The following is a 57,671-nucleotide window of genomic DNA, read 5'->3' as shown; positions in this document are numbered from 1 at the left end:
AAACAGTGGCATCGTCCTGGCAATCTAAAATATAATAGGTCTCATCCTGGGTGATAACACGCTCGCCGAAGTTTTTTTCAATATAGGGTTGCGATGGGTGGCATTGTATAGATAGGTTGCCGCCATCCCAGGTATCTAAAAAGTCAAAACGGATAGGGAAATCATAACCAAATTTTTCGGCATGTTTACCTAATACGGCATCCTTCTCTTTAAACATTAAAAAGTCGAACGATGCTTCCAGCAAATTACTATCGCTTTCAAAAACAAGCCCATTTTCCGGCACTATCAGCTCAAACGACCAGGCTAAATTAACCTCGTCTTTATTCAAGCCTTCCAGCCGCTCTTTCATCCAATGGCCGCCCCATGCGCCGGCTTCAAACCATGGACGCACACGGAAGATAGTTTTACCCAACTCGTTTAAAGCATTTCTGAATACATCTGCCGGCATCCAGTTAACACTATCCTTCCATTGGGCATCGGCTATTACTTCAATTTTATCTACAATTGCTTTTTTGTGCTCATTTAAAACCACCCAGTCAATAAAATAGAAACGTTTGTACATTTCAGAATTGCTTTCCCTTGCATCGTTACCCAAATTGGTAACAACGCCGGCACGCATGCGTAACTGCAATTCGTTTTTAGGCAGATCAAGGTAAATCAGGTGTGCATCTTTGGCCAGTAATGCCGCTGCAGTACCAATAACAATTGTGATCTCGTGCCTATTATCGGCTTCTACCTCTCCATCAAAATTATAAAATTGGCCAAGCGTAAGATCAGTTTTAGTGCCCCAAACAGCACCAGGCTCACCTATATAAGGAGTTACCATTTCCCGGATCTCCGCAGGTGATTTAAGGCGATCCTCCGTTTCAATCCAACGTACAGATAAATTCAGTTTTTCAAACTCATCTTCAAGGCTTTGCTTAACCTCATTCCAAAAAACGCCTACATAACCATCAATAGCTACAAACTTTTGTTCTGCTATCCATTTGGCAAGTGATGCGTAACCGCTAAAAATTTTACCTTGTCCTACAGAATGATGTGGGAATATATCGTACGCCTCGGGTTTATTATTTCTTAATTTTTCGGGCAATTGGGGTTGCAGGCCCGCTCTCCACTTTACTTCTGTATTGTTATCTGACACGTTTAGATTTATATTCATAGAAAATTATAATTATACTTAGTTGTATACACCTACTATTTTAGCAGGTCAGCTCATATGTATATGCACATAAATGCCGTATGTTTACGATAAGTTTTATACAAAAACATAAACTGCACCTTAAAAATTTACAATTGGCAGTGTTAATAGCAAAGATTTCTACCAGCAGTTTATATGTACAAACATATAAACATATAACTAATAAACAAAATAATTTTTATAAATTTGTTAGGATAGTGCGCCTGGTTTTATAGCGCCTTATTTGACTACTTGCACTTAACATTTTTTATAATTGATAATAAAGCTAATACAATATTTGTAATTAATGAAGTTTTCAATCAATCACAAAAGCCCTATACCCTTACACTTACAAGCCGAAGAGCTTTTACGTACTATTATTAAAGACCCACAATATGCCGACGGCAAGTTTTTGCCTAACGAGGTTGATTTGGCTAAACAACTGGCCATATCCCGAACCACATTAAGGCAGGCATTAAACAAGCTGGTTTATGAAGGTTTGCTCACCCGAAAAAAAGGTGTAGGCACTAAAGTTGCCAATGCATCGGTAAGTTCAAAATCAAACAACTGGCTAAGCTTTTCGCAGGAAATGCAGGCGCGCGGTATCCCGGTACGTAATTTCGAACTGCATATTAGCTGGGTAAATCCCGAGGAGCAGGTGGCTAATTTTTTTGAAATAAGCACCGATAAAAAGGTATTAAAATTAGAGCGACTGAGGGGACGGAACGAAGGGCCCTTTGTTTACTTTGTTTCTTACTTTCACCCCCGGGTGGGCCTAACCGGCGACGAAGATTTTAAACGCCCTTTGTATGAGATATTGGAGAAAGATCACTCTGTTGTTGCCAACCTTTCAAAGGAAGAGATAAGCGCCCGCCCTGCCGATAAAATACTGGCTGCAAAGCTTGAGGTAGAATCGGGCAGCCCAATCCTGTTCAGGAAACGTTTTGTATATGACCAGGGCGACCGCCCAATTGAGTTTAACCTGGGTTTTTACCGGGCCGATAGCTTTGTTTACACTACAGAAAGCAGAAGAGAGCAATAACCCCTCTCCTGCTTTCTATAATTACTTCATTTTGTCTTTATACTTTTTTTGCAGTGCGGTTAAACGCAGCTTAAGGTTGGCAATTGTTGCCTGATACTCCGGCTTATTATATACGTTCACCATTTCTGAAGGATCTTTCTTCAGGTCGTACAGTTCCCATGCGTCCACAGGGTCATAAAAATGCATCAGCTTAAAATCACGGGTGCGTATGCCATAATGAGCCGTTAGATTGAATGATTTTTCGTAGTAATGGTAATAAATCTCGTTACGCCAGTTTTTGACTACCTGCTTGTTAAGTAATGGCTTTATTGACTGCCCCTGCATATCAGCAGGCACTTTTATATTGGCCAAATCTAACAAAGTAGGCGCTACATCAAGGTTTAATATAAACTGGTTAAGTTTAATACCGGGTTTGATACCTTGCGGATACCTGATCATCATTGGTGTACGGAACGATTCTTCATACATAAAACGCTTATCGTACAAACCATGCTCGCCCAGGTAAAATCCCTGGTCGGACATGTAAACCACGATGGTATTTTTAGCCAGACCGGTTTTATCCAAATATTTAAGCACGCGGCCAATATTATCATCTAATGACATAATGCAGCGCAGGTAATCTTCCAAAAAACGCTGGTATTGAAAGTGGGCTATCTCATCCTTGGTACGCAGTGTTTTAAATACATCGTATTTTTTCTGATAAGCCTTATCCCAGATAGCTCTTTGCTCGGGCGTAAGTCCCGATAGTTCTTTCTGATATTCGCCGGGTGCCCAGGCATTTATTTTAGTAACCGGGCAAGTGTCGCAAGGTATCTTGCTATCATACCTTATATCCAGGTCGTTCTTCATGGTGATGCTTTGTCGCTGCAAGGCCCGCCTGCCGGCATAGTCATCATTAAAATTGCCAGGGATAGGGAATTTGATGTTGTTAAATTTATCCAGGTATTTTAAGGGCGGCATAGCGTTTCTATGCGGCGCTTTATGGTGCAGCATTAAGAAGAACGGTGCATCTTTATTTTTGCCGATCCAGTTTATAGCCATGTCGGTAATAATATCGGTAACGTAGCCTTTATAAACGGTGTCTTTACCCATCTTAAAAAAATGTGGGCTGTAATAGTTCCCCTGGTCCGGCAGTATGTTCCAGTAATCAAACCCTGTTGGCTGGCTAAACAGGTGCCACTTACCCACAATGGCTGTTTGATAACCGTTCTGCTTAAATATTTTAGGCAGTGTTTGTTGGGCGCCGTTAAAATACGTGCCGTTATCTTTCAGGCCATTCATATGCGAATACTTGCCGGTTAAAATAACCGCGCGGCTTGGGCTGCATACCGAGTTGGTTACGTAGGCATCCTGCATTAAGGCACCCTCGCGTGCAATACGGTCAATATTAGGTGTCTGGATAAATTTTGAATGATAAGCGCTGATAGCTTTAACTGCATGGTCATCGGCCAAAATAAAAATAACGTTTGGCCTTTTACCTGTAACCACATTTTTTTGCTGAGCTATAGCTGCGAAATGAATAAACAGCATAGCCGCGCCTAACATTGACGTTCTTACTTTCATAATTAGTTTTTTGGTTAAGCAATTATAGGAAAAAATCATGTATATACATTAGTACATTAATTAATTGTTTTTTAACAGTGAATTTATACTAAATGTCGTTACTTGCGTCTTAATTAACAACACTGTTTAATATTTTTCATTAAAAACTCAGCCAAATACGCAATGTCCAAAATGATTAAAAAACCTCCATATAGCTATATAAAACGATATTTTACATGTCATATCCTACATATTATTGATACTATTTTATTAAGTTACTATTAATCGTCGACGCACTTCAGAAAAAATATTTCAAAATATTTGGAATAGTAAAATATTTTATATGTTTGTACATTATAACATATAACCTAAGAGACTAAGTTTTTAAGTAGTTGCCGAGCCCCGCAGGGAATTATTGAGAGTAATGGTGTGTTGCCTATAAAATTACCAGGCAGCAGATCATGAAGAAGTGTGGATGCCCTTTAGCCCGACCCTAAGTTTTTAAATCAAAATTAAAATATATGAGAAACTGCTACTTCATTATCGAGATGGCCTGCTTTTATAAGGCAGATAATCATCGGGACCACCCTACCTAATTGTCCTCCAGTATAAACCAATTCAAACAATCCTATTTAACACACCTGATTTTAGAATTAATTTTATGAGATTTTTTACAAATAATCACATCGCAAAAATAAGGCAGAAGCTCAATAGCTCCTTGTTTTTGTATTATGCGGCCTCGCGCAGAAGCGTACTGTCAATTATGACAACGTCTGTCCTGCGTTTTAGGCCCGCTTTAATAATACCAATTACAATATTAACAGGTATATGCCTGTCTGTTTCGGTTTATGCGCAAACCCCGGCTAAAGTACAAGGTACTGTAACGGACGAAAAGGGCGAAACTATACCCGGCATAACTGTCTTGGTTAAAGGCACAACCAACGGCACACAAACTGATGCGCAGGGCCATTACACGCTAACTGTAAACACTGGTCAAACACTTGTGTTTAGTGGTGTAGGTTACAAGTCTGTTGAGGAAGTAGTTGGCACCAACACCAATATCAGCGTAATGCTGGCTACAACTTCATCATCATTAAATGAAGTAGTGGTGGTAGGTTACGGTACACAAAAGAAAGGCTCATTAACAAGCGCTACATCTACAGTAAAAGCAAGCGAAATTGTTACTACCAAGAATGAGAATTTGTTAAATGCCCTTTCGGGTAAAATTGCCGGTTTCCGGAACGTACAAAACACAGCCGAGCCCGGCTCATTTGCCAACAACTACGATATCCGTGGTTTGGGTGGTGCGCTTATTGTAATAGACGGTATTCCCCGCCCTGATATTGCCCGTGTTGACCCTAATGATATCGAAAGTGTTTCTGTCCTTAAAGATGCTTCGGCAGCCATTTATGGTGTACGTGGCGCTAACGGTGTTATCCTGATCACTACAAAAAAAGGTAAAAAAGGAGCCGTAGATTTAAATTATACCGGTAACTATGGCCTGCAAACACCTTTAAGGTTATCAAGGGGAGTTGGCACGCCTGATTACCTGACATTGGTTAATGAAAAAGCGGTTCACAATACAGGTATTGGTTTTAAAGGTAACCCCACTTATAATGCCGCACAAATAGCAACGCTTAGCCAGGTAAATACCGACTGGTATGACGCTACTACCAAGAAAAACGCAGGGCAGCAGCAGCATAACCTAAGCGCTACCGGTGGTAGCGATAACAGCAGCTACTACATTAGCGTTGGCTATTTAAGCCAGGATGGTCTATTAAAAAGCAATGACCTGGATTATAAACGCTATAATCTTCGTTCTAACCTGAGCACGAAAATTTCGAAGGACCTTACTTTCGACCTTAACCTGTCTGGTACACTTGATAAGAAAAATCAACCACTGCAGGCACCTTATTGGATTTTCCGAAGCATGTGGTTCCAGCGACCTATTTACCCGGTTTATGCTAATAATAACCCTGCCTATTACTATAGTGTGGCAAACCCACTGCACCCGGTAGCACAATCGGATGCAAGTGTTAGTGGTTATCAAATTTTTAATAACAAATGGTTTCAATCATCAGCTACACTTACTTATGAAGTTCCATGGGTAAAAGGCCTAAACGTAAAAGGTTTATTTAGCTATGACCTTACCCAAAATGATAACCAGATTTACAATAAAACCTATAACCTGTATACATATAATGCCGCAACTGACGCTTATGTAGTAGGCAGCATTCAGCAATCGCCAAGCACTATCAGGAGAGAGAACTATCAATATCCTGCTACGCTTGCTCAACTGTCATTAAACTATACACGCAGTTTTAGTGGAGGCCATAATGTTTCGGGATTGTTATTGTATGAAGAAAATAACCGTAGCGGCGACAACTTTTATGCACAACGAGAACTATCTGTACCGATAGAATATCTTTTTGCAGGTACCAGTGTAAATGCACAAGCCAGTATGAGTACCAGTACCGCAAACTTTTACACTTATAAAACCGCCTCGTATGTCGGTCGTGCAAACTATGATTACAAGTCTAAATACATTGCCCAGTTTTTATTCAGATATGACGGCTCGTCACGCTTTGGCTTGGACAAACAATGGGGTTTCTTCCCTGAAGGCGAGTTAGGCTGGCGCGTTTCTGAAGAAGGATTCTTTAAAAACACAAAAGCACTGTCTTTCATCACCAACTTTAAACTACGCGCAAGCTATGGCGCAACCGGCGACGAAAACACATCAACTTACCAGTTCCTTTCAGGATATACATACCCTGCAGGTGGCTCAAATACGGGCCAACCTCCGGGTTCTGTGTTCGATGGTGTATTCTATAACGGCGTACAAAGCCGTGGTATAGCTAACCCTAACCTTACCTGGTTTACAGCTAAAATGCTGGATGCAGGTGTTGACTTTGAAGCATGGAGTGGTTTATTAGGTGTTACTTTCGACTGGTTCAGACGCGACAGGGACGGTATTCCCGGTAGCTTATTGCAATCGTTACCAGATGTAGTGGGTGCAGGCCTTCCGCAACAAAACCTAAACAGCGACCGCACCTTTGGTTTTGATCTGTCGGTATCACACCGCAATCGTATTGGCGGCTTCAATTATGAAATTGGCGGTACCTTTGGTTACACCCGTACCATGAACCGCACATTGGTTGCAGCCCGTGCCGGTAACTCATACCTAAACTGGATACAAAAGAGCACAGCCAGCAACCAGGGCAACGTACTTACCGGTGCTAACCGATATAATAATGCTTACTTTGGTTATGGGTCTGCGGGTCAGTTTGAGAACTACAAGGCCATTGAGAACAGCCCGATTTATGTAAACAAAGGAGCAGTAGTGGGCGATTACCGCTACCAGGACTACAATGGCGACGGCCAGATAGGTGTTGATGACAGCCAGCCGATAGGCCTATATGGCTTACCATTAATGTCATTCGGTTTTAACTTTGCAGCCGCTTACAAAGGCGTGGATTTAAGCGCTCAATTCCAGGGCGCGGCTATGGTTTACGCAACTTATATAGAACAATTACACGAACCGCTTTGGGCTGATGGAAACGCGCTTACCCAGTTTTTGGACAGGTACCACCCTACCGACCCTACCGCCGATCCTTATGATCCCAATACAGTATGGACCCCCGGATATTATGCCTATACAGGTACATTGGCTTTTGTAAACACATCGGCTAATATGCATAATGCTTCATATCTACGCTTAAAAAGTCTTGAGATTGGGTATACACTCCCAAATAAGATGCTTTCACGTTCAGGTATTAAGAGTATCCGCCTTTTTGCTAATGGCTATAACGTATTCACCATTACCGGTCTTAAATACATCGATCCGGAAAAACCATCCGGTTCGTCAACATTCATAACATCCACTACCCAGTATGATTATGCTTATCCGGTTGATAGGATAATATCATTTGGTGTGAACTTAAAATTTTAAATAAAAGAAGATGAAAAGGAAAATATACTTATTAATTCTTGTTTTGGTAACCGCTGTTACTTCGTGCAAGAAAAATCTTGAGGTTCCGCCACCCAACATCCTGCAGGATGCCGACGTTTTTAGCAATAGCGCAGGTGTAGAGGCATATATCGCACGTATTTATAGCGAGTTGCCTATAGAGGATTTTAAATGGCTACCTAATGCCGGTTTCAAATCTTTCTGGCGTTCGTCGCCGTACACCATTACAGGTGAGGCAATAAGCCGCGATGCTGTTAACCAACCAACAGAAACCTTTAACTATTGGGCAGATGCATATGCGCTGATACGCGAGTGTAACTATTTTATGGAGACCCTGCCATCATACTCAAGTAATTTCAACACAGCCCAGGTTAATAGCTGGGTAGGCGAAGCTAAGTTTATCCGTGCAATGACTTATTTTGCATTAGTTAAACGTTATGGCGGTGTGCCATTGGTTGATAAAGTATTGACCAAACCAGGTGAAACTATTGATGATATTGTAACTGAAATAGACAAGTTTAAAGTGCCGCGTGCATCAGAGCAGGCAATTTATGATTTCATAGCTACAGATCTTGACGATGCCTTTACTAAGTTGCCTGATATTTCAGGCACTAAAAAAGGCCGGGTAACCAAATGGGCTGCTATGGCATTTAAATCACGTATAATGCTGCATGCCGCTTCTATCGCCAAATACAACACTATTACCCTAACATCGGGCAGTGTACAACTTTGCGGTATGCCGGTTGCAAAAGCCAATGATTACTATAAAGCTTCGTATGACGCAGCTGCACTGGTAATTGGTAAATATTCGTTATACAAGCAAAGCTGGTCGCCAACTGATAAAGCTGCTCAAGCAACTAACTATGCAGCCATATTCATTGACCCGGCAAGCAGCGAAAATATTTTTGTTCGCCAGTATCACTACCCGGAGGCGTCGCATTGGTTTGACGTTGAGAATATCCCGCGCCAATTGTGGAATGGTGTTGAGTCGGCAGAAACAAACCCTACGTTGGATTTTGTGGAGATGTTTGAAGGGCTGCCAAAAAACACGAATGGAACTTTCCAAACGCTTGACGCCGGTGGTAAATATATCACCTATAACAACGCGGGCGATCCGTTTGTTAACGCCGAACCCCGCCTGAAAGCTATTGTATTGTTTCCCGGCGATATTTTCAAGAACCAGGTAATTGATATTCGCCGTGCCATTTACACCGGCTCCCCAACAGGCGGCATCAATAGATTAACCGCAGCAGGCGCTAAAGGTGCGTATCCTACAACCAACCTTGTACAATCGAATGACTTTAGCACAGCTGATTATACCCTTCCTAACGGCTCTAAACTGAAACCCGGCGGCATGAGTGGTTATTTTACCGCCGCTTCAGGCGCTCCGGGGTCCATTTCAGGTTTTACCATTCGCAAATATCTTGATCCAAACAAGCCAACTGCAGATCTGGCTACCAACCGTTCTGACCAGGCCTGGATAGAAATGCGTTATGCCGAAGTACTGCTTAACCAGGCCGAAGCTGCTTATGAGTTGTTTACGGCAGGTCAGGGTGCTACTTATCAAACCACAGCTCTTACTAACCTTAACCTGATCCGCGAACGTGCAGGTGCTACACTTGCCACGCTGGCCACTTTAACAGGTATCGACATAATTCGTAAAGAAAGAAGGAAAGAGCTGGCTTTCGAGAACAAAACCTGGTGGGATTTGAAAAGGTGGCGCATACTCGATAAAGAGCAAAACAACACCATTTATCGCGCCTTGTGGGGCTTTTACATTGCGCAGTCTAATCAAATTTTTTACGATGACCATTTCGACGAACGCAACACTACTTATACTTTTGATCCGAAGTGGTATTATGAAGCTATTCCGGCAGCTGTTATCGCAAAAAGTCCTAACGTAGTTCCAAATCTTAGTAATTAAATCAATGACCATGAAAAGTATAATTTATAGCATAGCATTAGGTCTGGCAGTTATTACGGCCAGCTCATGCAAAAAATTTGATAACTATGATGGGCCTGATCAAACGCTTCAGGGACGCATAATTGACGTTAACACCGGCCAACCCATGCAAAGCGATCTATCAGGCGATGCCGGCGGTTCCGCAGGCACCCGTATTAAATTGCTGGAAACCAGCTGGAGTTCTAACCCCACGCCGCTTTACCTGGCTACTAAAATTGATGGCACCTATATTAATACTAAAGTATTTGCGGCAACCTACAATATATCTGCCGAAGGTGCTTTTGTGCCATTAATACAAACAGGTGCTACCCCGGTTAATAACAGTAAAAATGTTGAAGTTAAAGGCGGAATAACAACTGTTGATTTTACAGTAGAACCTTTATTAGAAGTGGAATGGGTTGGAGAACCTGTATTAAACGCCAATGGTACTATAACCGCCCAGGCTAAAATAACACGTGGTACCGCTAAAACCGCATTCCAGGGTAACGTTACCGATTTGTGGTTGTATACATCGCCAACCCCTTATGTTGGTAGTGTTGCTGCCAGCTACGATAACCGTTTTGCCGCCCACATTACTTACGCAGGTACAACTGGTAATGCTTTACTTGGCACTACAATTACCATTACTACATCTTTGAGTTCGGGCGTGCTACCTAAAAAGGATTGGTATATCCGCCTGGCTGCACGAACCGATTACGGCGGAAAACTATACAACTTTAGCAATGTAAAAATGGTTGTAGTAAAATAATTATTGGTTCAGTTTCTTTTCTTGTTAACAAACAGCCTTCCTTCCCGGGAGGCTGTTTTGTTTTATATTTCTTCAATACTCTCCCTAAGTTTTGTCATTAAAAAAGGACTTATAAGTTCTTTTTTAATTTAATAATGACTTATAAGTCATTGACAGGTATTGCGGGGTTTGCTATTCTGTTTACATTAGCTTACCAATTACCTAACAGCCTGTCCCAATGAATGTCAACTATTTTTTGCAGGTACTTAATGCCCGCGTAAAAATTTTCAGTACTGTACCTGTCAAACTCCTGTTGATAGGTACAGTACTGTTACTGTTTGCTTTTGTACCACGCGATACAGACCCATTAGTCAGGATTGTAGCAGTTTTACAAAAATGGACCGACACCATCCCACAGGAAAAAGTATATATACAAACCGATAAACCCTACTATGCGCTTGGCGATACTATTTGGTTCAAAGGTTATGTAACCATTGGCAGCAGGCACCAGTTATCGGCTTTAAGCGGGGCGTTGTATGTTGAGCTCGTCACCGAGAAAGATTCCATCATACGGTCGCTTAAATTACCAATTACCTCGGGTATGGTAATGGGGGATTTTACTTTGGGCGATGATTTTAAAGAAGGCAGCTACCGCATCCGTGCCTACACCCAATGGATGCGCAACGCCGGCGAGGAATACTTTTTCGACCATACGTTTACGGTGGGCAACCTGGTGACTTATAATATTACAACCAAAGCCGATTATCAGTATAAAATTGCCGACAACAAACCCGTTTTAACAGCACTGTTAAACTACGCTACCGATGAAGGCAAACCTATTGCCGGCAAAAGTATAACCTACCAGATCGTCATCAACAAAAAAACAGTTTGGACCGGCACAGCTAAAACAGATGCGCAAGGCACTATCCCCGTAAAAATCGCAAATGATGGCCAGGTCGACCTGGCGGGGGCATATATCCACACCACGCTTGATGGCAGCAATAAGCAAACTATCACCCGCGATTTCCCGATAAAGGCCAGCCCGGCGCAAAGCGATGTACAGTTCTTCCCGGAGAGCGGCAATTTGGTTAATGGCATTTCATCACGCGTAGCGTTTAAAGCCGTAGGTGTTGATGGCCTGGGCATACCTGTGACCGGCAAAATAGTTGACGAAACCAATACAGAAGTTGCCCCGTTGGTAACGCTTCACGCCGGTATGGGCAGTTTTATTTTACGCCCGGTAACAGGTAAAACCTATACCGCCAATATCAGTTTTCCAGATGGCACAACTAAAACCATAGCGCTGCCCAAAGCAATTGATGAGGGCTATGTATTAAGCGTTTATCAACCTAATAAAGATAGTGTGCTGGTTAGGATCAGGGCATCAGTAGTGCGTGGGCAAAATGTTAGTTTTATTGTCCACTCCAGCGGCGAAACTATCTTTTCATCACCTGTAAAGGTCACTAATGCGATAACATCTGTTTGGCTAAATAAGCAGTCGTTCCCTACCGGGATTGCCCAGTTTACTTTATTTGATGCCACCGGCGAACCATTAAATGAACGGATAGCATTTATCCGCAGCAACGACCAAATGCAACTAAACTTAAAAACTGCCCGGGGCACCTATAAAAGCAAAGAGCGTGTGCAGGTTGAACTTGACGCGATGGATAGCAAAGGCAAGGGTGTCCCCGGCAATTTTTCGGTAACGGTTGTTGATGAAAGTAAAGTGCCTATGGATGAAAGCGCAGAAAGTACTATATTTTCCAACGTCCTGCTAACGTCTGACCTGAAAGGGTATATAGAAAAACCCAATTACTACTTTACCAATGATAACGATGAGGTAAACCGGGCATTGGATAACCTGATGCTTACCCAGGGCTATCGCCGATTTACCTGGAAGGAGTTAGAGGGTATTGTAAACGCAAAGCCGGCGTTTCCGGTTGAGGGCTTGGGCTTTAACATATCAGGCAAAGTAACTACCCTGGGTGGTAAATTATTGCCCGATGCAAAAGTTAGCTTAGTATCATTAAAAGCCGGCGTAATGAAAGGCGAAACTACTGATGCGGAGGGCCGCTTTAAGTTTGGCGGAATATTTTTAACCGATAGCGTAAAGTTTGCTGTACAGGCGCGTACTGCAAAAGGCAGCGATAAGGTTAAAATAATATTGGATAGCATCCCTAAAATTAAAACAGGCCATAACAAAAATATTGCTGATATAAGTACAAACATATCTGGTATGCTAAAAGCTTATTTAGACAACGGTAAAAAAGAAGACGATATATATGAACAAACCGGCCAGCTGGATAAGGTGCACCGCTTAAGAGAAGTAAGGATAAGAGCCAGGAAAATTACCCCACCGGTAGTTAGCATCCAGGGGGATTTAAAAGTACCTGAAGGCCATGCTGAACAGACCATAATTATAAAAAATGCCGAAAACGCGGCCACAATAGCAACACTTTTAGCCGGTGAATTAAGAGGTGTGATATTTAAAACCTACCAGCCGGTGGACCCTAATCATCCAAATGAAATAATACCTGAAGTGCCTATGTATCCTTTTATTGGTGGTGCCCCGTTAACTATTATTGAAGACGGACGGAGATTAGACCCTTTGGAAGCCAACGGAGTTTTTGACAATACATCACTACAGCCTACCGACCTGGTAAAAGTAGAACTGGTAAAAATGCTTTCAAACGCGTGGGGCACAGGCCCTGCTTTATTGCTGTATACTAACAGGGGTATGTTAAAGAAATTTTACAATCCCGGCTTGGTCAATATAAATCCCAAAGGCTTCAACAAAGCACGCGAGTTCTACTCGCCGCGGTATGACAGGCCGGGGAATGCGGATAAACTGCCCGATTTGCGCACCACCGTTTACTGGAACCCATATTTAAAAACTGATGCAAATGGTAAAACAGCGTTTAACTTTTTTAATGCTGATGGGCCGGGTACCTATAAGGTTATTGTTGAGGGCATAAACGCTGACGGCGAGCTTGGCAGGCAGGTATATCGCTATACCGTTAACGGCGATCAGGCAGATGCTGCTAATTTTACTTTGCCTGCTGCAGACAAAAGCCTGGCGCAAATAACCGCCCCGTTGGATAGCTTTAACCGCCGTTTGCCTGTTGAAAAAGTATACCTGCATACTGATAAGCCTTACTACAATATTGGCGACACCTTATGGTTTAAAAGCTATTTACTTGACCGGGTTAACCTTACCGGTTCGCGTATGAGTGGACTGTTATATGTAGAGCTGGATAATGATAGTTCAGAAATGGTGCGCCGTATCAGCATCCCTATTAAAGATGGCTTGGGTTGGGGGCAGATCCCTTTAATTAAAGCTATTTTTAAAGAAGGTGGCTATACGTTACGCGCCTATACCAACTGGATGCAGAATTTTGGAGAGGACTATGTTTTTAGTCAGCGGTTTTATTTAGGTATACCCGCCGAAGATGCGTGGCTGGTTAAGTCGGCAGCTACAGTTAGCCGCGTCGCAGATAAGGACCAGTTGCAGGTAGAGCTAAAATTGAACAAGGCAGATAAGTTGGGATCGCCTGTTGCCATAAAAAAGGTAGAGGTAAAGATCTACGATCAAACGCATTACCTATATAAAGAGGAACTGCAAACAGGCATTGACGGAAGCCTCAAGTTTAGCCATACTTTAAAAGACAAAGCCGATGGCCGCAGGATAAGGGTGCAGCTTACATCGTTAGAAAAAGAAGATAATAACAAGATAGTACAAGTGCCTTTGTCAATCAACCGCAACCAAAATATCGACGTACAATTTTTGCCCGAGGGCGGCAGTTTAGTAAACGGACTAAAGTCTACTGTGGGCTTTAAAGCCATTGCGGAGGACGGGCGGGGTACGCCGGTGTTGGGCAGCATTACTGATGGTAAGGGGAATGAAATAGTTTCATTCTCATCTCTACACAACGGTATGGGGAGCTTTGAATTTACCCCGCAAGCCGGCGAAACCTATATAACACGGATAAGCAAACCGATTGCTAAAAGCTTTGAGCTTCCTAAAATAAGCGCCACCGGTACGGTTATGCATCTAATCAATAACGAACAGGATGAAAATATAAAAGTAAACCTGGCGGGGATGAACACACTTGCTACCGATAGCGCCTGTTATTTAATTGGCACATCAAGAGGTGTGGTTTATTATTCGCAAAAGGTTGAGCTAAATCAAACCGAAATCGCGGTAGCAAAAAAACTGTTCCCATCAGGCATTACCCGCTTTACATTATTTAAAGGCAAAACACCGCTTAACGAGCGTATAATTTTTATTGACAATAACGATGGGCTTAAAATAAACGTAATACCTAATAAAAAAGCTTATTTAAAAAGAGATAGTGTGGGCCTTGAAATAGAAGTAAAAGATAAAAGCGGCAGCCCGGTTAAAGGTAGTTTCTCTATGGCAGTTACCGATGACTCGCAGGTTAAGGCGGATAGTTTAGGCGATAACAGCATAGCTGCAAATTTGCTCCTAAACGCCGATCTGCGGGGACATGTCGAGTCGCCGGGTTACTACATCAACCGTACCGACAAACAGGCCTGGCAGGCTTTGGATAACCTGATGCTGACCCAGGGATGGACGGGTTATGAGTGGAAAGATGTATTTAATGCCGCCAAGCCGCCAAAGTTTGAGGCCGAAAAAGATTTTAAGATAACCGGCAAGGTTACAGACCTATTTAATAAACCAGTAAAAGCCGGGTTCTCGGTATTGATCTCATCGCAAAAACCTACGTTTACTACCACTACTTATACAGATGAGGATGGAAGGTATCTTTTCAAAAAGCTGCCGACTATTGATAGCGGCTCGTTCTTCTTGCAAGCCAAAAACGCTAAAGGTAAAAACATGACTTTTGGTAATGTTAGTATTGATAAATTTAAAGCCCCGGCCGTTCCAGAGACGTTGCGCGACCCCATCCTGCCCTGGTATGTAAATCCCGATACCACGCAAATAAATTATGTAAAACGTACTGCTGAAAGGAACAACGAAAAAAACATCAAGTTAAATGGCATTGTATTAAAAGAGGTAAAAATAAAAGGCAAAAAGATCATTAAAGACTCATTTAATCGCAATGGTGCCGGTAACGCCGATCTGTCATTTGATGAGCAGGATATTAAAGAATCGGCCGTGTTAAACCTTTATCAGTTATTAAAGCAAAAATTGCCCGGCTTAAAAATAGTTGACGAACACCGTATGCCAACTCTTAAATTAAACAATGCTATTGTAGTTATCCATATAGATGGCGGCGGGTTGGACCTTTTTATGGGCGCGAACCCAACTGTTGACGAACTGCAAGATGAACTGAGTCAATACCAGATAGCCACCTTTAAGGGCATGGAGGTATATTACAGCGAAAAAAACATGGTTAATTATTTGCAGCCACGGGGCTATTGGATAAATGCACATTTTACGGGCCAGGCTGTAGCCTTATCAGAAGATACATTACTTGCTGGAAAATGGATAGACGACGAAGGAAACCCATGGGGCCTTAAACAGGATAGCGGCTGGATATATAAGGTAGGTTACAAGGCAGGTTATTTAGAAGCAAGAGCAAATGTCTTAACCAACAAAACACCCGATTTTGCCAGTATTGATATAACTACCAAAAATGGCAACGGCTGGTTTAAGAACAAGGCACCAAGTACCGTAACTTACAGGCCATTGCCGGTAATGTATCCGCAGCAATTTTACAGCCCCAAATATAATGTGGCACCAGGCGCCACAACATTGCTTGATTACCGCGCTACACTTTATTGGGAACCAAATATAATAACCGACCAAAATGGCAAAGCAAAGGTGTATTTTTATACCTCGGACATCAACAATAAATACACAATTAAGATAGCAGGCGTTGATGTAACAGGAGCTATTGGAGATGGCACTTTTAAAATAAAAAATTAAATACAGCGGCAATGAAATCAAACAGGATCTATACCGGCATTAGCGTATTTTTTTCGCTTTTACTGCTTTTAGCCTTTATTCCAAAAGCCGACGAGCCCTTGGATAAAATAGTTGCGTCGTTACAGCAATGGTTTGATACGCATCCACAGGAAAAAATATACCTGCATACCGATAAGCCCTACTATTTGGTGGGCGATACCATTTGGTTCAAGGCCTATTTAACCACCGGCAGCAAGCACCAGCTATCGGCCATAAGCGGCGCAATGTATGTTGACCTGATAAATGAGGGTGACTCCATCGCCAAACAATTAAAACTACCCGTAACATCGGGCATGGCCGTAGGCAATTTTGTTTTAAGCGACAGCCTGATCCGCGAAGGCAATTACCGCATCCGTGCTTATACCAACTGGATGCGCAATGCCGGCCCCGCGTATTTTTACGATCGTACCTTCATCATCGGCAATTCAATTTCAAACACCGTATTTGCCAAAATAGACTATATCTATGCTAAAGAGGGCACCAACACCAAAATACGCGCACTGTTAAAATACACCGATGAGCGGGGCACGCCATTTGCCGACAAGCAGGTACGTTACCAGCTTAAAGATGGCTATGAGGTGCTAACCTTTGGCGGGGCAAAAACCAATGCCGCCGGCGAGATCACCGTGAACCTGCCCAACGCCAAACCCGGCCTTTTGAGCAAATCATACCTCATGACCAAAATAAGCCTTGCCGGCGATGAAACCATAGCTAAAACCTTCCCTATTAAAACAGCATCGCTGCAAACTGATGTGCAGTTTTTCCCGGAAAGCGGCAACCTGGTTAACGGGGTAAAAAGCAAGGTAGCCTTTAAAGCCACGGGTACTAACGGATTAGGTGTAGCCATTGGCGGCAGCATAGTTGATAATACCGGGCAGGAAGTTGCCAAAATAGAGGCTAAGCATTTGGGCATGGGCTATTTTTATTTAACACCCGGGGTTGGTAAAACTTACCAGGCAAAAGTTACTTACCCGGATGGTGTTACAAATACCTTAAACCTTCCTGCTGTTACCGATGATGGCTATGTGCTGTCGGTTAATCATCTTAAAAAAGATTCGCTTTCAGTTCGGGTACAGGCCGGTGCGGCTGCATTAAGAAGCGGTACGCGTACGTTAAGTTTAGTTGGGCAGTCTGGCGGCAAGGTTTACTTCTCGGTAAACGTACCGGTAAATAAGCCTACAACATCATTATATTTCCCAACCACTGGTATCCCCACCGGTATCTTGCAGTTTACCATCTTCTCTCCTGCCGGCGATCCGTTGAATGAGCGGATAACATTTATAGAAAATAAAGACAACATCGACCTGAAAATAACCAGTGCCAAACAGGTTTATCACCGCCGCGAGAAAGTGGATCTTAATATTGATGCAAAGGATGGTTACGGAAAGCCTGTGGGTGGAAATTTTTCGGTATCGGTTAGGAGCGAGACGGCTGTACCGTCTGATGAGGCTAACGAAAACAGCATCTTCTCTCAATTACTTTTAAGCGCTGATATTAAAGGCTATATAGAAAAACCTAACTACTATTTCTATAACCCCAATGACGAAACCCGGGCCAACCTTGATATTTTAATGCTTACCCAGGGCTACCGCAGGTTTGTTTGGAACGATGTAATTACCAACCCAATCGCCGCAAACGCTTATAAGCCCGAGAAGCTGGTTAATGATATATCGGGCACGTTAATGGGTTATAACAAGAAACCCATTGCGGGGGGTAAGGTCATCCTCATCAATAACAAGCTGGGCTTTACGCGCGATACGGTTACAGATGCGGATGGCCGTTTTAAATTTGGTAATTTAATCATAACCGATGGTGTCGATTTTACCATCCAGGGTACCACGGCCCATAACGGCAAGCATTTAAAAACCATGGTCGATGAAATTAAGAAACCAAATATCATAGCCAACGCCAACATCGGCGATGTTAATGCTGATATGCTGAGCCTGGTTAAAGCATCAGTTGATAATAACCTTACGCAGGATATGGAGCTGGAAAAATACGGCATACCAAGCCAGCGGCAACTACGCGAGGTTAAGATCCGCGCGGCAAAAAAACGCGGCTTTAACGCAGGCATTACCGAGAACCAGGCCGATGAAGTTTTCAGGCCGGATGCCCGCATGCCTTGCGCTACTTTAAGAGAATGTTTGGAAGAGATGTTTAAGAGCCGGGTTAGGTTTATACAGGAGGCCAATGATGATTGCGGCCTGGTATGGCGGCCCAGGAATTACGGGGCGAATTATGTAGTGATAATTGATGGCCAGCTGATATTTGACCCCTGCGATTACCAGGCGTTTTTCCTGGACAGCACTGCCAACGTTAATAAAATTTACCTTGTGCATGAAAGCGCTGCTATTGAAGCTATGGCGATAGGCGCAGGCAATTTAAACAGGATCGGCGGCAAGCCACAACCTGTCATGTCCATCTTTACAAAAAACGGCGCCTTCCGTATGTCAGATGATCCGTCTATTGTGTACTATACCCCTAAGGGTTATGATTATACCAAGGAGTTCTATTCGCCTAAATATGATAATGCAAAGAACCAACCCCAGGCCGCTGATCTGCGAAGCACGGTTTACTGGAACCCAAGGGTGCTAACGCGATCTGTAGGGCAAGCCAAAGTAAGTTACTTTAACAGCGACCAGACAGGTACTTACCGGGTTACTATTGAAGGTATTAACGCCGATGGCCAATTGGCACGGCAAGTTTATCGCTACAAAGTTCAATAATCAATCTATAACCAACCACTAAATATTAAACCAAACCTACAACTATATCCATGAAAAAACCTATCACAATTACAGTAAAGCTGGGGCTGTTATGCTCGCTTTTGCTGTTGCTGGCCTTTATCCCTAAAAAGGATGATGACCCTCTAAGCAAGCTGGTAACCATCCTGCAAAAATGGACAGATACCATCCCGCAGGAAAAAGTATACCTGCATATGGATAAGCCCTATTATGCGTTGGGCGATACCATTTGGTTCAAGGGCTATGTAACTATAGGCAGCCGGCACCAGTTATCTGCATTAAGCGGGGCTTTGTATGTCGATTTGATCACCGAGCAGGATTCAGTCATCCGTTCGTTAAAGTTACCTATAACATCAGGCATGGTAATGGGGAATTTTACCTTGAATGATGACTTTCAGCAAGGCAGTTACCGCATACGCGCCTACACCCGCTGGATGCGCAATGCCGGCGAAGATTTTTTCTTCGACAAAACATTTACCGTCGGCAGCATATTTAACGATAACATCGTCACCAAAGCCAGTTACCAGTATAAAAACGTTGGCAGTAAACCCGTTTTAACCGCCCTGCTTAAATACACTGATGAGGAGGGTAAAGCATTGGGTAACCGTGATGTAAACTACCAGGTATTTATAAATAAAAAGCGGGTCTGGATCAAAAATGTAAAAACCGATGCCCTTGGCAGCGTGTTAATTGATATTGATAATGATAAACACGTTAATTTAGCAGGGGCCTACATACGTACCACAATTACCGGCAGCGACAAGCAGCCCATCGTACGCGATTTTCCTATAAAAGCAGCGCTGGCGCAAACCGATATACAGTTTTTCCCTGAAAGCGGCGACCTGGTTAACGGCCTGGCATCGCATGTTGCTTTTAAAGCCGTTGGGGTTGACGGCCTGGGTGTAACCCTAAAAGGAAAGGTAGTTGACAATGAAAACAACGAGATTGCCACTATAGAAACCCTGCATGCAGGTATGGGCAGTTTTACATTGCGCCCTGTAGCCGGTAAAACTTATAGCGCTAATATTACTTTTGAGGATGGTACCACAAAAACTATTGCCCTGCCAAAGGCTGTAAATGAGGGATACGTGCTAAGCGTCTATCAGCCTAATAAAGATAGTGTACTGGTGCGTATAAGCGTCTCGCCTGCCCTGCTTCAGTCAACGGTTAACTTTATCGCTCACACGGGCGGAGAAACCATTTTTGCCTCGCCAATTAAAATAAATAGCGCCATTACCTCTGTTTGGCTGGATAAAAAGTCTTTCCCGTCGGGCATTGCACAGTTTACATTATTTAACAGCGCCGGCGACCCGGTAAACGAGCGCATAGCATTTATCCGCAGTACTGATATAATGAAACTTAGCCTTAAAACCGCCAAAGCAAGCTATAGCGGCAAAGACCGTGTACAGGTTGAACTGAACGCCGCCGACAGCAAGAACAAGGCTACAGCAGGCAATTTTTCGGTAACGGTAATTGACGAGACCAAGGTGCCGTTTAATGAAACGCTGGAGACTACCATATTTTCAGATATCCTGTTAACATCTGACCTTAAGGGCTATATTGAAAAGCCCAACTACTATTTTACAAAGGAAACCGATGAGGTTAACAAAGCTTTAGATAACCTGATGCTTACCCAGGGCTACCGCCGTTTTAGCTGGAAAGAAATAGCCAAAACCGTAAGCGAGAAACCCGCTTTTGAGGTAGAGGGGCTGGGCTTAACCATAACAGGTAAAGTTACTAACCTGGGTACTAAACCGTCGGTAGGTGCAAAGGTTACCCTAATGTCCATAATAGCCGGTGTTACTAAAACTACAACAACTGATGAAAATGGCCGGTTTAAATTTGACGGTATATTTATGACCGATAGCATCAAATGGTCGTTAGCCGCACACAACGCGAAAGGCAGCGATAAGGTTAAACTTATTTTAGATACCATACCCAAAATACGCCTGAGCAAAAACCGTAACCTGGCCGATGTAAGCACCGATATTAATACCACGCTAAAAACCTATATAGACAACGGCAAAAAACTGGACGATATTTATGAAAAGACCGGCCAGCTGGATAAAGTTCAGCGCTTAAAAGAAGTACGTATTAAAGCCAGAAGGTTAAAAGCCGCCAATAACATTTCACCGCAAGGTGTGCTTAGGGTGCCTGAACAATCGGCAGACAGGGTAATTACTTTTGATGAAAACGAAGTGGCTAATTGCGTAACGTTAGCTATGTGCCTGCAGGCCCGGCTGCCGGGGATTAGTGTGGAACCACGCGGCGAGTTTGGATACATGGCGCTGATAGATTTGCGTACGCGGGGACAAATGTCGCTGATACTTGATGGGCGTTTAATAAGGACCCCGGATGAGGTTGACGAAATTTTGCAGGGTAGCATACAACCGGAAGATGTAGCCAAAATATTGTTAGTGAGGACAAACCAGGCGATGATAAACAGTTTAGGCGGTGGCGAAAACTCAAGCTTTATATTGATAATGACCAAACTTGGCGCATCTCGCAGGCAATACAATCCTAATATTGCCAACATATCGCCAAAGGGATTCAATAAAGTGCGCGAGTTCTATTCGCCGCGGTATGACAGGCCGGGCTATGCCAATAAACTACCCGACCTGCGTACCACCGTGTACTGGAACCCTTATTTAAAAACCGATGCAGAGGGTAAAGCATCATTTAACTTCTTTAACGCCGATGGTCCCGGTAATTACAAAGTTATAGTTGAGGGTATAAATGCTGCCGGCGAACTGGGCCGGCAGGTTTATAACTACATGGTTGAGGAGGGCCCGGCAACTACAACGGGTTTTACGCGCCCTCGGCAGAGGGCACTAAACAATTAACGGCTTCGCTGGATACTTTTAATAAGCATTTCCCGGTGGAGAAAGTTTATCTGCATACTGATAAACCTTACTACAACCTGGGCGATACACTTTGGTTCAAAGCTTATTTGGTTGACAGGGTAAATTTGAGTGCCTCGCGCTTAAGCGGACTGTTATATGTTGAGCTGGATAATGACAGCACGCAAATGGTACGTCGCGTTAGCATAAAAGTTAAAGATGGTATTGCGTGGGGGCAGATCCCGCTGCCGGCTACTATTTTCAGGGAAGGTGGTTATACCTTGCGCGCCTATACCAACTGGATGCAAAATTTTGGCGAAGATTACGTTTTTAGTCAGCGTTTTTATTTAGGCTTACCGGCAAAGGAAGCCTGGCTGGTTAAATCAGCCGTAAACGTTAACCGGGTTGACGATAAGGACGTAGTAAACGTCGACCTAAAACTTACCAAAACAAATAAATTGAGTTCGCCCGTCGCCTTAAAAAAGGTTGACGTCAGGATCTACGAAGGCCGGTATTATCTCTTTAAAGAGGTAATGCAAACCGGTATGGATGGCAGCCTTAAATTTAGCCAGGCCCTTAAAGCTAAAATAGATGGGCGGGTGTTAAGGGCACGCATACAAAGCCTCGAAAAAGGTGAAGCCGATAAAATAGTACAAATACCACTCACCATCAACCGCAACCAAAATATCGACCTGCAATTTTTGCCCGAGGGCGGTAATTTGGTTAAGGGTTTAAAATCCATCGTTGGGTTTAAGGCTATTGGCGAGGATGGCAAGGGCACGCCGGTACTCGGTACTATCTATAATGGTAAAGGCGACGAGATTGTATCCTTCGCGACTATCCATAATGGCATGGGCAGTTTTGAGTTTACACCAAAAGCCGGCGAGGGTTACACCGCCCGCTTAAGCAAACCTATTGTCAAGAGCTTCGAGTTACCTAAAATAAGCCCGGTGGGCACAGTTATGCAAATCACCAATCCCGAACAGGGCGACGCTTTAACCGTAACCCTACAAGGCGCCAATAACTTAACCACCGATACCGCCTGTTATTTGATAGGCACATCACGGGGCACGGCCTATTATACGCAAAAGGTCGACCTTGCGCAGCCTGCCTTATCGGTAGATAAAAAGCTGTTTCCTACCGGTATTGCACGGTTTACATTTTTTATCGGTAAAAGGCCGCTGAATGAACGTGCGGTGTTTATTGACAATCACGACCAGTTAAATATTACCGTATCTACAAATCATACCACCTACCGTAAGCGCGACAGCGTAAGTTTAGCCATAGCCGTAAAAGATAAAAGCGGGTTACCGGTACAGGGGGAGTTTTCGCTTGCTGTGACGGATGACTCACAGGTTAGGGTTGATAGTATTGGCAATTATGGCATAGGCGCCAGCCTGCTTATTAACTCAGAGTTGAGAGGTAACGTTGAAGAACCCGGCTATTACATCAACCGTAAAGACAAACAAGCCTGGGAGGCGCTCGATAACCTGCTATTAACACAAGGCTGGACGGGCTACGCCTGGAAAAATATATTTGCCCCGCTTAGAAAGCCGGAGTTTATAATGGAGAAAGAACTTAAAATCACGGGGCAGGTAACCAACCTGGTCAGCAAACCCATACCTAATGCTCCGGTAGTTATCTCATCACAAAAACCAACCTTTATTGCCTCAACCAATGCCGATGCAAACGGGGTGTATGAGTTTAAAAATCTGCCGAAGATTGATAGCGGATCGTTTTTCTTACAAGCCAGCCGTAAAGAAGGCAAAAAGCTCACGTTCGGTAAAGTTACTGTTGATAAATTTAAAGCGTTGCCTATTCCCGCTATGGTTAGGGACGCCATACTGCCCTGGTATGTTAATACCGACAGCACACAGTTAAACTATGTGAGGCGCGTTGCCGAGAAGCAAGACGAAAAAAATCTAAAACTAACCGGCATCATATTAAAAGAGGTACAGATAAATGCTAAAAAAATAATTAAAGGTACCCTTAACCGCTTTGGGCCCGGCAACGCCGATTTGATATTTGATGAGGAAGACATTAAAAAATCGGCCACTACAAACCTATACGAGTTGTTGGCGCAAAAAATACCCGGTTTTAGGGTGGCCGGGTCGGTTAAAATAATGTTTAAGGGTCGTGAAATGGTTATACCGCTAATTATTTTTAATAAGTATTGCGTTGATGTACGCATTGATGGGTGGCCCTTACCGTTAAACATTGATGCACCGGGTTTGCCGTTATTCCCCGATTCGCGTGAAAATGGTTTAACAGGGCGGCATCCCACTACAGATATAGCAGAAGGATTCCAAACCGGATCAGTAATTGCCTGGGATATGTCAGGTTTTCATGGCTATATGCCAAATACCGCTTCGGAAGCAATAGATGCTTTAAGCGAATACAAACTACCGGGTATTATTGGCGTTGAAGTTGCTTACAGCCGCAAATATACCAATCGCATTTACCCACGCCCGCCAATGTTTGATTTCGCTGTAATAGAGATCACCACCAAAAACGGTGTGGGCTGGTACGGGGACAGACCGCCCGGTATGGTTACCTACCGCCCCTTACCAATATTACAGCCGCAGGAATTTTATAGTCCGCGCTACAAGGTGGCCCCGGCCGCGATAGAACCCGATTACCGCTCAACCATCTACTGGGAGCCAAACATCAGCACCGATCAAAACGGCAGGGCCAGGGTATCGTTCTATACATCAGACATCATGGATAAATACACCATTAAAATAGCCGGCATTGATGCTACAGGTGGTATTGGCGATGGTACGTTTAGGATAAAGGGGAAGTAGTCCAGCAATGTCATTTCGATACGAGGTACGAGTGAGAAATCTTATACAAACGATTGGAATTGCAAAGCGTTTAAGATTTCTCACTACGTTTCGAAATGACAAAAAAGGATAAATTATGCCAATATCCCATCAATCAAATCCAACTCCTCTTTACTAAACTTGGTGTTTTCCAGGCATTTCAAAGAGTCTAACAGCTGCTCTGGCTTACTGGCGCCTACCAGTACCGATGTAATGCGTTCGTCTTTTAAGATCCATGACAGCGCCATGTGCGCCAGTTTCTGGCCGCGTTGCTGGGCAATAGCATTTAGCTTTTTGATCTTTTCAATCTTATCAGGTGTGATGCTATCCTCAGTCAGCGAGTCGCCGATCTTTACGGCTCTTGAATCTGCCGGGATACCTTTCAAATATTTATCGGTCAATAATCCCTGCGCCAATGGCGAGAACGGGATACAACCTACACCCTCCTCTTCCAGCACATCCAGCAAACCGCCCTCAACCCAACGCTCAAACATGGAGTATTTAGGCTGATGGATGATGATGGGCGTTCCCATTTGCTTTAACATTTGGATAGCTGCCTTTGCTTCCGGTGCTTTATAGTTAGATATCCCCACATACAAAGCCTTACCCTGGCGAACGATCAGGTCCAACGCAGCCATAGTTTCTTCCAGCGGTGTTTCCGGATCGGGACGGTGATGGTAGAAAATATCTACGTAATCCAGCTTCATGCGTTTAAGGCTTTGGTCAAGGCTTGACACCAGGTATTTCTTGGTTCCCCAGTCGCCATAAGGCCCGTCCCACATGGTGTAGCCGGCTTTTGATGAGATGATGAGTTCGTCACGATGGTCCCTGAAATCAGTATGCAGTATCCGGCCAAAATTTTCCTCGGCCGATCCCGGCGGCGGACCGTAGTTATTGGCAAGGTCGATATGGGTAACGCCGTGATCGAATGCGGTTTTAAGGATATTACGACAGTTTTCCATCTGGTCGTAATACCCGAAGTTATGCCATAGGCCCAATGACACAGCAGGCAGCTTTAGGCCGCTTTTGCCACTACGTTTATAAGGCATGGATTGGTATCTTTCTGGTGATGGTTGGTAAGACATGTAGTATAGATGTATATTAATTAATTGCGGATTAGCTTTCGTACCCTCAGGGTCTCCCAACGGGGACCCTAAGGAGGCACAACGCAGGGTCCTCTACGAGAGACCCTGCTGGGACAAATATATTTAGACTTACGAAGTTTTGAAAACTTCGTAAGTCTTTTAGTTAGTTCAGCTGCGGGTTAGCCTTTCTAAAATAGTTATTAAAAAACAACAGGTGATACTGTATTGAGTTTGCCCAATACTGCGAAGTATGCCCGCCGGGGCGCGCTGTAAAATCGTGCGGGATGTTACGCTCAACCATTTTATCGTGCAGAATGCAGTTTACTTTGTAAAAGAAATCATCAGTACCGCAATCAAATGTAATAGCTAACAAGTTTGGCTTGATGAGGTACAGTAAATTGGTTACTGCTGTTTTCTCCCAAAGTTCTGGGTTATCTGCATATTCGCCTAAACGTTTCGACATATCCCAGTTGTTAGGAAACGGGCGGATATCAACCCCACCGCTCATGCTGCCTACCGCGCCAAACAAATCCTGGTGACGGATAGCCAGGTACATAGCGCCTTGCCCACCCATGCTCAGGCCCGAAATTGCACGACCAGTTTTGTTTTTTATGGTCTTATAATTTTTGTCGATATAGCCTATCAACTCTTTGGTTATATAGGTTTCGTATTGATATTTGGGGTCTTTGGGGCTGTCCCAGTACCAACTGGTCACGCCGCCATCGGCACAAACTATCATCAGGTGATATTGATCAGCCAGCTCAGCAATACCTTTGTTAATACCGTAATACTGTTTATAATTACCGCCGGCGCCGTGCAATAAATAAACTACCGGGCAGGGTTTGCCTGTCTCGTAATCGGCAGGGGTAATAACCACCGCTTTTATTTTTTTGTGCATTGCATCGCTGTAGGTTTCAACCGTATCAACTTTTGCCGCTTTGGTAAGAGTTGCTGCAAAAGCAAAACAAGCTATCAGCAATAAATATTTCTTCATTGTTAGTATTAGTTAACAGGTTTAAAAGTAATGGCGCGCAGGTTAATGTATTGCCAGCCTTCGGGCACGCCGGTAACAGTAATAGTGTTTACGCCGGCTTTGGTGATCTTAATTTCGCCAAGGCTGTTTTTAACATAGCGGGTACCGCCGCCGGTGCCTTTTATCGGGGCCTTAACCGTTTGGTCGCCAATGGTAATGCTGATAACATTGTTATCGCCCGGCGCAGATGCCGGTGCTTCCATAGTATACGTTCCGGTTTTGGCGATGTTGATCTTCCACGAAGCTGATGATTTAGCCTCGGTCCAATAGCCTAAGTTTGGTGTCCTTGCGCCTTCTGACTGGATGCCGCCTTTTACATCAGCATCAAACGGACTCAATACAAACGATCCGTCAGCTTCTGCCGAAGGCACAACTACCGTAACATCAGGCTTGCCTTTTATTACCACTTTTATAACGGTCGAGTTTGCATCTAAAGCTGCACCAGGTACGGTAATTGTTGAACCATCCGCGGTTTTCCTGCTTTTTAAAGCCGAACCATTAGCTAATAATTTAGCCGACACGATCTGGTTCTGTAAACCCGGTATATTCAGCTCGCCGTTAGTTGGCCATTCAAACACATGAAAATAAAGCGTGGTATTGCCATTAACCGAAGCACCGGTAGTACACCTGCCCCAAGGCAGCTTGCGGAACGGGCTGGCAGTTGTGCCATAAATAGCCTCACCATTTACCTTCATCCATGCGCCCATATCGCTCAATATCCCCATAATAGGCGCAGGGAACTTACCGTTTGATTGCGGGCCAACATTCAATAAATAGTTACCTCCTTTTGAAGCGATATCAACTAAATTACGGATCAATGTCTGGCTTGATTTCCAGTGCTCGTCATAAGTTTTAAAGCCCCAGGTATCATTCATGGTCATACAAGCTTCCCAATAGCGGCCCGGTATACCCGTTGGCGGGATGTATTGCTCAGGGGTTTCCAAATCACCCTGTACACCGCCACCTAAACGGTTGTTGGTAATGATGTTTGGATATTTATCCAGCAGCGGCGTGATCTTAGCGGCGCGCTCCTTGGTCATATCAGTTGGTACGTCCCACCATAATTCGGCAACATCGCCATAGTTGGTTAAAATTTCTTTTACCTGCGGGATAGCCACTTTATCTAAATAATCGTCAAAGCTGCCATCCTGCTTTTTATCCCAATGGCCGCCTGCGGCTGCGCCGCCGGCATTGTTCCAATCGTTGGCCTGCGAGTAGTAGAAGCCCAGCTTCATGCCATACTTGCGGCAGGCATCGGCCAGCATTTTTATAACATCTTTACCGTATGGGGTGCGTTTAACAATGTTCCAGTCGCTTGCTTTCGAGTCGAACATCGCAAAGCCGTCATGGTGCTTGGTGGTGATAACTATGTATTTAACACCGGCAGCCTTGGCCGTTAGCACCCATTGCTCGGGGTTGTACTCGGTAGGGTTAAAATCTTTAGCGTAGGCCTGATAGGTATCCACCGGGATCTTGGCATCGTGCATTATCCACTCGCCCAAACCCGGGATCTTCTTATCATTATAAACCCCCGCCGGAACGCTATACACCCCCCAGTGAATAAACATCCCAAACCTTGCCTTGCTCCACCACGCCATGCGCGAGGTTTCAACAACAGCGTGTTGTTTGGTTGCTGCCTTTTTAGGCGTTTTATCCTTAGGTACATCAGCATTAGTAATGCCGGCATTTAAAATAAAAGCAGCGGCTATGAGGCCACTGCTTAAACCATAATATTTTTTCATTTATTCGGTCAATTTTGGTGAATATTCGGTAGTTATCTGGTAACTAATTATACTTTAGGCGCCCATCCCGGTTCGTAAGTACGGCTCCACAATTTTTGTGCTTCGGGGTCATTAATGATGTGCGCGTTTTTAGGGTCCAGGTGCAAATCGCGGCCAACGCGCCATGATATATTACCCAACTGCATAGCAACAACACTCTTATAACCTAACTCCACATCGCAATTTGGCGCTTTATTATCGCGGATACTTTCCAGGAAGTTAGCTACGTGCTGCGCGTCCATGCCTAAGCTTGGGCTGGCGGTGTTACGGCCCTGGATAGAAGCATCTTCTACCGGCCCGCCTTTTTTAATGGTTTTCACCACTTTGCCGGCAAGGTCATAAATGATATAGTCTTCGCCATCGGTATCCATGCTGCCGTTATCGCCATAGAAAATAACACCCCGATCGGCGCCTTCTATCTTGCGCCCGTTCGAGCTGCGGTTCTCCCACATCAGCGATACACGGCCCGGGTACTCTAACGTTACAATTTGCGTATCAGGTGTTTCCCACTCATCCTGGAACTGGTAACGGCCACCTATTGATGATACACGGGTAGGCAAATCAACACCCAATCCCCAACGGGCCAGATCCACTTCGTGCGTACCGTTATTTAACGCTTCGCCGGTACCATAATGCCACTTCCAGTGCCAGTTGTAATGGATCAATCCATCCAGATAAGGCTTGCGCGGAGCCGGGCCCTGCCATAGCTCATAATCTAACCAACTTGGAACAGCAGCCGGTTTATAAAAATTTGCACTACGTTTATTAGTATACCAGGCTTTGGCAAAGTACACACGGCCAATAACGCCGCTATGCAGTTCATTAACAGCCTGTATAGCCAGCGGTGCCGACCGGCGCTGCGCACCCATTTGTACTACGCGTTTGTATTTGCGGGCAGCAGCCACGGCCATTTCGCCTTCGTGCGGGTTATGGCTTAATGGTTTTTCAACATAAACGTGCTTGCCGGCCTGGCAGCCCATTATGGCCATTGGCGCATGCCAGTGGTCGGGGGTTGCTATGTATATGGCGTCGATATCTTTATCTGCCATTACCTTGCGTACGTCGCCCTCGCCTTTCGGGGCTTCGCCTTTACTGGCTGCGGCTACTTTTTTCTGAGTGATGGGTATAGTGCGCGAATCCACATCGCAAACCGTGTTTACCAGGCAGTTTGCCGACTTGGCAAACGTGGTACACATGCTGCCGCCCCGGCCGTTAAGGCCTATTATGGCTACGTGGATCCGGTCATTAGCGCCTATTATACGGTTGTAGCTTTTGGCAGTGAAGCCAAAAGTGCGGCTACCCAATGCAAGGCCGCCGGTTGTTATAGCCACCTTCTTAATAAAGTCTCTTCTTTTTTCCATGTGAGGTTGGAATAATTGGTTTATTTTTAATTTAGTTTGGGTAACTAAGTTACAATTAATTCAATACCGTGGATAAAAAATTGATGGGGTGATTTGTAATAATTTGGATAGGGTTGGGTTAGAGATTGGAGGTTGGTGATTAGAGGTTAGGTATAGGGCGGTAAATATTAACTAATCACTATAATGGCGTTCCCTGCGGGCCACGCCCAAAAACATCCATTATTACACTAAACACACTACCTTAATAGTTTATTAATATTAAAAGCCTAAATATGCACCGGCTATAATTGCCTGAAGTTTAAATACACCAACATGAAAATATTATTTGGCACCCTGTTATTGTTATCATTACCGTTAATGCGTACCGATGTAGGCGCAGACAATACCCCCATCAATAAGATCCAGATCATAGGGTCGCACAACAGTTATAAAAAAGCGATAGACCCGGGCTTATTTAAACTGATGCTGGCTAAGGACCCTAAATCGTACAGGATAGATTATGAGCATATCCCGTTGGAAGGCCAGCTGGATATGGGCCTGCGCAACCTTGAAATTGATATTTATGGCGATAGCAAAGGCGGCAAATATGCGCATCCAAAAGGTTTGGATTACGCCCCAAATCAACCTGCTTTTGATGAAAAGGGCGAAATGAACGAGCCCGGTTTCAAGGTATTCCACATAATTGAATATGACTATCGCAGCCAATGCCCTACGTTTAAAGATTGCCTTACCCAGCTAAAAAACTGGAGCGAGGCGCATCCCGGGCATAACCCTGTATTCATCACTTTAGAGGCTAAGGACGATCCTGAAAGCAAAGCCGCCAATGTGCCCGAAACGTTTACCCCTGCCCTGTTTGATGAGTTAGACAATAACCTGTTGAAATACCTGGGTAAAAAACATTTGCTAACCCCCGATGATGTACGCGGCAAAGCCGAAACGTTGGAGGGCGCCGTATTAACCAAAGGCTGGCCCACTTTAAAACAGACACGCGGTAAGTTTATCTTCCTGCTTGACGATCAAAAACGCAAACGTAATATGTATATGGACGGCCATCCGTCGTTAAAGGGCCGGGTGCTATTTGCCAATGCCGACCCGGGCACCCCCGAAGCTGCCATGCTGATCCGCAACAATGCTAAAAGCCCGGAAATACCCGGGTTGATAAAGAAAGGCTACATCATCCGCACCCGCGCCGACAGCGATACCGAACAGGCCCGCACTAACGACAGATCTTATTTTGAAGCCGCCTGCAACTCGGGCGCGCAGATCATCACTACAGATTACTATCTGAAGAGCACACATTTTAAATCAGACTATGTGGTGTTTTTTGATGGGAGCGATAAGTACTTCAGGTTGAACCCCCTCTTTGCGGGTAGTAAGTAACAGGCTCATATTGGCCCGGGATTAAAATCCGGGCCAATGGGCTAATCCGTTTCCGCGACGATTTTTTTTCTTTTCAACATCAATCGGGTCGCCAGTTTATTTTGTTTCCGTTCTTCATCGCCCAATATAATACCCCAGGGCTGAAGGCTTTCTACGCGGTCAAAAATGATCTTTAAAACGGCGATACAAGGAATAGACAGGAACATTCCCGGAATCCCCCAAATCATTTCGCCCGCAACTACACCCAGGATGGTAATTAAAGCATTGATCCTTACTTTTGATCCCACTACCAGCGGCAGTAAAACATTACTATCTATCAGGTGCGTTACAACTAATGTAACTATCACCCAAACAGCCTGCGTGCTATCCGGCGAGGTGCCCAGCGTAACTACCGCACTAATAACCAGCGCTGTAAAGATACCCACATACGGAATGATATTAAGCAGGCCGGTAAGCAGGCCCAGTAAAATGGCATACCTCACCCCCATACACGTAAACGCCGTGCTGACCCCAATGGCCACAATACCCATCTCGATAAGCAAGCCGATAATATATTTACGGATGATATGTTGTACCTGCTCCATGATCTCATGAACAGTAGCCTTGTTTTCCTTCAGGAAAACAGATTCCAGGAACTTCATAATAAGCGTACGGTACAATAAAAAGAAAAACGTATAAATAAACGTGAACACCAGGAACAAAAGGATAGCGGATACCGATAGTACAGTTGCCCCTACCGCCGCCGTATCCGGCGAAAGCACCTTACTGGTGGCCTCGTTAGCTACCCTGAGCTGTTTGCCCCGGGTGATGTGGAAATTGTCCTGCACCCAGCCCCTGAACTCCCAAAGCGAACTTTTCATCTGCGCCTGAAACTGCGGCCACTCTTTAAACAGGTCGGCGATCTGTGTACCGATAACGTAGATCAATACACCAATAAAACTAAGCAACAGCACCACCGCCACCATGGATGCAGCGCTCCTGGGTAAGCGTAGCTTATACTCAAAAAAGGCCGCTACCGGTAAGAGTAAGATGGAGAATAAACACGAAAATATAAGCGGTGCCAGTATTTCCTTTGCAGTAATTACGATGAACCCAAGCGCGATCAGGCTAAATAATACTGCCGCCAGCTTGATATAAAAAGGGAAATTGTTAAATGCTTTAAGGTCCATTGCTATGTTGCGTTAATGATGTATAAATATACACCGCGATCTATGAACATCCTAACCTCATTTTAGTTTGCCGGGTCGTGGATCTGCAAGGCATTGCGTAGGGGGATTGCAAATCCCCTGTAAATTTGGTCCGGGATTATAATTCCGGACCAACGGACACAGTTGGGTAATAAGCCGGGACTTTTTTATACTTTTAAACTAAAACTTATTGTCATGAAAAAAATCTGCGTGCTGTTGCTTTGTTTATTTTCGTTAAAAACGCTGGCACAACAAACCGATACTGTTTTTCTTGAAAAACTACTCCAATCACACCCCGAATTATTCCAGGGGATCCTTAACCATCCCACGCATAATGAAGTTCAGTTACTTTATACCCAGATCGACCGCGATAAACATAATATCCCGCACTTTAAATCGTACAGCTATCGCCTTAATCCCAAACATTACTTTTACCCTGCCAGCACGGTAAAGCTGCCCACGCTTATATTCGCGCTGGAGAAAATACACGAGCTGCATATTAAAGATCTTACCCCGGAAAGTACCATGCTTACCGATAGCAACTTCCGCGATGAAACCCGAGTAACTAAAGATACCAGCGCTACGAACGGGCTGCCCAGCATTGGCAACTATGGCAAAAAGATATTACTGGTGAGTGATAATGATGCTTACAACCGGCTGTACGAATTTGTTGGGCGTGAAGAAATCAACAAGAAACTGCAAAAGTATGGATTAAAAGACACCCGTATTTTGGGGCGCCTCGCCATTGGCGACGGCGGTGACCGCGCCAGGCATACCAACCCCATACGTTTCTATAACGGCGATAAACTGGTTTACGCCCAAACTGAACAGGTGGATAACAACAACTACCCGGTTAACGTGGAAAACCTGTTACAGGGCAAAGGCTATTTAGACCGGAACGACAAACTGGTTATGAAACCTTTTGACTTTACCGACAAAAACGTTTACCCCCTTACTGATCAGCAGGCAGTGCTGAAGCGCCTGCTCTTCCCCGAAGCATTTCCGAAAAGCGAGCGCTTTAACCTGACCGTTGACGACTATCAATTTATATACAAGTACATGAGCATGTACCCTACCGAAAGCCAAAAACCCACTTACCACAGCCCCGAATATTTCGCGGCTTATTGCAAGTTTTTATTTTATGGGGCAGACAGCACTATCGCTGTCAACCCCGATATCAGGATCTTTAATAAAATAGGCGATTCGTACGGCTACGATATTGACAACGCCTACATTGTCAATTTCAAAACCAAAACCGAGTTTATGCTTTCGGCTGTAGTACAATCAAACGAAGATGGTATTTATAACGATAATAAGTATGAATACACCACCGTTTGCCTGCCCTTTATGAAAAACATTGCACAGGTGCTTTATCAATATGAATTAAAACGGCCCCGAAAACATTCGGCTGATCTGCGAAAGTATAAGTTAAACCTTAATGTTAGTCCGGATTTATAATCCCAGACTTATTTCGTTGCGGATCTCTGATCCGCGCGGGGTATTGCGGATGGGGATTGCAAATCCCCTGTAATCTGGTCCGGGATTACAAATCTGGACCAACGGATAACATCAAGGGCGAAGGAATCATTCGTTTTTAAGTGCCTTAATAGGGTTGGCTAACGCGACCTGTAAACACTTATAGCTTACCGTTATAGCAGCAATCATCATAGTGGCAATACCTGCCGCGACGAACATCCACCAGCTTAGGTGTGTTTGGTAAGCGTAGCCCTGCAAAAATTTATTTAGCCCATACCACGCTATTGGGAATGAGATTGTCGCTGCAAGCATCACCAACGCTAAAAAATCTTTGGAAATCAGTGCTACGATATGCAATACACTTGCACCCAATGTTTTTCTGATACCTATTTCTTTAACCCTACTTTCGGCAGTAAAGGTAACCAGCCCAAATAAGCCCAGACATGATATCACAATAGCTATCACTGAAAAATATCCAAATAAGTTACCTACACGCAGGTCGCTTTTGTAAAGTTTGTCAAACTCGCCATCTAAAAATGAATAGCTGAAATCATAATCGGGGTTATATTGCTTCCAAACCTGTCCGATAGCTGCGAGTGTTTGCTGCATGTTACTGCCGCTGGTTTTGATATAAATTTTTGGATTTGCCTGCTTACTATATTGCAACACTAAGGGGCCTATTTTTGTATGCATATTTTGAAAATGAAAATCCTCCACCACACCTGCAATTACGCCCTTAGCGCCATCAACTGCGAAAGGTTTACCTATTAGCGGCCCTTTAAGTCCCGCTGTTTTTACAGCCGTTTCGTTCAGTATAAAATTGGAACTGTCAGCTTCAGTGCCTGTAAAACCAGCACCCGTTATCAGCTTAATGCCCATAACCTGTAAAAAGTTATGATCGACCGGCATCTGGAAAATTGCAAAAGATTGATTACCCGGCTTTTTGCCGTCCCATTCTACATTACTGGTCCCGGAGCTTGTGTTAATAATATCCACGCCCGATTGCGTAACCCCAGTGACAGATGGCAGGCTTAGCAGGTAAGCTTTAACCGCATCGTAATGGTTATGCATATTACGCATATCAAGTTCTATCACATTGTCTTTATTATAGCCAAGGTTTTTGTGACGAATATAGGACAGTTGATTGCCGATAACGATGGTGCTTAGCACCAATATAATCGAGAAACAAAACTGTACAGTTACCAATACTTTGCGTAGGTTGCTTTTACTACCTATGCCACTAAGCTTACCTCTCATGGCTTCTAAAGGTTTTAGCGATGATAGTGTAATTGCAGGATAAACTCCCGCCATTACCAATGTAGCCAATAGGGTAAGGCCGTAAACTTGCAGAACTTCTGTTGACCAGGGTTTAAACACAATATTTTTACATGAAATATTGTTATATAAGGGCATTACCAAATATATCAGACAGGTAGCCAATGTAAGCGCTATAACAAACATCAAAAGCGACTCAATAATAAACTGCATAAAAAGCCCCATTCTTGCCGCGCCTACTATTTTACGCAGGCTTATTTCTTTATTGCGTTTTGACGCCCTTGCCGTAAATAAGTTGACGTAGTTTATACAGGCTATCAACAATATTATAACCGCCACAATAAAGAAAATGCGCACCACCGCCATGCCCTGTTCTTCACCACTATCGTTATACAAGTGTATTTTAGCGATAGGGTTAAACAGATAAACAATATTATGGCTAAACGGGTTATCATAATGCTTAACATGAATGCCTCCCAATTTTAGCCCGACGGCTACAGGATTACTACCCTCTTTAAGCTGCACATAAGTATCATAACTATATCGTCCCCAATTACTGTTTAAATTTTTAAACTGGCCCGACGTATCATACGACAATTCAAGCTGCTTAAAGTTAAATATCACATCATACCCAATGGTCGAGTTGGCAGGCAGATCCTGCATTACAGCTGTAATAGTATATAGTTTTTTATCATCGGCAGTAAGTACTTTGCCCATTGGGTTTTCTTTGCCAAACAACCGCCCGGCCATAGTAGCCGAAATAACAATCGAGTTAGCATCATTAAACGGGCGATTTGTATTACCCTGCAAAAGTGGATAAGTAAACATGCTAAACAAAGAAGCATCTGCTATTCCGTTGTTTTTTTGAGTAACCCTCTTATCCTGGTATTGCAGCCAGTTTACATTTGAATTATTGGTAACACGGCAAGCATCCTCAACCTCGGGCAACTCATTTTTGGCATAAACAGCTGCAGCAGGCGGTGTGCTACTCCAGATATTATCTTCCTTAAATTTAGAGGCGAGTTTATATAACCGATCGCTTTTTACATTAAATCGGTTAAAGCTCATTTCATCCTTAACCCAAAGCAATAACAACATGCTGGCGGCTAAACTAACGGCTAAACCACTGATATTGATAAAGCTGTACATTTTATGGTTACGCATGCTGCGCAAGGCCACTGTAAGGTAATTTTTTAACATAAAGTATTGAAAAGAAATATCTTGATAGAACTAACAGTAATACTACCATCACAGTGCCACTTATTTAATTAATTGATTATTAAATATTTAACATCAACACACATTGATTAATCGAACGTTTTTGATACAGAACTGTTCGGTTTTGCAACAATGATAAATGCCTTTTTCGTCTTCGCTGGGGTCCCCTGCAAGACACCGTTGCGAAGACATTGATTAGAGTAACAAAAGAGATTACCTGCTTTACCCAGGCTGGCTAATAATTCAAAGATAAGCCAAATGCCCGCTGGGATTGCAAATTCCCCTACTAATTGGTCCGGGATTACAAATCCGGACCAACGGGAGGCGTACTCGTGACTTTTATTAAACTCTCTGCCTTGTCCTGCACTTCATACGCGCCAGGTATCTAATATGTGTGCACTAATCAACCGCCAATTTCCCGCTCTTAATCTCGTCAATTTGCTCATAAGTATAGGGTTTGTACACGGTGTCAAGTCGTTTGGCATTTTGTTCGACGGTTAAGTCAAAACCCGCTTCTTTGCGGCGCTGGTTTACATTAGCGGCGTCTTTAATAGGTACTACAAAACCAAACATTCGCTTTTTGCCTGTTTTGGCATCGGGGATCATAATTGACATAATTTGAGTACCATAAATTTGCTCCTTATGTTCGTTCATTAGTTTTCTGTCAAGCATTAACGCAACACAGGTAAACGGCAATTCGCCTTTTTTACCTGCCTCTTCAATCAGCAGGTAATATTTAGCGATTTTATTAGAATGCTGGATAACATAAAACACTGCTGTATTTTCAGGTTCGCCCACCATGGTTTTGCCGGGATAGCCGTATTGGGCAATAATACTTTCAACTTTTTCGATATTGGCCACATCGACCTTATTTATAAATCTCCATTGGTTTTTTTGTAATGAGTCCCTTGGGTAGCCCAGCATTTGCGCAAGCGTATCTTTTCTTTGGTCCTTGGTTTCTGTGTCAAAAAATTCTCGTACGCCCTGGTCCCGCTGTAAAATAGTATCAAGCCTGGCTTTTAGTTTTACGTTGATCTGGCTTTGTGCAAAACAGTTAAGGGCCAAAAGCCAGGTTGTTAAAAAGAGCAGGGTTTTCATAGATGATAGTTTAAGTTGAAATGATTAAGTTGATTTATAATATTACGAACTTTTCGTAGATTTATTGCATCAACTGAATCTTTTTTTATCACCGAAGAATCCCTTATAAATGTGGTCAGGGATTATAAATCCGGACCAACGGGAATGGCAGAACATTGCAGACCATTATCAACCATATGTCTGATTGGGGGTATGCTACACAGAAAAGTAATTACCGGAAAGTAGTAGCTAAGGTAAAATAGCTTATTGGTGTTATCGGCAACAACTACACCAGCAATTAAATTGCTTTAGTGATTTTTTGCCGCCAAATCGTATTTTCGCCCTGTGGCCAAAGCAAAACCCAAACGTAAGCCGGTAAAGAAAAAAGGAAATGTTTCCTGGAAACTGGCTTTGACAGGCTTCTTGCTAATCATCCTGTCGCCGTTTTACTACGGCTATGTGCTCAAAATATTCAGCGCCACCTGGCAATGGGTGGCGGATATAGGCGAATCACCCAATTACCGTACTTACCATAGTTTCGGAATTAAGATCCCGGTTAAATATAAGCTGCACGGGATCGATGTATCTTACGCGCAGGGAAAGATCGACTGGCCGCGGGTAAGAGCGATGCAGGAGGACAGTGTGCGGATCAGGTTTGCTTTTATCAAAGCTACGGAAGGTTTACTGACGGTTGATCCTTATTTTAAACGAAACTGGCGAGAAGGGGCAAAATCGGGGATAGTTTGCGGCGCCTATCACTTCTTCCGACCGAAGAAAGATGGGCTATGGCAGGCGCGGTTCTTCCTGCAGAACGTGAAGCTGGAAACAGGCGATCTGCCTGCAGTAGTAGATATTGAGGTACTGGACGGCGTATCACCGGACAAGATGCGAAGTGCGCTGCGGGCATTCATCAATAAGGTCGAAAAGTCAACCGGTAATAAACCGATCATTTATACCGGTATCAGCTTTTATAAAGATTACTTGGCAGGGCATTTTGATGGTTATCCGCTATGGATAGCGCATTATTACCAGGAGGAGCTAAAATTAACTAAGGGCACTAACTGGTGGTTTTGGCAACATTCGGATATAGCCCGGGTTAACGGGATAAACCATGTGGTTGACTTTAACGCGTTTAAAGGAGACAGCCTGGATTTTCAGCGTTTATTGGTGCGTTAATCTTATTCCTCCGGATTTGTAATCCCGGACCAACGAGTTATTTGATCAAAGAAACGCCTTAACTAACTGTTCCCATTCTTTTTCCAAAGACAGATCAGGGCGGGTGCGCTTTGCTTTGCTATACCAGTAGTCAGCGTTCCAGGTATCGCCTTCTTTACGGTGCAGGTAGGCATGCACCCAGGCCGATTGTTGATCCGTTAGCTGATCAACCTGCGCATGTGCCTCGTGCCAGTCGCCTTTGCCATCGTACCAAAGGCTTTTTAGCTGTACAGACAGGCCGCTAAGGGGCTGTTCTAAATTTAATGATTCTTTAAATTCGGCTAAAGTTTTCATAGGTGTTGATGACTTAGCAGAGGCGAAAAAGTCGTGCTAGTTCTCCTCAGTGATCTTCCAATTTTTAGGCGCTTTAAAACCATTTTTAGGTCCTTTTGATAACAGCACAGCCTTAGGTTTTATGGTGTCAAACCTGGCGGCGGCGGCTTTTAACTTTAGATAAATATCCAGGTTAGCTGCTTTCACATCAATTGTTTCAGCGTAATCGCCCGGGATACTAAAAAGCATATCGCCCTTTATCTTCATTTTGGGGATATTCCTGTCTTCAACCAGTTTCCAATTGCCGTTAATTATAGCGCCATGTCCCAGGTAAAACTCCCTGTCAAATTTCTGGACCTTACCTGTCAGTAAAGGCCACATGCTAATACCATCAAATGGTTTTTTACCAGGCGTTTTAACACCTACAATATCTTTAAGTGTCGGGAAAACATCCACATAGCCCATAACCTGCTCTATCACCTTACCACCGGTTAACCCCGCTGCAGGCCATTTAATAATGGCCGGGGCCCTTACGCCCCCTTCCCACTCATCAAACTTATAACCCCGCAACTCGCCATGCGACCCGGTATTCCCATTCCCCGCCGCGCCATTATCACTGTGGAACAGGATAAGCGTATTATCATCAATATGTTGTGCTCTTAAAGCTTGTAATACCTGCCCTATGCCATCATCCATACAGGTAACCATAGCAGCATAAGTTTGCTTTTGGGTATTACCTCTACCCTGATCGGTAGCTCCCATCCCTTCCTCGCCACCGCCCTTATACTTTGGTTTAGAGGCATCATACCCATACATTTTCAAATACTTCTCTGGAGCTTGCAACGGGCCATGCGGCGCGTTGTAAGCCAGGTACATAAAAAACGGCGCCTTATCTTTCGAATAGTTTTTAATACATTTAATAGCTTCGTTAGTGAGTAATTCGGTAGTGTACCCTTTATCTGCCGACGGTTCATAATCATTCTGCCAATCAACTTCGCCTTCCCTTACGTGTGTAAAATAATCAAGCGCGCCATTTAAAAAGCCGTAAAAATGTGTAAAGCCCCTACGCATAGGATGATATTGTAAGGTATTATGGCCGAGGTGCCATTTACCTATAATTGCCCTGTTTTTATAACCCGCTGTTGCCAGCATCTGTGGAATAAGCACTTCAGATGTATCCAGGCCAAAACTACTCCAGGGTGGTATGGTTGCATCCCTGATGCCTACACGGTTGGGGTAACGGCCTGTTAACAAGCCAACCCGCGTAGGCGAACATATCGGTGCCGTATAATAGCGATTCAATACAACGCCATCTTTTGATAGTTGGTCGATATTGGGCGTTTTAATATTGCTGCTATGATACCCTACATCGCCCCACCCCAAATCATCGGCCAGTATAATAATGATATTGGGTTTCTTTTTGACCTGACTATAGCCTGCAAACGGCATAGCGAGTGCGATTATTAAAAGCAGTTTTTTCATTAGTCGTCAATTTAAACAGATAGCGGTAAAAACGCTATGCTTTGTTGCATAATGCAATATACTACTTTATGCCGAGCGCGCGACATAACACTAAAATGAGTAAGAATCCGTAGGATACTGCTGTTAACTTGCGCTCTGTTATTTCGAATTTATAACCCTGAACTGCACGTTTGCGGATCTTCAGATCCGCTTGTGGATAAGTGGATAGCGATTGCAAATCCTGTATATTTGGTTCGCGATCGTAAATCTGAACCAATACGAACGAAAAATTATTTATGACAGATAACTTCAGCGTTAAAAAGATCCCTCAATATATACGCAATAATTATGGCTCTATAGTGATGCTGGGGGTTATTGCATTGCTGATATTTAACCCCGCTGCTAAAGCTTGGGTGATGCAACAACTATTGCGTACCGGGATCTTTAATGCGCAACTTACGACAGAAGCTGCTGCTACAAGTTCGGTTCAGGATTTCAGCGTAGGTTTTAAGGACGGCAAAACTGTGAATATAACATCCTTTCGTGGCAAGGTGGTGTTTATTAATTTCTGGGCGTCGTGGTGCCCACCTTGCCGGGCCGAATTTCCGGGTATGGTGAAGTTATACCAACATTTTAAAAATAATGACGATGTAGTTTTCCTGTTTATTGATGAAGACAACAACCTTAGCACGGGAGAGCGGTTTCTGCTAAAGGAAAATTATGATCTGCCCATAGCAATCGAAGCTGGCGATGTGCCTTCAGCTATTTATAACGGTTCACTTCCAACTACAGCCATTATTGATAAATCGGGCAAGCTAAGGTTTCATCATGAAGGTTTTGCCGGCTATGGCAGTGACAAATTTATTAACCAGCTTGAGGAAATTGTTAAAGAATGAGATAGATGCTTGTGGTAGTGCTGGGGGCTGACTATTTTTGATGCTATAAATTTATTAAAAGGCCGCCTCATAAGTTAATTATGAGGCGGCCTTTTATTTTGATACTTTGATCGATATTAACCGCAACGCGCGTTTATTGTAACAAATCTAAAATAGGCTTATCAAGAGCCGAAAGAGAGGTTATTTTCGGCTTTAACAGCTCTAACACAACAACCTTATTAATTCCCTTTTTCAACCACTCGGCGGGCATGTATAAGGTTTGTTGCGGGCCTATGCTCCAATATTTTCCAATATTATGACCGTTAACCCAAATTACACCCTTGCCCCATTTACGCATATCTAAATAGGTATCTGCAACTTTACTTAAATTAAATGTTCCGGCTCGTAATATAGGTGATGAAACTGTAGCTACGCTCTTTGAAAACTTTATTGGGGTTAGGGTTTTATATGGCAACCTATACATCTGCCAATTTAATAGTTCCAGCTTATTAAATGTGACCGCTTCTGTTATACCTTTTGTGTTTTGCAGTAAATATTTGCCAAAGTTTATACGGCCCATATTTTCCACTAAAATATCCAGGCGCACTTTGCCAGCCGGTAGGGTAATTTTTATACTGTCTTGTTTCAAACGGCGGTCTAAAGTGCCAATTGTTTTTCCATTAATCATTATTACAGCATAATCTCGCAGTTGCGATAGTTTTAAAATCCCGGTTTTCCCACCGGTAACGTTGGTTCGATAAAGTACAAAACCGTAATCCTGATGAAGATTTTCGAAAGTAAGTGGTCGTAAATTTGTGTTAGCAACGGGCAAATTAGCTAAAACCAAAGCAGCTTGCGTTAAATTGATATCATCAATACTGATAGTTGGTTTAGCTATAGGAACCGCTGGAAGTTTTACACCCGGAGCAAGATGTTTTTCAATAACTTTTCTGAACGTCATAAACTTGGCGGTTGCATTCCCCGCTTCATCAAGAGGTGCGTCATAGTCATAACTGCTAATCTGTGGTTCGAACGGATTTTTATCGTTAAAATTTGCTCCGTTCATGAACCCCCGGGTAGTACCTCCGTGAAACATATACATGTTGATAGAAATGCCTGCTGACAGGACTGAATCCAGATGACCGCTGTATTGTGCTAATGGTACCGTATGATGCTTGGTTCCCCACCAATCAAACCAGGCCGGGTACCACTCTGCTATATAATAAGGGCCTTTGCCGCCATGATTATCGTTTATTAATTTTTTAACCTTAGCCGGGTCATCTAATCCATTTACCGCCGGCAGCAATCCGGGGAGATGGCCTTTCGCTAAATCTGCAGCCGGGTCGCAAGTGTATAATAATCCGTCAAAACCAGCTTCTTTAAACAAATTCTCATTAATTTTGAGATAGTCCTTATCGTCCGAAAAAGAACCATACTCATTTTCTATTTGTACCATAAGGATATTGCCCCCATGATTTATTTGCAATGGCGCAAGTTGCTTCCCTACTTCAAGAATATATTTTTTGTACTCGGCAAGATATTGTGTGTCTTTACTGCGGACGGTAAGACCCTTTTCGTTTTGTAACCAATAAGGGTATCCGCCAAATTCCCATTCGGCACAAACATAGGGGCTTGGTCGTAAAATAACCCAAAGGCCTTCTTGCTGCGCTATCATTACAAATTCGGCAATATCATTATCGCCTTTAAAATCAAATTTACCTTTTTCGGGCTCATGCAAATTCCAGAATACATAAGTACCTATCGTATTCAACCCCATAGCTTTCGCCATCTTCATCCTCGCACGCCAAGCTTCGCGAGGTACCCGCGGATAGTGCATTTCGCCGCTGATCATCTGAAATGGTTTACCATCCAATAAAAACTGGGTTTCTCCAAGATCAAACGTATGCTTAACCTGTGCCTTTACTTCTTTTTGATTTAGCAACGCGGCTCCAATAAGTAACGCAGTTAATGTGTTTTTTAAATACATATTCATTTATAAAAAGTATATAACTAAACTATCATAAGGCGGAATTTCCGTGCCAAATAATATAAGCGCGAATAATAAAAGAATTTACGCTACTCTTTATTAACTTTTTACAGGATTGAGTAGGCAATAAAAATGGCAGATTAACCTGTGTCACCAATTTTAAATGTTTAAACAACTATTATTTTTAATAAACAGCTTATAATCAGAAAATTAAGATCGAATTTTTGTTTCATTTTGTTTCACGGGTTTTACGCAATTAACTTACTGTCAATCGGTTAAGTCAAAATCTTGTTCCACCTGTTTCATTTGTTTCACACACACGTGAAACAAACAGCTATAACGATACACCGCGTTTCCAGGGGATGAAATCATCCTGCCCTAACTGTACAGACTTGGGTTGTACCACACCGCTGGCAACGTCAATAACATAGTTCAAAATGCGCTCGCCTACCTGGTCTATCGTTTCGGTGCCTTCAATGATGGTACCGCAGTTAATATCGATAATATCGGGCATCCTGTCGTAAATACGGGTATTGGTTGACAGTTTGATAACCGGGGTGATAGGGTTGCCGGTTGGCGTACCCAGGCCGGTGGTAAACAACACCACGTTAGCACCCGATCCTACTTCGGCCGTTGTGCTTTCCACATCGCTGCCGGGGGTGCACAGTAAGTTAAGGCCGGGTTTGGTAACTTTCTCGGGATAGTCAAGCACTGCCGCCACGGGCGAGCTGCCGCCCTTCTTAGCCGCCCCTGCCGATTTGATGGCATCGGTAATCAATCCATCCCTGACATTGCCGGGCGATGGGTTGGCGTAAAAGCCCGAACCATCGGCCTCGGCACGGGCGTTATAGGTGCGCATCAGGTGCATAAACTTCTGGGCGGTATCTATATCTACACAGCGGTCGCTCAGCTCCTGCTCTACCCCGCAAAGCTCGGGGAACTCGGCCAGGATAACGCTGCCGCCCAGGCTAACCAATACGTCGGACACATAGCCCAGCGCCGGGTTTGCCGAGATACCCGAAAATCCGTCGGACCCGCCGCACTCCAACCCGATACAGATCTTGGTGATAGGTGCCGGGGTGCGTTCCTGCTTGTTGGCTGCTATTAAGCCGGCAAAGGTTTGTTTTAAAGCTTCCTGCATCAGGGTGCTTTCCTTGCCTATCTTCTGCTGTTCTAACATGATCAGCGGCTTGCTGAAGTTGGGGTCGCGTTTCTTTATTTCGTCTTCCAGTATACTGGCCTGCGCGTGCTGGCAGCCCAGGCTTAATACCGTAGCGCCTGCCACGTTGGGGTGGGTGATGTACCCGGCTAACAGCCCGCATAGCGCATCGCTGTCGCTCTTGGTGCCGCCGCAGCCCATATCATGGGTCAGGAACTTAATACCATCTATATTAGGGAACAGTTTGTTCGATTTCGCCTCTGTCGCATCCGTTTGCAAGTCTGCATTCAATATCGCCTCTATAGAGTTACCCGTTTGATACAAACTTATCAGGCTATCCACCTCGTTCTCGTAAGTCTTTGCTTTACGGAAACCCAGCTTCTCCACCAGCGCGTCCTTCAACACCATAATGTTGCGATTCTCGCAAAACACCAATGGTATAACCAGCCAATAATTAGCCGTACCTACCGACCCATCTGCCCGGTGATAGCCTAAAAATGTGCGGCCCGCAAACTTATCTACCTCGGGCTTATGCCAGTCTAACTTGCGCTCGCCCAACTTATACTCGCTGGCGGCATGGTGTATGTTAGCAGTTGTAATAGCTGCGCCTTTGGCTATTGGCCCGTTGGTTTTGCCTACCAGTACGCCGTACATGTAAATTTCGGCACCGGCGGCAAGGTCGGTTATGGTAAACTTGTGCTTGGCGGCTACGTCGGTTAGCAGCGTAATGTTGTCGCCATTAAAAGTAACGGTGGTTCCGGCTGTTATATCCTGTAAAGCAACCAGCACATTATCATGCGGGTGTATCTGTAGAAACGTATTGATACGGTCTGTCATCGGAGAAAATGGTTGTTTGTGATCATCGAAAATAATCTTCAACGAACGGTTGGCTAAATTAGCTATTCTTTTATGGCAAATACAAAATTGAAGGGCTAAAAATTGCTGCAAATATGCAATCGATGTAGATAAGCCAAAGCTTAACGTTTCTTGTTAAGCTCTGGCTCGTCCCCTCGGTTTATAGTCGTCTTAAACTCTTACGGATTATTGCAAATCAAGCTCAATAACCGGGATCTCATAAGGCGGCTTCTTCTTTGGTAACGTCACTATCAGATCGTCAGTGTTTGATGTCGATTGTTTATTTATCACCTCTGAGTGATCATTCAAAAACTGTGAGTACTTGATCTTACCGTTATAACCCGGCAGCACCAGTTTACCATCTGTAGGGTAGTCAAATAAATGCACGTACAGCTTTTTAGTAGTTGGATTGTAGGTTAACTTAGAACCCTCTGGCACCGCGTAGGTGTTTGGCGCATAGGTACAATTGTATATGGCTTTGCTGTTGGCATGCATCCAATAGGCCATGCTATCTAAAGCGTTGGTTGCGCGGTAGTCAAACTCGCCGCGGCCTGTTGGACCCACGTTCAGGATCAGGTTACCACCGTTGCTGGTTGACGTGATCAACAAATCAAGCAACTGGCGGTGTGTTTTCCACGAGTTCTCATCGCGGTAGTATCCCCATGAGCCCGAAAACGTTTGGCAGGTCTCCCATACCTTGCCGCGATATTTAGCCAGCTCTTTAGTACTTACCTGTTCAGGTGTTTCAAAGTCGGCGCCATCTTTATACTCTTCAAGGTTAAGGCGGTTATCTACAATAATGCCGGGCTGTAGTTTACGTATCAGCTTTAACAACTCAACCGAGCCCCAGTCATCTTTACCTTTACCCATCTTCGGGTCCTTTTTGTTAGGGAACGAAAAGTCTAACCATAAAATATCTATTTTACCGTACTTGGTTAATAACTCGGTTATCTGGTTGCGCATATATTGCCTGTATTTAGCCATATCCCGGCCTTTATTCAAGCGCTCGTAATTAGCTTCGCTTTTATCTTTTTGCATCAGTGGGTGGATACCATCCATTGTATAATCGGGATGGTGCCAATCCAGTAATGAGTAATAGAAACCTACCTTCAACCCCTGCCCTCTAAAAGCGTCGACGTATTCTTTGATCAGGTCGCGTTTGGCTTGGGTGTTGGTAGCTTTATAATCTGTAAATTTCGAGTCGAACAGGCAAAAACCCTCATGGTGCTTGCTGGTTAGCACGGCGTATTTCATACCGGCAGCTTTAGCCTGTTTGGCCCATTTCTGCGGATCGAACATGTCCGGGTTAAACTGATCAAAATACTTCTGGTATTGCTCGTTGCTTAACGCCTCGTTATGTTTTACCCATTCGTGGCGCGCGGCACCCGCGTATAATCCCCAGTGAATAAACATACCGAAACGGCCGTCGGTCCACCATTTCATTCGCTGTTGCTTTTGCGCGTCGGTTTCTGTTCCGATCATTTTTTGGGCCTTCGCGCCAAAAAAGTTCAGGCATAAGATCAATAATACGAGGTGTAGTTTTTTGCTCATCATAACTTTACGTTTACAGGTTAACATTTTTACAGCAATACTGTCGTCATTTATATGACAGTTCAGCGGTTACTTATTATTTTGTATTATCAGTTAGAGATTGATAATTGGTTTACCAAATAAAGCAGATAAAACCTTAATAATATTTCATGTTATTGCCTATTCATTAAGCTATTTTGGCATATTTTGTAGAAAGAGCCCTTAAACAGGCTATTTTTTATTAAGTCGTTCTTCCTCTTCCTGCGCTTCCAGCCGTTCTTTTTTCAGATCGATACGGATCAGCCCAAACAAGCTCATATAAATATTAGCTATCCAAACTATGCTGAAACCGGCCAGCAGGTAACCCCGCCAGTCGTCAATCAAAAACTTATACCCGGTAAGGATCAGTATAAATACCGTTACATAATGGCTAAAGCAATACTCGCAGGTAAAAAGGTAAAAGAATTTGCGCCCCAACAAGGTTTTGCGTTGCTTGCTTTGCTTCACGCAATAGTCGTGCGGCTCTCTAAAGATCTCCTCGTGCGTAACCGTCCAGGCAATGCAGGCAACGGGGATAGCTAACAGAAAAAGCCAGGCAACCTGGGTGGATAACGGCATCATATCTGTTAGTACAATTAAGAGGGCATTTGGTTTCTCATTTCTTATCCTACATCAAGTTTCCCCGGCAAAACCCGCTGTATATTTGTATCACAATCACTAAACAAAAGCAAAAAATGGAAAATCAAATAAAAGGCATACATCATATAACCGCTATTGCCGGCAATGCTAAACGCAACGTTAAATTCTATACAGAAACGTTGGGCTTGCACCTGGTTAAAAAGACCGTGAACTTCGACGACCCAAACACCTACCATTTGTATTATGGCGACAAAACCGGCGCGCCGGGTACAATTTTAACCTTCTTCCCCTGGGAAGGTATAACAGCGGGCCGCCGTGGTGCACGCCAGGCTACCGAGATAGGATATTCTATTCCGCAAGGCAGTTTGGATTTCTGGCAGAAACGTATGGAAGATCATAACATCATCCACAACAAAGTAGCCGAAAAGTTTGGCGAGCAATACTTAACCGTCCTTGATCCCGACGGTTTGAAACTGGAACTTACCGTTGCTAAAAATGCTGATAGCCGTACAGGTTGGGAAACCAACGAGATCAAGGCGGAGAACGCTATTAAAGGTTTCCATAATATTACCATCACTACAAACAAAATGGAGCCTACAGCTAAAATATTAACTGATGTATTTGGGTACAAGCTATTGGAGCAAAACGTTAACCGCGCCAGGTTTATAACCGATACAGTTGAAAATGCCAATATAGTTGACCTGGTTGAAGTAGCCGGCGAAATAGCAGGACATGTGGCCGGTGGCTCTGTTCACCACGTTGCCTTTAGGGTTAGCGATGAAAAAACGCTGATGGAATACCGGGAAAAAATTGAAGCGCTTGGTTTGCACATTACCGATAAGATAGACCGTAACTATTTCTACTCACTATACTTCCGCGAACCGGGTGGTGTTTTGTTTGAGATAGCTACCGATAACCCGGGCTTTGATGTTGACGAACCGGCCGACGAATTAGGAACACACCTGATGCTGCCCGCACAATACGAAAGTAATCGCGAAGCAATAGAAAAAAATCTACCTCAATTATATTAATATGTACACGCACTCAAAAAATATAATCACCACCGGTACACCTTTAGCGCAGGCTAAGGGTGCGCTGGTTATGCTGCACGGCCGCGGCGGTACGGCGCAAAATATCATCTCGCTGGCCGGCGGGTTTGACCTGGAAGACATGGCCATCGTTGCCCCGCAGGCCACCAACAATAGCTGGTACCCTTATAGCTTTATGCAGCCGGTAGCAGATAACCAGCCGGCGTTAGATTCGGCATTGGAAGTTATTGGTTATGCGGTTAACGAGATCATCGTAGCGGGCATACCTGCAAACAAGATCTACTTCACAGGCTTCTCGCAAGGTGCTTGTTTAACGTTAGAGTACATAGCGCGTAATGCACAGCGCTACGGTGGTGCGGTTGCCTTCACCGGTGGCTTGATAGGTCAGCAATTAGCGACTGCCAATTACAAAGGCGACTTTAATGACACGCCCGTACTCATTAACACCGGCGACCCTGATCCGCACGTGCCGTTGAGCAGGGTTGAAGAAAGCGCGGTTATTTTAAAATCTATGGGTGCCAATGTTACCGTTAAGGTTTACAATGGCCGGCCGCATACCATAACCCAACCCGAAATTGAGCTTGCCAATACCTTGGTATTTGCGCAATAAAACTGTACTTTCGGGTGATGCAAGGCAACCTGATCATAGATAGCATCACCCGTCATATACAGCTTTCAGCCGATGAAGAGCAGCATTTTTTATCGCTGCTAAAGCCGAAGTCATTTAAACGCAAAGAGCTGCTTTTGGAGGAAGGCCAGGTTTGCAAAAACTCTACTTTTGTTGTTAAAGGCTGCCTGCGCGGCTATACTATAGACCAAAACGGACTGGAACATGTACTTAATTTTGCCCCCGTTGGCTGGTGGATTGCAGATATGTATAGCCTGCTTTCGCAAAAACCGGGCATCCTGAATATAGAAACGCAGGACGAAACCGAAGTACTGCTCTTATCAAAAACCGACCAGGAAAAGCTGTATCATGATATCCCCAAGTTCGAAAGGTTTTTCCGTATCATCACCGAGAACTCGCTGGTATCGGCCCAACAACGGCTGATGGATACTTTAAGCCTCACAGCCGGGGAGCGCTACAACAATTTTTGCCGCCGCTACCCTACACTCATTTACGCCTTACCCAAAAAACAAATCGCCTCATACATCGGCGTTACGCCCGAGTTTTTTAGCCGGATGCAACATAAAATGCTTTTGAAAGACAAAAAGTAATTTCTTGATCTACATTAAGTTTTGCCAACGCTGCCTGGTGTAAATTTGTATCATGGCACAAACAACATACCACGCGGCTAATACCCGCGGTAAAGCCGACCTGGGTTGGCTAAAGAGTTATCATACTTTTAGTTTTGGTGGTTATTATGACCCTAAGCGCATGAACTTTGGCGCGCTAAGGGTTTTGAATGACGATACTGTTGATGGCGGCAAAGGCTTCGGCGAACATCCGCACGATAATATGGAGATCATTTCCATCCCCCTAAAAGGTGGCTTAAAACATTTGGACAGCATGGATAACGAGGCTGTAATAAGCGATGGCGATATCCAGGTAATGAGTGCCGGTACCGGCATTTTTCACGAAGAACATAATGACGACCAGCACGATGCTGTACAGTTTTTGCAGATCTGGGTGTATCCTGATAAACTGGATGTTGAGCCAAGATACGATCAGCTCACGCTGAATAAAGCCGACAGGCATAACCAATTGCAACAGGTGTTATCGCCCAATAAAGACGATGCCGGCGTTTGGATCTATCAAAACGCGTGGTTCCATTTGGGTAATTTCGATAAAGGACTGAATACAGATTACCAGCTAAAAGCAAAAGGCAACAGCGTTTATGTATTTGTATTAAGCGGATCGGTAAAAATTGGCGACCAGGTTTTGGCTACCCGTGACGGATTTGGTATTTGGGATACCGACAAATTCAACATCGATGTTTTAGACGACGCTGAGTTTCTGTTGATGGAAGTCCCTATGGAATTTTAACCCTGATTGATATGGAAAAGGTAGAGATATTGGTTATTGGCAAACATCCGGAAATAATGAAAACCATTTTAAGGCTCATTAACAATAAGCCCGACTGGAACGGCACCCTGGCTTTCTCGGCCGATGAAGCGATTGATTGCAACAAGTCGGTTGCCTGCCAGGTAGTATTGTTGGGCGCCGGGCTAAGCACGGCTGAGGCACAACAGGTAAACGATTATTTTACTGTGCCGGTGGTACAACATTATGGCGGCGGTAGCGGGTTGTTGTATGCAGAGGTTTACCAGGCGTTAGGGTTAAGAGGGCTGACACAGTAAAACGCAGACGCTTAACGGGCAATAAGGTTTTTCTTAACTGCTACAGTCCACCACTTAAAGCCCGCTTAACCAGCTCGCGGTTTTGCCGTGAGATAGGCACCTTTTGCAGGTCGTTCAATAACAGTGTTCCGCCATCTTCGCTTAAATAGCTTTTAATGGTATTAATATTTACCAGGTGCGATTGGTGGGTGCGGATAAAGTTATGCGGTTTCAGCAGCTCGGCAAACTCTTTTAGGGTTTTGCAAACCAGCACCTGTTCGTTATTTTGCAGATAAAATGTGGTATAACTATTGGCGGCCTCGCAACGGATGATATCGGTAACCTTTACGTACATTATTTCCTTTAGCGTAGGCAAGGCTATCTTGGGCACCTCGCGGTTGCCGGCTTTTAGGTATTGCAGCAGGTTCTCAATATTCAGGTTTTGCTTCTTAGCTTCTATTTTTTCTTTTGCTTTCGCGATGGCCGTTTTAAACTCCTCGATATTAATAGGCTTTAACAAATAATCCAGCGCCGAAAACTTGATGGCACGGATACCATATTTGTCATAAGCGGTAATGAATATAATCTCGAAATGTATTTTGGGCAAGGCGGTAAGCAAATCAAAACCCGACTTGCCCGGCATCTGGATATCCAGGAAAACAAGGTCAGGATTATGAGCATTTATCAACTCCAATCCCATGTCTACATTTTGCGCCGTTTCTATCACCTCAACACCGGTACAATATTCTTTAATAATGATCTGCAGGTTCTCGATATTATTTACCTCGTCATCAATAATTATAGCTTTAATACTCATTATATCCAGTTTGATAAGCGGATGGTTACCGTAGTGCCTTGTTGTGTTGGTTTGATATCCAAAGTTACGTTTTGATCTTTATAGATCTGGTTTAACAGTGCTACCCTATCCTTACTTAATTTTATGCCGTAGCCTGTTGCTTGGTCGGTTTTTACGAAGCCCGCACCGTTATCGTTTATAGCTAATATCAAATCATTCTTTTCGCCGGATATTGTTATTGCGATCATACCATCAACATTTAAACCGGCTATGCCGTGTTTAATAGCATTCTCGGCAAAGGGTTGTAACAACATGGCGGGTATTTCTACATTAGCCTGGTTCAGTTGCTCATCTACCTTTATTTCGTATTTAAAATTAAACCGCAGCTGTTCCATTTGCAGGTAATCGTTCAGCACGTTAAGTTCATCTTCAAGGCTTAACACCTCTTCATTGCTGCTGTCTAAAACCTGGCGGGTTAACCCCGCGAATTTAGACAGGTAATAATTGGCTCCGGTTATGTTATTTTTATTGATGAGATTTTGGATAGACGTTAACGAGTTAAACATAAAGTGCGGGTTTAACTGTGCCCGTATCGACTGTAATTTCAATCCAACTATCTCTTTCTCCTGCGCAGCCCGGCGCAGTTTGATATTACTTTGACGGCGGTATGCAAAAAACAAAATTGCAACCCCGGTAAGGGCTGCAATTGCGTAAGGTATTAGGTATTTAATAGAGACTTTTTTTTGTGTTAAGGGCGGTGGCTTAACTTCGAACGGGATGCGGAGCGTTTCATTATCAGACCATTCCGCTCTGTTACTCCCACTGGCCCGCTGTACGATGATCTGATATTTGCCGGGTTGGTTAAAGAATTTGCCATGCACCGGGAACATATTATCAGCAAAGTTATAGGCTATCATTGTGGTGTCCGATTTGCCATTTGCCGTTCTTAAAATAAAAATAGTATAAGTTATTGCGGGATGATCTTTAAGATACAGGTTGATAAACTTAACACTATCAACGTTAAATTTCATGTCAGTTGGCAAACCGGTTTTTTTATCAAATTGGGTTGCCATACCACGATTTACTTTAGTGGCATTAATATTAAAAAAATTGGGATGAGTGTCTATAGGGTCGTTCGGATAGGTATGCACTTTAAAAGGATCGGGCGTCAAGATGGATATTTGGTTAACCACAGGCTGATAGATCTTACGCCAATCAAATATAACTCCTTCCCTAATTTTATAGTCCTTTACATTAACTATCTCTATCAATAGCTGTTTATTAAGCGCCTTAAAGTTGCCTATAAAACCGTAAGCTCGTTTAGCGCCAAATTTTTTCCCAAGCGACGGAATAGCCAACCATTTTACCACTTCTACGCTGTCATTTTCAACAACGCGATACCTATAATCTTTTATATTATCCTTTGTAATTCCGATTGCTATAACCGTGGCTTCAGAACTATCGCCTATGCTAAAATTTCTGTAAAACTTGCTTAATATCCGCACATCAGGCATCCAATAATGTCTCAAAGTGGGGTTAAGCTTTACACCCAATAGTATCGGGCTTACCGGCCTTTGGGCAGGGAACCTGCTATCAGGGTGCAAATAACTTAATACCTGGTAAGCGCAAGAGTCGTGAAAAGAGTTGGGAACGGATTGTTCTACTTTGGTAGCAGGGTCAGTTTCAATAAATTGAAATTGCAGCTCGTGCCCCCATTGCGCCAGCGCGACATTTGACGCGCCGTAACCCGCCATAAGCCAAATAAGCAGTAGTAATTTTTTATATCTCATAAAGTTTAAGTTTACACATTTTTTTAGATGCTTCACAAAAATCTATTTATGGTGCTTATCTGGCAATACGCGGGTAGTATGTGGTAATAACCGGGTAGTATTTGGTGGTTTTTAGTGTGGTTTTGGTGGTTATTCAGGGGATGTGCTTTTTAGTTACTTTTTAAAAAACGCGTTTAGCTAAAGTAAGCAAATTGTTTCGTTGGCGGGTTGAAATATGTATTTTTGAACCCAAGTTACTGAAATTTCAAATCACAATATCCGGATCTCCAACGCTAAAAAAGCATTTTTATATGCCAAAGCCCTGCTAAAACATCAACTAAAAAACAACATGACCGATCTGCCCGTATATACCAAATCACAACTGGCCCTGCGCAACGGGCAAGACAAGCCCGAAGTATGGATAGCGTACAAGGGGCTTATATACGATGTTACCCGCAGCCGCCTTTGGCGCAATGGCAAACACTACGAGCATTGGGCCGGCCAGGACCTTACCCACGAGCTTGGCGACGCCCCGCACGATGAATGGGTTTTTCAGAATTTTGATGCAATAGGTAAGCTGGCATAAATCATCTGCCATACCCAACGTTTTTCATTTTTAATGCGATGATGCAATAAAGACAGATTGCAAAACACATTAAGAATCAAACAGATGAAAAACTTAACTTATTTATTATTCGCCTTATTTTTATTTATAGTGGCGTTTGAGGCTTGCGATAAACAGGCGCTTGCGCCGCAATACCAGGGCAAATTGGTAGCAAGTTCAACCAGCGTTAATCCAAATGAAGCCGATTCATTGATTGTGGTGGGAGCCGACAACGAAACAGTAACCTGGGATGTCAGCCCTAAGACTTACACCATCGTTAAAAAAGAAAACAATAAGATCATTTTAACATTCCAGGAATATGGCGCGTATACCATTACGGCAACTGTAAATGGTAAACCGCTTACCATTTATGTGGGGTGCTGGGCCAATGGCACTACCACACACGTGTCATTAACTGATGTTAATATTGTTATAACGCCGCATTATTACAGAAGCAAAAGCAATCCTTCTATGGATTCCACTTATTTCAGCCTGACAGCAGAAATTCAAAAAGTATTGGCGTGTAATAGTGGTGGTGTAAATCTTCAAACAGATCGTACCAACAACAATTTCTTGATCATTTTTGGTGATATTACTCAGCCCGATGGCCAGTTTTGCTTGCCGCCAACCTCTACCGCTTATCAGCAGGTAACCATTCCTTATGATCAGGATGCAGACCCAAGCAAACGTTATTTGCTAAATGTTAGTTATCCGCTTATTATTAAAAAGGGTGGTACAACTTATACAGGATCCGTCATATTTACTAATACAGCTATGGATATAACCTGGAATTATACATCGGGGGTTACATTTACATCAAAACATGTAACGTTCTAAAGCGTGTAAAAAAATGAATACGGGAGGCCGGTTCTGCAAAACGTGGCCGATCTCCTGTATATTTAAAAATATTTTTATTTCGACCCAACGTTTGCCAAATTCTTTTCGAAGAGCTTATTTAGAAGCACTTCAGAGAGACTATTTTGAATGAATCTATCTAAACACCAAACCGGGCAACTGGTAAAAGGCTGTATTAATAACGACCGCACGGCACAAGAAGCTTTGTATAAGCTGTTTTATGCCGATATGCTACGGGTATGCCACAGCTATTTGCCTGATAAGGAGTTGGCGAAAGAGGCTTTCAATTCTGGTTTTTTAAAGGTGTTTCAGTCTATTAAAAATTTTGATGTAGAGAAGGGAGAGTTAGGGGGATGGATACGCAAGGTCATGATATATACTGCTATTGATCTTTGCCGTAAGGAATTAAAATTCACCTCGCTAACATTGAATGAGCAGGACCAGGATGACTTTTTTATCCAGCCAGCCATTTTAGAGAAACTATATTTTGAAGAAATATTAGCTAACATCAGGTTACTACCCTATGCCACGCAAACGGTATTTAACCTGTCGGTACTTGATGGTTTTAGTCATAAAGAAATTGGCGAACAGCTTAACATCAGCGAGGGTACATCCCGCTGGCATTTGGCCGAAGCAAAAAGAAAATTAAGGGCGATGCTTGAATCAGCAACCCAAAGCAGCCAGATGGCAGAAAGGAGTGGCAAAGCAAAATGAGTAACCAGGATCAACACTTAAAGCTTTGGCAACAAAAACGCAGTGAGTTGCACGTGGATATTAATCCGCAAGCCGACTGGTCTGAAATGCAGCACCTTTTAAACACGCACATGCCTGTTGTTACGGCGGCGGCAGGTGGTTCAAATTTGGGTACGCAATTATTATCGCGCTTAGCTAAATTTAAGTTGCTGTATGTAATGGCAGCATTATTGGCTACAGGAGCTATAACTTACCTAATACTGCAAAATCGCACAGCAATAAAAAATAACAGGCCGTATAAAATTAAAGTGAGGACGGATACTTTAGCCAAAGACAGCCTGTTAAGTTCCCCTGCAGATACGGCATCAGATATTAAAGGTCAACAAGAGACTTTAACCGATGGCGCATTGGCTGACCGGGAAATAACCAACTCATCAGCTGTAAATGATGAGACAAAAGCGGGTAATACTGCCGGGCTTAACAGCGCTGCAACCGGGGAAAACCCTGCTAATTTACTTGCTGATAAAACGGGCAGGTTGAATGTTAATAGTAACAATGCCAATAACACCGTGGCAAAAAACAGCATTGAAAAGTCAAACCTCAATGTACCAGCAAACGGGAAAAATGCGGCCGGTTTACGTGTTAACAAACCGGATAAGCTGCATGTTAATAGTACAGGTGCCAATAACCCAATTGAAAAGAATAATACCGCCAAGGCAAATAATAATCCTGCAAACCGTAACCCTACAAGACCGGAAAATACAGGCAACCTTACACGTAACGAAACAGGCGCTAACAGCACAAGAAACTTAGCATCGGGCGCTGCAATAAACAATCGCATAAAATTGATAAACAGTCGCCATCGCGGTAGTTTAAACAGCAACGGCGCACTGAATAATTTAAATAACACCGGCGGTCATTCGCAGCGGAGTGCCTTGGGTACCGATCCGTTAAACAGGATGAAAGCTAATCAGGCCGGACCTGATTTGTTGACTTTTGGCAGGCGCCAAAGTCTCCCGCTCCTATTTCAATCTTTGGCTACAAACAACTTACCAGGTGCCTTAACGGCTAATAATTTAATAAACAATAGGGCAGCATTAAGTACAAATAACTCACCCCTACCGGCCGGTTCAAATAAAAAAACAGGACCACTGATAGACAAAAATGCCAAACCGGTTAAAACAAAAAATCAAACAAAAGGCACCTCCGCTTTAGATTGGGGTATCTTGCTTGGCGTAAATGCACCGGGAAGTTTTACGCCTAAAGATCAAAACAAAAATATTTACGGCACCCTGCCCATTGATGCTTACACCGGTTTATTTGCTACTTATAACCTTAATGACAAATGGGCGGTTAACATGCAGGTTAAATTGCTGTTACCTACTATTGCCAGTGGCAGCTATAACCATGTTTACGTGACCAAAGGGGATACAGGCCAAACGATTAAGCAAACCTATAAAATTAACGATTCGCGCAAAATATACTCGGCCCAGGTACCGGTGCATTTGGTTTACAAGGTTAACAACAACATTAGCGTAAAAGCGGGCCCCGTTATCAACCTGCCGATAAAGCAATTTAATGGCGTAAACTCTATTAACGCAGCAAGCTCAATAACAGATACAACAGGGTATTTAAACAGGCTGGCAGATACAGTGAATACAACCACTTTTAACAAAAAACTTAGCCTGGGTGTTTCAGGCGGCATTGGCCTCAGTGTTAATCGTTTTCTGCTTGAAGCTACTTATTATAGGGCGCTGCAACAATATAAGATAAGCTCGCCGATAGGCAGTTACTCCTCTGGCGCAAACCACGTGCAAATAACCCTGGGTTTTAAACTAAACAAAACTAAACCTAAATAGCTTGCTAAAAGCAGAAAAGGCGGGACATATAGACTGCCCCCAAAAAGTTAGACACTATTTGGGGGCATTTTTATGAATAAGAAGCACGATGAAATTTTTAAAGGCAAGGTTGTTAAAGAATA

Annotated in this window: 38 protein-coding genes (1 of these 38 running past the window's edge); 21 read left to right on the top strand and 17 right to left on the bottom strand. The window is 43.7% G+C overall.

What is annotated here, in order from left to right; translation table 11 throughout:
- Positions 1-1,159 carry the 5' portion of a class I mannose-6-phosphate isomerase gene (locus ABIB50_RS24730; RefSeq protein WP_429384276.1) on the bottom strand. The gene continues 641 nt to the left of window position 1, outside the view, so 1,159 of the gene's 1,800 nt are visible here — the first part of the coding sequence; it begins with the start codon at positions 1,157-1,159; its stop codon lies beyond the left edge, outside the window.
- Positions 1,160-1,484: 325 nt separating this feature from the next.
- Here ABIB50_RS24730 and ABIB50_RS24725 point away from each other — a divergent pair, with 325 nt between their 5' ends.
- A complete protein-coding gene (locus ABIB50_RS24725; RefSeq protein WP_429384273.1) occupies positions 1,485-2,219 on the top strand; it encodes a GntR family transcriptional regulator in 735 nt (244 codons plus the stop codon).
- Between the two features lie 21 nt (positions 2,220-2,240).
- Here ABIB50_RS24725 and ABIB50_RS24720 read toward each other — a convergent pair whose 3' ends face one another.
- The gene (locus ABIB50_RS24720) at positions 2,241-3,782 is read right to left on the bottom strand and encodes a sulfatase family protein (protein WP_429384271.1); all 1,542 of its coding nucleotides are present in this window, start codon (positions 3,780-3,782) and stop codon (positions 2,241-2,243) included.
- 742 nt (positions 3,783-4,524) lie between these two features.
- On the opposite strand from ABIB50_RS24720, the gene ABIB50_RS24715 reads away from it, so the two are divergent.
- The 7 genes from ABIB50_RS24715 (at position 4,525) to ABIB50_RS24685 (ending at position 24,759) form a co-directional block, all read left to right on the top strand.
- The gene (locus tag ABIB50_RS24715; protein WP_429384269.1) at positions 4,525-7,710 is read left to right on the top strand and encodes a SusC/RagA family TonB-linked outer membrane protein; all 3,186 of its coding nucleotides are present in this window, start codon (positions 4,525-4,527) and stop codon (positions 7,708-7,710) included.
- Positions 7,711-7,720: 10 nt separating this feature from the next.
- A complete protein-coding gene (locus tag ABIB50_RS24710; RefSeq protein ID WP_429384266.1) occupies positions 7,721-9,652 on the top strand; it encodes a RagB/SusD family nutrient uptake outer membrane protein in 1,932 nt (643 codons plus the stop codon).
- Between the two features lie 10 nt (positions 9,653-9,662).
- Positions 9,663-10,439 (top strand): DUF3823 domain-containing protein, encoded by a 777-nt coding sequence (locus ABIB50_RS24705; RefSeq protein ID WP_429384264.1) that lies wholly within the window; start codon positions 9,663-9,665, stop codon positions 10,437-10,439.
- A 217-nt stretch (positions 10,440-10,656) separates the two neighbouring features.
- Positions 10,657-16,332 (top strand): hypothetical protein, encoded by a 5,676-nt coding sequence (locus ABIB50_RS24700; RefSeq protein ID WP_429384261.1) that lies wholly within the window; start codon positions 10,657-10,659, stop codon positions 16,330-16,332.
- A gap of 11 nt (positions 16,333-16,343) precedes the next feature.
- A complete protein-coding gene (locus ABIB50_RS24695) occupies positions 16,344-19,097 on the top strand; it encodes a carboxypeptidase-like regulatory domain-containing protein (protein WP_429384258.1) in 2,754 nt (917 codons plus the stop codon).
- 50 nt (positions 19,098-19,147) lie between these two features.
- Positions 19,148-21,958, top strand: coding sequence for a carboxypeptidase-like regulatory domain-containing protein (locus ABIB50_RS24690; RefSeq protein ID WP_429384256.1), 2,811 nt, complete (start codon positions 19,148-19,150; stop codon positions 21,956-21,958).
- A 35-nt stretch (positions 21,959-21,993) separates the two neighbouring features.
- Positions 21,994-24,759, top strand: coding sequence for a carboxypeptidase regulatory-like domain-containing protein (locus ABIB50_RS24685; protein ID WP_429384254.1), 2,766 nt, complete (start codon positions 21,994-21,996; stop codon positions 24,757-24,759).
- Between the two features lie 113 nt (positions 24,760-24,872).
- Here the strand turns inward: ABIB50_RS24685 and mgrA are convergent, their stop codons facing one another.
- The 4 genes from mgrA to ABIB50_RS24665 all read right to left on the bottom strand — a co-directional run bounded on the left by mgrA (position 24,873) and on the right by ABIB50_RS24665 (position 30,037).
- Positions 24,873-25,862 carry an L-glyceraldehyde 3-phosphate reductase gene (mgrA, locus tag ABIB50_RS24680; RefSeq protein ID WP_429384252.1) on the bottom strand — a complete coding sequence of 330 codons (990 nt, stop codon included), beginning with the start codon at positions 25,860-25,862 and terminating at the stop codon, positions 24,873-24,875.
- A gap of 163 nt (positions 25,863-26,025) precedes the next feature.
- On the bottom strand, positions 26,026-26,856 hold the full coding sequence (locus ABIB50_RS24675) for an alpha/beta hydrolase (RefSeq protein ID WP_429384250.1): 831 nt from the start codon (positions 26,854-26,856) through the stop codon (positions 26,026-26,028).
- 8 nt (positions 26,857-26,864) lie between these two features.
- Positions 26,865-28,637, bottom strand: a complete 1,773-nt coding sequence (locus tag ABIB50_RS24670) for an alpha-L-fucosidase (protein ID WP_429384247.1) — start codon at positions 28,635-28,637, stop codon at positions 26,865-26,867.
- A gap of 47 nt (positions 28,638-28,684) precedes the next feature.
- Complete coding sequence (locus ABIB50_RS24665; RefSeq protein ID WP_429384244.1) at positions 28,685-30,037, bottom strand: Gfo/Idh/MocA family protein; 1,353 nt, start codon at positions 30,035-30,037, stop codon at positions 28,685-28,687.
- 312 nt (positions 30,038-30,349) lie between these two features.
- Between ABIB50_RS24665 and ABIB50_RS24660 the strand changes: the two genes are divergently transcribed.
- Positions 30,350-31,417 (top strand): phosphatidylinositol-specific phospholipase C1-like protein, encoded by a 1,068-nt coding sequence (locus ABIB50_RS24660; RefSeq protein WP_429384241.1) that lies wholly within the window; start codon positions 30,350-30,352, stop codon positions 31,415-31,417.
- A 41-nt stretch (positions 31,418-31,458) separates the two neighbouring features.
- On the opposite strand, the gene ABIB50_RS24655 is transcribed toward ABIB50_RS24660, so the two are convergent.
- Positions 31,459-32,586: an AI-2E family transporter gene (locus ABIB50_RS24655; protein ID WP_429384238.1), complete on the bottom strand. Its 1,128-nt coding sequence runs from the start codon at positions 32,584-32,586 to the stop codon at positions 31,459-31,461.
- Between the two features lie 213 nt (positions 32,587-32,799).
- On the opposite strand from ABIB50_RS24655, the gene ABIB50_RS24650 reads away from it, so the two are divergent.
- Positions 32,800-34,062 (top strand): serine hydrolase, encoded by a 1,263-nt coding sequence (locus tag ABIB50_RS24650; protein WP_429384237.1) that lies wholly within the window; start codon positions 32,800-32,802, stop codon positions 34,060-34,062.
- Positions 34,063-34,188: 126 nt separating this feature from the next.
- Here the strand turns inward: ABIB50_RS24650 and ABIB50_RS24645 are convergent, their stop codons facing one another.
- The gene (locus ABIB50_RS24645) at positions 34,189-36,555 is read right to left on the bottom strand and encodes an ABC transporter permease (protein ID WP_429384234.1); all 2,367 of its coding nucleotides are present in this window, start codon (positions 36,553-36,555) and stop codon (positions 34,189-34,191) included.
- Positions 36,556-36,972: 417 nt separating this feature from the next.
- Positions 36,973-37,671 carry a DUF6624 domain-containing protein gene (locus tag ABIB50_RS24640; RefSeq protein WP_429384231.1) on the bottom strand — a complete coding sequence of 233 codons (699 nt, stop codon included), beginning with the start codon at positions 37,669-37,671 and terminating at the stop codon, positions 36,973-36,975.
- 324 nt (positions 37,672-37,995) lie between these two features.
- Here ABIB50_RS24640 and ABIB50_RS24635 point away from each other — a divergent pair, with 324 nt between their 5' ends.
- On the top strand, positions 37,996-38,826 hold the full coding sequence (locus tag ABIB50_RS24635) for a glycoside hydrolase family 25 protein (protein WP_429384229.1): 831 nt from the start codon (positions 37,996-37,998) through the stop codon (positions 38,824-38,826).
- 45 nt (positions 38,827-38,871) lie between these two features.
- On the opposite strand, the gene ABIB50_RS24630 is transcribed toward ABIB50_RS24635, so the two are convergent.
- Both ABIB50_RS24630 and ABIB50_RS24625 read right to left on the bottom strand, forming a co-directional pair.
- A complete protein-coding gene (locus ABIB50_RS24630) occupies positions 38,872-39,159 on the bottom strand; it encodes a hypothetical protein (RefSeq protein ID WP_429384227.1) in 288 nt (95 codons plus the stop codon).
- Positions 39,160-39,195: 36 nt separating this feature from the next.
- Complete coding sequence (locus ABIB50_RS24625; RefSeq protein ID WP_429384225.1) at positions 39,196-40,620, bottom strand: arylsulfatase B; 1,425 nt, start codon at positions 40,618-40,620, stop codon at positions 39,196-39,198.
- A gap of 275 nt (positions 40,621-40,895) precedes the next feature.
- Here ABIB50_RS24625 and ABIB50_RS24620 point away from each other — a divergent pair, with 275 nt between their 5' ends.
- Complete coding sequence (locus ABIB50_RS24620) at positions 40,896-41,495, top strand: redoxin family protein (RefSeq protein WP_429384223.1); 600 nt, start codon at positions 40,896-40,898, stop codon at positions 41,493-41,495.
- 133 nt (positions 41,496-41,628) lie between these two features.
- On the opposite strand, the gene ABIB50_RS24615 is transcribed toward ABIB50_RS24620, so the two are convergent.
- The 4 genes from ABIB50_RS24615 to ABIB50_RS24600 all read right to left on the bottom strand — a co-directional run bounded on the left by ABIB50_RS24615 (position 41,629) and on the right by ABIB50_RS24600 (position 47,626).
- Positions 41,629-43,467 (bottom strand): glycoside hydrolase family 35 protein, encoded by a 1,839-nt coding sequence (locus ABIB50_RS24615; protein WP_429384221.1) that lies wholly within the window; start codon positions 43,465-43,467, stop codon positions 41,629-41,631.
- 328 nt (positions 43,468-43,795) lie between these two features.
- Entirely contained in the window at positions 43,796-45,457 is a 1,662-nt protein-coding gene (locus tag ABIB50_RS24610; protein WP_429384429.1) for a UxaA family hydrolase, read from the bottom strand.
- Positions 45,458-45,661: 204 nt separating this feature from the next.
- Complete coding sequence (locus ABIB50_RS24605; protein ID WP_429384220.1) at positions 45,662-47,029, bottom strand: alpha-L-fucosidase; 1,368 nt, start codon at positions 47,027-47,029, stop codon at positions 45,662-45,664.
- 207 nt (positions 47,030-47,236) lie between these two features.
- On the bottom strand, positions 47,237-47,626 hold the full coding sequence (locus ABIB50_RS24600; RefSeq protein WP_429384218.1) for a hypothetical protein: 390 nt from the start codon (positions 47,624-47,626) through the stop codon (positions 47,237-47,239).
- 113 nt (positions 47,627-47,739) lie between these two features.
- Here ABIB50_RS24600 and ABIB50_RS24595 point away from each other — a divergent pair, with 113 nt between their 5' ends.
- Genes ABIB50_RS24595 through ABIB50_RS24575 form a run of 5 tightly spaced genes read left to right on the top strand, consistent with a single transcriptional unit; the run spans position 47,740 to position 50,994 of the window.
- On the top strand, positions 47,740-48,675 hold the full coding sequence (locus ABIB50_RS24595; protein ID WP_429384216.1) for a ring-cleaving dioxygenase: 936 nt from the start codon (positions 47,740-47,742) through the stop codon (positions 48,673-48,675).
- Between the two features lies 1 nt (position 48,676).
- Positions 48,677-49,303 carry an alpha/beta hydrolase gene (locus ABIB50_RS24590; RefSeq protein WP_429384215.1) on the top strand — a complete coding sequence of 209 codons (627 nt, stop codon included), beginning with the start codon at positions 48,677-48,679 and terminating at the stop codon, positions 49,301-49,303.
- 17 nt (positions 49,304-49,320) lie between these two features.
- The gene (locus tag ABIB50_RS24585; protein ID WP_429384213.1) at positions 49,321-49,911 is read left to right on the top strand and encodes a Crp/Fnr family transcriptional regulator; all 591 of its coding nucleotides are present in this window, start codon (positions 49,321-49,323) and stop codon (positions 49,909-49,911) included.
- 52 nt (positions 49,912-49,963) lie between these two features.
- The gene (locus ABIB50_RS24580; protein WP_429384211.1) at positions 49,964-50,680 is read left to right on the top strand and encodes a pirin family protein; all 717 of its coding nucleotides are present in this window, start codon (positions 49,964-49,966) and stop codon (positions 50,678-50,680) included.
- An 11-nt stretch (positions 50,681-50,691) separates the two neighbouring features.
- Positions 50,692-50,994: a hypothetical protein gene (locus ABIB50_RS24575; protein ID WP_429384209.1), complete on the top strand. Its 303-nt coding sequence runs from the start codon at positions 50,692-50,694 to the stop codon at positions 50,992-50,994.
- Positions 50,995-51,034: 40 nt separating this feature from the next.
- On the opposite strand, the gene ABIB50_RS24570 is transcribed toward ABIB50_RS24575, so the two are convergent.
- Positions 51,035-51,790, bottom strand: a complete 756-nt coding sequence (locus ABIB50_RS24570) for a LytR/AlgR family response regulator transcription factor (protein WP_429384207.1) — start codon at positions 51,788-51,790, stop codon at positions 51,035-51,037.
- Entirely contained in the window at positions 51,790-53,559 is a 1,770-nt protein-coding gene (locus ABIB50_RS24565) for a sensor histidine kinase (protein WP_429384205.1), read from the bottom strand. Before ABIB50_RS24565 ends, ABIB50_RS24570 begins: the two co-directional genes overlap by 1 nt.
- A gap of 328 nt (positions 53,560-53,887) precedes the next feature.
- Between ABIB50_RS24565 and ABIB50_RS24560 the strand changes: the two genes are divergently transcribed.
- The 4 genes from ABIB50_RS24560 to ABIB50_RS24545 all read left to right on the top strand — a co-directional run bounded on the left by ABIB50_RS24560 (position 53,888) and on the right by ABIB50_RS24545 (position 57,549).
- Complete coding sequence (locus ABIB50_RS24560) at positions 53,888-54,124, top strand: cytochrome b5 domain-containing protein (RefSeq protein WP_429384203.1); 237 nt, start codon at positions 53,888-53,890, stop codon at positions 54,122-54,124.
- 84 nt (positions 54,125-54,208) lie between these two features.
- A complete protein-coding gene (locus tag ABIB50_RS24555) occupies positions 54,209-54,979 on the top strand; it encodes a hypothetical protein (protein ID WP_429384201.1) in 771 nt (256 codons plus the stop codon).
- Between the two features lie 147 nt (positions 54,980-55,126).
- A complete protein-coding gene (locus tag ABIB50_RS24550; protein WP_429384200.1) occupies positions 55,127-55,711 on the top strand; it encodes an RNA polymerase sigma factor in 585 nt (194 codons plus the stop codon).
- Entirely contained in the window at positions 55,708-57,549 is a 1,842-nt protein-coding gene (locus ABIB50_RS24545) for an outer membrane beta-barrel protein (RefSeq protein WP_429384198.1), read from the top strand. Before ABIB50_RS24550 ends, ABIB50_RS24545 begins: the two co-directional genes overlap by 4 nt.
- Positions 57,550-57,671 lie beyond the last annotated feature (122 nt).

It is taken from the genome of Mucilaginibacter sp. UYCu711 (genome assembly GCF_050433825.1).
GTDB lineage: Bacteria > Bacteroidota > Bacteroidia > Sphingobacteriales > Sphingobacteriaceae > Mucilaginibacter.
Note: the sequence above shows the minus strand (reverse complement) of the source record. Positions and strands in the feature narration are given on the sequence as shown.

Coding starts and splice junctions, on each gene's coding strand:
- ABIB50_RS24725 (WP_429384273.1), top strand. CDS start 1,485: ATGAAGTTTTCAATCAATCACAAAAGCCCTATACCCTTACACTTACAA.
- ABIB50_RS24720 (WP_429384271.1), bottom strand. CDS start 3,782: ATGAAAGTAAGAACGTCAATGTTAGGCGCGGCTATGCTGTTTATTCAT.
- ABIB50_RS24715 (WP_429384269.1), top strand. CDS start 4,525: ATGACAACGTCTGTCCTGCGTTTTAGGCCCGCTTTAATAATACCAATT.
- ABIB50_RS24710 (WP_429384266.1), top strand. CDS start 7,721: ATGAAAAGGAAAATATACTTATTAATTCTTGTTTTGGTAACCGCTGTT.
- ABIB50_RS24705 (WP_429384264.1), top strand. CDS start 9,663: ATGAAAAGTATAATTTATAGCATAGCATTAGGTCTGGCAGTTATTACG.
- ABIB50_RS24700 (WP_429384261.1), top strand. CDS start 10,657: ATGAATGTCAACTATTTTTTGCAGGTACTTAATGCCCGCGTAAAAATT.
- ABIB50_RS24695 (WP_429384258.1), top strand. CDS start 16,344: ATGAAATCAAACAGGATCTATACCGGCATTAGCGTATTTTTTTCGCTT.
- ABIB50_RS24690 (WP_429384256.1), top strand. CDS start 19,148: ATGAAAAAACCTATCACAATTACAGTAAAGCTGGGGCTGTTATGCTCG.
- mgrA (WP_429384252.1), bottom strand. CDS start 25,862: ATGTCTTACCAACCATCACCAGAAAGATACCAATCCATGCCTTATAAA.
- ABIB50_RS24675 (WP_429384250.1), bottom strand. CDS start 26,856: ATGAAGAAATATTTATTGCTGATAGCTTGTTTTGCTTTTGCAGCAACT.
- ABIB50_RS24670 (WP_429384247.1), bottom strand. CDS start 28,637: ATGAAAAAATATTATGGTTTAAGCAGTGGCCTCATAGCCGCTGCTTTT.
- ABIB50_RS24665 (WP_429384244.1), bottom strand. CDS start 30,037: ATGGAAAAAAGAAGAGACTTTATTAAGAAGGTGGCTATAACAACCGGC.
- ABIB50_RS24660 (WP_429384241.1), top strand. CDS start 30,350: ATGAAAATATTATTTGGCACCCTGTTATTGTTATCATTACCGTTAATG.
- ABIB50_RS24655 (WP_429384238.1), bottom strand. CDS start 32,586: ATGGACCTTAAAGCATTTAACAATTTCCCTTTTTATATCAAGCTGGCG.
- ABIB50_RS24650 (WP_429384237.1), top strand. CDS start 32,800: ATGAAAAAAATCTGCGTGCTGTTGCTTTGTTTATTTTCGTTAAAAACG.
- ABIB50_RS24645 (WP_429384234.1), bottom strand. CDS start 36,555: ATGTTAAAAAATTACCTTACAGTGGCCTTGCGCAGCATGCGTAACCAT.
- ABIB50_RS24640 (WP_429384231.1), bottom strand. CDS start 37,671: ATGAAAACCCTGCTCTTTTTAACAACCTGGCTTTTGGCCCTTAACTGT.
- ABIB50_RS24630 (WP_429384227.1), bottom strand. CDS start 39,159: ATGAAAACTTTAGCCGAATTTAAAGAATCATTAAATTTAGAACAGCCC.
- ABIB50_RS24625 (WP_429384225.1), bottom strand. CDS start 40,620: ATGAAAAAACTGCTTTTAATAATCGCACTCGCTATGCCGTTTGCAGGC.
- ABIB50_RS24620 (WP_429384223.1), top strand. CDS start 40,896: ATGACAGATAACTTCAGCGTTAAAAAGATCCCTCAATATATACGCAAT.
- ABIB50_RS24615 (WP_429384221.1), bottom strand. CDS start 43,467: ATGAATATGTATTTAAAAAACACATTAACTGCGTTACTTATTGGAGCC.
- ABIB50_RS24610 (WP_429384429.1), bottom strand. CDS start 45,457: ATGACAGACCGTATCAATACGTTTCTACAGATACACCCGCATGATAAT.
- ABIB50_RS24605 (WP_429384220.1), bottom strand. CDS start 47,029: ATGATGAGCAAAAAACTACACCTCGTATTATTGATCTTATGCCTGAAC.
- ABIB50_RS24600 (WP_429384218.1), bottom strand. CDS start 47,626: ATGATGCCGTTATCCACCCAGGTTGCCTGGCTTTTTCTGTTAGCTATC.
- ABIB50_RS24595 (WP_429384216.1), top strand. CDS start 47,740: ATGGAAAATCAAATAAAAGGCATACATCATATAACCGCTATTGCCGGC.
- ABIB50_RS24590 (WP_429384215.1), top strand. CDS start 48,677: ATGTACACGCACTCAAAAAATATAATCACCACCGGTACACCTTTAGCG.
- ABIB50_RS24585 (WP_429384213.1), top strand. CDS start 49,321: ATGCAAGGCAACCTGATCATAGATAGCATCACCCGTCATATACAGCTT.
- ABIB50_RS24580 (WP_429384211.1), top strand. CDS start 49,964: ATGGCACAAACAACATACCACGCGGCTAATACCCGCGGTAAAGCCGAC.
- ABIB50_RS24575 (WP_429384209.1), top strand. CDS start 50,692: ATGGAAAAGGTAGAGATATTGGTTATTGGCAAACATCCGGAAATAATG.
- ABIB50_RS24570 (WP_429384207.1), bottom strand. CDS start 51,790: ATGAGTATTAAAGCTATAATTATTGATGACGAGGTAAATAATATCGAG.
- ABIB50_RS24565 (WP_429384205.1), bottom strand. CDS start 53,559: ATGAGATATAAAAAATTACTACTGCTTATTTGGCTTATGGCGGGTTAC.
- ABIB50_RS24560 (WP_429384203.1), top strand. CDS start 53,888: ATGACCGATCTGCCCGTATATACCAAATCACAACTGGCCCTGCGCAAC.
- ABIB50_RS24555 (WP_429384201.1), top strand. CDS start 54,209: ATGAAAAACTTAACTTATTTATTATTCGCCTTATTTTTATTTATAGTG.
- ABIB50_RS24550 (WP_429384200.1), top strand. CDS start 55,127: ATGAATCTATCTAAACACCAAACCGGGCAACTGGTAAAAGGCTGTATT.
- ABIB50_RS24545 (WP_429384198.1), top strand. CDS start 55,708: ATGAGTAACCAGGATCAACACTTAAAGCTTTGGCAACAAAAACGCAGT.